We start from the raw sequence: 56,618 nt of genomic DNA, 5'->3' as shown, positions 1-56,618 counted from the left end.
ACACCGAAGAGACCGCCCGCGGCCATGAGCGCGCCGACGACGTCCCACGGGCCGTTGCGGTCGCCGCGGGACTCGGGCAGCAGGAGCCGCCCGATCGGCAGGCTGATCAGCATCAGCGGGATGTTGACGAGGAAGACCGAGCCCCACCAGAAGTGTTCCAGCAGGAATCCGCCGAGCAGCGGGCCCACCGCCGCGCCGACCGCCGCCACCGCGCTCCACACGCCGATCGCCACCGCCCGCTCGCGCCGGTCGGGGAAGACCTGGCGGAGGATCGAGAGCGTGGCCGGCATGATCATCGCGCCGCCGACGCCGAGCAGCGCCCGCGCGAGGATCAGGACCTGGGCGTCATGCGCGAGGGCGGCCAGACCGGAGGCGACGCCGAAGAGGCCGTAGCCGAGAAGGAGGATCCGTCTGCGGCCCACTCGGTCGCCGAGCGTGCCGAAGAGGATGAGGAGCGAGGCGCAGACCAGCGGATAGACGTCGACGATCCAGAGCAGCTCTATCGCGCCGGGCTTGAGGTCCTCGGTGACGGCGGGCACCGCGACATGGAGCACGGTGGCGTCGAGCGCGACGAGCAGCAGGCTGACACAGAGGACGACGAGGACGACCCAGCGGTTGGCACCGGCCCCGGCCGCCCGACGGCGCAGCGCTGCGGCGGCCGTGGTCGTCCCGGACATGAACTACCTCCCAGATGATCCCTCGCGTTCGGCGGGCTCACGGGGTGGGGACTCCCCGTGACTGCGGCCGGAGAGGAGCGGGGTCTCCGACCCGCGCAACGAAGGCGAGTGAGCCGTCAGCGTACGCGAGTTCACGCCAATGCCACGTGGCGGACCTCTCACACTCCCCGGAGAACACGTGTGGCGTACACCACTCACCCTTCTGTGGACCACGCCCCGCCGGGCCTGCCGGTTCCGCGCCCCCTCGATAATCGGGTCCGTGAACGATCTCGCAGCACCTCTGCGCCGGGCGGCCCCGGCCCTCCTCGGGTACGCCGCCGTCCGCGCCCTGGGCCTGGTGGTGCTCGCGGTGTGGAGCGCGGCGCGCGGCAAGAGCGCCCACACCTTGCTGACGGCCCGGTGGGACGCCCTCTGGTACACCCGGGTCGCCGACCTCGGTTACGGCTACGAGGTCCGCCTCCCGAACGGCGACGTCCACTCGAACCTCGCCTTCTTCCCGCTGCTGCCCTGGCTGGAAAGGCTCATGCACGCGGTGACCCCGCTGTCGTACGCCGACGGCGGCCTCACGGTGAGCCTGCTCGCCTCGCTCGCGGCGGCCTGGGGGATCTTCGCGGTCGTGGAGCACGTGTACGGCCGGAGGGCCGGGGTGTGTGCCGTGCTGCTGTGGGCCGTGCTCCCGGTCGGGATCGTGCAGTCGATGGCGTACAGCGAGTCGCTCTTCACGGCGCTGGCCGCGTGGTCCCTGTACGCCGTGCTGACGGGCCGCTGGCTGACGGCGGGCACGCTCGCGCTGTTCGCCGGGCTGACGCGGCCCGTGGGGCTCGCGGTCGTGGCCGCTGTGTGGGTCGCGGGCATCACCTCGTTCACCGGAGTCGCCTCGCGGTCCACCGGATTCGCCCCGCGCGCGGGGTCCTCTTTCGTGCGGGACCGCAGCACGGCGCCCGTGCCCGGCGCGCGGGTCTGGCCGCGCGCCCTCGGGATGGCGCTCGCGCCCCTCGGCGCCGCCGGCTACGTCCTGTGGGTCGGTCATCGCACCGGCAAGGGTCCGCTGGGCTATCTCGACGTGCAGGCGGGCTGGCGCAACGGTTTCGACGGGGGTGCCGCCTTCGCCCGTTTCGTCGGCGAGAAGTTCACGTCGTTCCCCTCGGCGCTGGCAGGAGTTGGGCTGATCGTCGGAGTCGGGCTGGTGCTCTGGCTGTACGTCGTGGGCGTCCGGCAGGGCCAGCCGCTGCCGCTTCTGGTGTACACCGGCGTCGTCACCGCGCTCGCGCTGTGCGCGTCGAGCTACTTCGGCTCGAAACCGCGCCTGCTGATGCCCGCCTTCCCCCTGTTGCTCCCCCTCGCGCTCGCCCTGGCGCGGCTGCGTACGTCCAGGTCAGCGTGGGTGGTGGGCGGTGTCGCGGTGGCGTCGGCCGCGTACGGGGCGTTCTGGCTGAACGGCTCCGGTCCACCATGATCCACTCGTCACGCTCCATGAGCGCCCGGCCAATTCCACCCCAGCATTTGGTGAACTAATTCATAAGGGCCATAAAACTCGACCCCGGCATGATCAAAGGAATTGAAGGACGGAGCGGTCCTGGATTGCGGAATCCTCGGAAATAAACCTGCTCCTGAGAGCTTTCCCACATCACATCGTCATCACAAAGCCGCTGATTCGACGGGGATCCACACTCACTCGCTGTAACGTCGATTGAGTGCGTACCGAACGAAACCTCACCCGTCTGGACCGGGTGTTCGCGAGGCTGGACCGTGAACCTGAACGGCCGGCCAACATCGATGTGCCGAAGATGAGCCGGCACAGGGTCGTGCTCTTCGCGGCGACCCTGGCCTTCTATCTGGCGATCGTGTGGCTCGTCGTGACCACGTCCTGGCTGGTCCGGTTCGACTGGCAGGTCATGTTCTTCCGGCCGTACCAGCAGTGGGCCGGCATCCACTGGTTCGTCGACTACTACGTGGTCCTCGGCCAGCGCGGCCCCACCGCGGTGATGGTCGCGGCCTGGCTGGGCTGGCGCTCCTGGCGGCAGCACACGCTGCGCCCGCTGCTGACCCTGGGCACCTTGCTGCTGCTGCTGAACATCACGGTCGGCGCGGCCAAGCTCGGCATGGGCCGTCTCGGCCCGCACTACGCCACCGTCATCGGCTCGAACGAGATGGGTCTCGGCGGCGATATATTTCCCAGCGGCCACACCGCCAACGCGGTCGTGACCTGGGGAATCCTGGCGTATCTGGCCTCCACGCCGGCCGCCCGCCGCTGGCTGTCCGCCGCGTCCGCGGTGACCTCGCTCGGCGTCGGTCTCGCCACGGTCTACCTCGGCACGCACTGGCTGAGCGACGTGCTGCTCGGCTGGGCCGCCGGTCTGCTGGTCCTGCTCGCCCTTCCCTGGTGCGAGCCGCTGATCGCCCTCGCCGAGACCCGCATCTTCGACTACCGCGACCGCTGGCGCGCCCGTCGCGGCGGCACGGCACCCGCGCCCGCACCCGCCTCGCCGGTCACCGCGCCGGTGCTGCTCAAGCCGCGCGCCTCCTCCTCGGGCGACGAGGTCCCGGCGGCCCGTGAGACGGTCACCGCGAGCCGTTCGGTCCGGCCACCCGCCCATCTCGCCCCCGGCCCGCACACGACCCGCTCCGAGCGCACCCCGGTCACCCCGATCGGCAGCCGCCGCCCGCCGCACCCGGACCGCGTGGCGCGCGGCACGACGCCGGCCACGGCCACGGCCCGTCCGGCGACGGGCGGCTGACCCCGCCCCAGACCGCGGGGCCGGTACGCACAACCATCCCCGCGCATCAAGAAGGCCCCCGTTCCTCCAGCGGAACCGGGGCCTTCGTCGTGTCCGCGCTCAGCCCTTCCAGGCGCGCGCCACCGTGCCGTCCTTGACCTCGAAGTTGAGCCGTCCCACGCGGAACTCCATGGTGATGATCGCCCCCGGCGGCAGCGATCGCACGGTCGGCCAGCCGCGTTCCCGCGCGAGCCGCTCGGCCTCTGTCGCGTCGAGGCCCACATAGCTGTTCGGACTGTCCTGGGGCTCTGCCGGTGGAGTCGGAATGGATGCCATGCCCGCCACGCTAGCCCCTCTTCCACTCTCCCCGTCCCTCTCCGGTCACACTTCTGTCACAGGATCAGGACGTGTGTTTTGTTCTCCATCCCTCACACGTATGAGCGGTTCCGTACGCCTTCCGCAGGCATTCGAACGTAATTCCCGCATGTCGGTCCGGCTCCCTGAATAGCCCGGCGGAAAGTGCCGCGAGAACGGGCCGGGCGCCCCTTTCCATTCGGATTCCGAGCGCTACGGCGGGAGCTGACGCCGCATAAGAGTTTCACCGTTCCGGCACAGAATCGCCATGGGCTCCCGGGCCGGGCCGGTCCAGCGTGCGGGTCAGCCGGTCCCGGGCCGTCCTGATCCTCTCGGTCAGTTCGACGGGCTCCAGGACCTCGAAGTCGAAGCCCATCATCATCACGTGGATCACCATCAGGTCGAGGTTCGGGGCCCCGGTCCGCAGCAGACAGGCGTCCGGCCCGTCGGCCTCCAGCGTCCCGCCGGACGGTGAGATCCGTTCGGCTGCCTCCTGGAGGGGCACGAGCAGCCGTACGACGGCGTGCGAGGCGTACGCGCGCGTGGAGACCCCTTTCGAGACGTGCGCGGCGAGGTCCTCGGCCGGTGGCTCGCGCGGGGTGAAGCGCGGCCCGTGCGGCGGCCTGGGCGTGACGCGGTCGACGCGGAAGGTGCGCCAGTCCTCGCGGTCCAGGTCCCAGGCGACCAGGTACCAGCGCCGCTCGGTGCACACCAGCCGGTGCGGTTCGACGCTGCGCCGAGTCGGGGTGCCGTCGTGGCTCTCGTAGTCGAAGCGCAGCCGCTCGGCGTCCCGGCACAGGGCGGCCAGTTCGGTCAGGACGGCGGGGTCGACGGCGGACGGCAGCGTGTTGTGCAGCATCGGCACGGTGAACGCGTTGAGGGCGCCCACCCGGCGGCGCAACCGGCTCGGCAGCACCTGTTCGAGCTTGGTGAGGGCGCGTACGGAGGTCTCGCCGATGCCCTCGATGCCCTGCCCCGCGGCGGTGCGCAGCCCGACCGCCACGGCGACCGCCTCGTCGTCGTCCAGGAGCAGCGGCGGCAACTCGGCGCCCGCGCCCAGCTGGTAGCCGCCGCCCGTGCCGGGACTGGCGTTGACCGGATACCCCAGCTCCCGCAGCCGGTCCACGTCCCGGCGCACCGTACGCGGGGTGACCCCGAGCCGGTCGGCCAGGTCGGCCCCGGACCACTCGCGGTGGGCCTGGAGCAGCGAGAGCAGGCGCAGGAGTCGTGCCGAGGTCTCCAACATGGTCGAAGTCTCCATCAAGGGCGGCCTGTATCAACGGCGGCCCGCATCAAGGGCGGTACGGCAGTTGTGGCACGTCGAAACAGGTGCTGTTCATGTCTCCTTGCGGGACCCACCCCTTGCCGTCCTGCCAGCGGGCCACGGACAGACAGGTTCTACGCGTCTTCGGCGGTTCGGCGAGCCGCTCGAAGGAGACGGGAACCAACAGCCCGTCGGCGGTGTAGTCCTCGCTCCGGTTCATCAAGCGGTCGACGCACGCACGCGTGACGCCCGTTTTCGTCCTCGCACACGACTTCGCCGCGTCCGTGAACCACATCGCGGCCGCCCACCCCTCCAACTGCCACTGGGAATGCGTCTTCAGCCCCTTAGTCGCGTCCCTGAAGTCCCGTACGGCCGCCTGGGAGGTGTCGTCGAAGTCCCGGCTGGACCCGGTCGCCCACAGGGCGTTGCGGCAGCTCGGGGAGTTTTTGTAGTCCTCCGGGACGGTGGACGTCCAGTTCTGGACGTTCGTCACCTTGGCGATGACCTTCGCGCCGACCTCGTCCATCGCCTCGCACAACTGGGCGTTCCCGTGTGTGTCGATGGCGTCGAAGACCAGGTCGGCGCCCTGCTCCTTCAAATCGGCCGCCACGGCACGGAAGTTGGGCAGCGCGAAGTCGACCTGCTCGGTGACGACCTTGTAGCCCTCGGCCTTCAGCCCCTGCTCGACGAGGCGGGCGTAGGCGGCGGACGCGGCCTGGTTGTACGACACGACGGCGGCGGTACGGGCGCCCTGCTCGCGCTTGAAGTACCGGTAGACCTCCGTGCCGCCGTACAGCCGCCCGTCCCAGCCCGGTGTCCCGGCGCGGGGCGCGAGGCTGCCGTAGATGCCGTAGAGGTGCGGCCAGGTGTCGTAGGCGGCTCCGATGGGCTGGCCGCCGATGTCGGGCACGCGCGCGTGGGAGACGCGGGAGGCGCCCGCGTAGTCGAGGGCGGTGGTGGCGACCAGGGCGACCACCTTGTCCTCGTCGATGAGTTGGTGCACGCACGCGTTGTTGCCGACACCACTGCCGCCGTCGTCGCACAGGCGCACCTCGACCGGGTGCCCGTCGATGCCCCCGCGCGCGTCGAGGCGGTCGAAGTACGCCTTGGCGCCGTCACGGGGGCCGGTGAAGGTGTCGCCGCCGACCGGGCTGGTCGCGCTGGTGATGATGCCGACCCGGATCGGAGTGCCGCTGGTGGGTGCGGGCGTACCGGTGTTGCCGTGCTCGAAGTCGCTCTCCGGGAGGCGGCTGCCGCAGGCCGCGCTCCCCAGGAGCAGCAGCACCGCGGCAGCGGCCTCAGCAGCCCGCCCCGGGCGACTGCGAGGCATCGCCGCTCAACGCCACCAGCGCGCACAGGGTGTTGACGGACACCTTCCAGGTGCCGCCCTGTTGGACGGCCGTCCCGGAGGCCTTCGGCAGGGCGGTGGCGCCGTTGAGGGTCAGGCTGTACGTCACCGTCGCCTTGGTCGCCGAGGTGAACTCGACCTTCTGGACGACCGCTTGGACCTGCCCGCCGCGCTTGTCGCCGCTGAAGGCCTTGAGCACCGGGGCCATCTGCTCGCCGTTCTCCAGGACGGCCTGTTTGTCGGCGCTGGAGCTGGCCGGGTCGAAGAACTTCTTCCAGTTGGCCTTGATCTGGGTCGTCGCGGCGGCCGGGTCCGCGGGCGCGGTCGCCGGGGCGCTCGTCGGCTGCTCGACGGACGGGGTGGGCGGCGGTGCGCTGCCGCCACCCCCGCTGTCGTCGCTGCAGGCCGCCAGGGCCGGCCCGAGCACCAGGACCAGGGCGGCCGCAACCGCCGTGCCCCGCACGCGCCTTGTGTTCCTTCGCCTGAGGTCGCTCCCGAGAACCATCTGGCTCACCGCCGGGTGTCGTTCCGGGCCGTGCTCGCCCGGTGTTTTCAGGTCAGGTGTCAGAAGGCATAGTGCAAGCCATTGGCCGGCATGGACAGACACCCGACGTGTGGGGGCCGTAAATGCGGACAGCCCGACTGCGGACCGTGCACCCCGCCCTGTGGGCCGGCTGGGCCGCGCTCGCCGCGGGCGCGGTCCTGTGCGTGCTCGGCTGGTACGGCGTCTCCGGCGAGCGCTACGCGGAACGCCAACTCCCCTACCTGGCGTCCTGCACGATCCCCGGCGCCGCGCTGATCGTCGCCGCCGCGGTCCTGCTCACCCACGGCCGCTCCGCCCTCGCCGCCGCGCGCGTGGAGGAGCTGTACGGCCTTCTCGTGGCCGCCGAACCCGCCGAGGCCGAGGAGTCCGCGCGGGCCGCCGCGGCGCCTGTGGCGGTCAGCGGGGACCTGCTGATGGTGCCGGGCGGCACGCTCTGGCACCGCGCGGACTGCCCGTTGGTCGCCGGGAAGCCGGAGGCGGTGCCGGTGGACTCGAAGCTCGTGGCGAACGGCGAGTTGAGCCCCTGCCCGATCTGCGAACCCGCCGAAGCCGACGACTGAAGCCCCGGATGTCCTCCTTCACCTACGACCTCACCCTCGCCGGTCTCTCCGTCGGCAGCGCCGCCGCGCTCACCGGGATCGGCCTGATCGTGACGTACCGGGCGACCGGCGTCCTCAACTTCGCGCACGGCGCGGTCGCGATGGTGTGCGCGTACGTGCTGCGGCAGTGCGTGGCCGGGTGGGGCTGGCCGCTGTGGCTGGGCGCGGTGGTGACCTTGCTCTTCCTGGCGCCGGGCATCGGGGTGGCTCTGGAACGGTTCGTCTTCCGCCCGTTGGCGGTCCTCGGCGGCGATCCGGCGCAGACGCTGGTCGCGTCCATCGGCGTGTTCGTGCTGCTGGTCGGCGGGGCCGCGCTGGTGTGGGGGCAGGGGGCGCGGGACGACGCTCCGGAGCTGGTGTCGGCCGATCCCTGGGGGCAGTTGGCGGTGGTGCTCGTGCTGGCCACCGGAGTCGGGGCCGTGATCCGGTGGACGCGTTTCGGGCGGGAGCTGCGGGCCGTCGTCGACGACCGCCAACTCGCGGTACTGGGTGGCGTGGACGCGGACCGGGTGGCCGCGGCGGGCTGGGCGTTCGGGTCCTTCACAGCGGGGCTGACGGGCGTGCTCCTCGCGCCGTACGTGCGCCTGGACCCGTACGGCCTGCCGCTGCTCGTCATGGAGGTGGTGGCGGTCGCGGTGGCCGCGCGGATGCGGAGCCTGCCGGTCGCCGTGGTGGTGGCGCTGGGGATCGGCGTCGGGCAGAGCCAGCTGACGCGGCTCCATCTGCCGGGCTGGGGTGGGCAGTTGCTGCAGGCGGCGGGTGCGAACCTGTTCGTGGTCGCCCTGCTGGTGGCGGCGCTGGTGCTGCCCGGTCTCGGCTCGCGGGACGCCCTCCCCCGTACGGCGACGGCCCGCGTCGCGACGCCTCCCGGTGCCTGGATCGTGGCCGGGGTCCTGTTCCTCCTCCCCCTCGGCTTCGCGGGCTCGGACCTGCACACCTCGGTCCAAGTCCCGGCGCTCGGCGTGGTGTTGCTGTCCCTGGTGGTGGTCACCGGGCGCGGCGGTCAGCTCTCCCTGGGGCAGGCGGCGTACGCGGGCCTGGGCGCCCTGTTCACGGCGCTGCTGGCGGCGGGCCGCTTCCCGCTCCTCCCCCGCCTCCCGGAACTGGCCGCGCTGGCGGTGGCGGTCCTCCTGGTCGCTCCCCTGGGCCTGTTGACCGGCTGGCCCGCGATCAGCCGCCACGGCCTGGCCCTCGCCCTCGCGACCTTCGCGGTCGGCGTCGGGGTCAGCCGCTTCGTCTTCGCCCAGCCGTACGCCACGTCGGGCCTGTCACTGGCCCGCCCGTCCGGCTTCGACGGCGACCGCGCCTACTACGTCCTCGAACTCGCCCTCCTGGCAACCGCGTTGCTGGCGACCCACGCCCTGCGCCGGGGCCGCACGGGCCGCGCCCTCGCCGCCCTGCGCGACCACGAACAGGGCGCGTCCGCGGCGGGCGTCCAGGTCCCGTCCCTGAAACTCCTGGCCTTCGTCGCGGGAGCCGCCCTGGCCGCCCTGGGCGGTGGCATGCTCGGCATGGGCCTGCGCGCCTTCGACCCCTCGGCCTACGACCCCGTCCGGGGACTGCTGTGGTTCGCCGCGGTGGTCGTCCTGGGCGCCGACAGCACACTGGGCGCACTGGCGGCCGCGGCCCTGCTGGTCGGGCTGGACGCGGGGGCGCGCGGCGGGGTGGCGGCGGCGCTGATCGGGGTGTTGGCGGTGTGCGTGGGTCGCTTTCCCGGAGGGCCGTACGAGGCGTTGCGCACGGCGGCGGAACGGCTGCGCCTTCGGCGGGGGGTGCGGCTCACGCCGTTGGGGGTGGGCGTACGGCGGAGGCTGCGGGTGGCGGGTGCGGCGGTACAGGTGCACTCAACGACAGCTGTGCACTCGGGTGTTGCGCGCCGCGCGAGGCTCGGTGCCGGGCGGGCCTCCGGAGCGCGGGACCCGCGAGGGCGCCTCGCCGGACCCGGACGGCGGGGCGAGGCGGCCACAACGGCGTTACCACGCACGGGCGTTGCACACCCGACGGGACTCGACGCCGAGCGCGAGCGGAACACCGGGCCCAGCCAACAGGACGACGCGCAGGCAACGGCGGCCACCCGCACAGGCGTTGCGCGCCCACCCGGACCCGCCCCGCGACCGACCACCCCACTCCGCGCCCGGACTCCCCCGGCCCCACCCGTCCTCACCGCCCACACCCTGCACGCCCGCTACGGCGGTTTCACCGCGCTCGACGGGGTCGATCTCGTCGTGCGGGCCAGGCAGGTCACCGCTGTGGTCGGGCCCAACGGGGCTGGAAAAAGCACCCTGTTCCACTGTCTGGCCGGGACCGTGCGGCCCGCGCGGGGGCAGGTCAGGCTCGGGGGACGGGACATCACCAGGCTGCCCGCGCATGCCCGCACCCGGCTCGGGATCGCCCGGACCTTTCAACAGCTCGCCGTGTTCCCCTCGTTGACCGTCGCCGAGAACGTGCGCGTCGGTGCCGAGCAGGGCCAGGTCGCCGAACCGGGCGCCGTGGAGCGGGCGTTGCGGCTGTTCGGGCTCGACGGGGACGTACGGTCGCTGCCCGCCGCCGGGCTGCCCACCGGGACGCTGCGCCGGGTGGAGCTGGCGCGGGCGTTCGCCGGAAGTCCGCGGGTGCTGCTGCTCGACGAACCCGCCGCCGGACTCGACACCGCCGAAGTGGCCTCGCTGACCCTGGTGTTGAGGGCCCTGGCCGCCGAGGGCACCGCCCTCCTCGTCGTCGAGCACGACCTCGATCTGGTCGCCGGCCTCGCCGACGTGGTCCATGTGATGACCGCGGGCCGGATCGTCGCCTCCGGGCCGCCCGGACACGTCCTCGACACACTCGGCGCCCGAGAGCCCACCCGGGAGACCCCCGCATGACCATCGCCCTGCGCCACGCGCGCGTGCGCTACGGCCCCCTCGAAGCCCTGCACGGCATCACCCTCGCCGCCCCCGCTCACGGCCTCACCGTCCTGCTGGGCCGCAACGGCTCCGGCCGGACAACCGCCCTGCGCGCCCTCGCCGGTACGGTCGCGCTGTCGGGCGGCGCGGTGGTGTGGGACGGCGCCGATGTGACCCGTGTGCCCGCGCACGAACGGGCCCGCCGGGGGCTGTGTCTGGTGCCGGAACGGCAGGCCGTGTTCGGGTCCCTCACCGTCCACGAGAACCTCGAACTCGCCGCACGGGACTACGCCGTTGCCCTCGACGCGTATCCGCAACTGGGCCCGCTGCTCCCCCGCCGGGCCGGCACCCTCTCCGGGGGCGAGCAGCGGATGCTGGCGCTCTCCCGGGCCCTGCTGGCACGCGCGCGTGTCGTGCTCGTGGACGAACCGGCCCAGGGCATGTCGCCCGCGGTCGCGGCGCACACGTACGAACTGCTGGGCGGGCTGGACGCGTGCGTGGTCGTGGCCGAGCAGCGGTTGCCGCCGGTGCTGCGCGGCCGGGCGGCGATCGTGTACGAACTGCGGCGCGGGAGTGTCGTGTTCGGCGGCGAGGCGGCCGAACTGGCGTAACGGGCGCGCCCCCGCCCGGTCGGAGGACCGGGCGGGGGCGGCTCGGGAGCGGCTCGGCTCAGAGGTCGTTCGGCTCAGAGGTCGTTCGGCTCAGAGGTCGAGCTGCTGGCCGGGGACGATCAGATCGGGGTCGGCGCCGATGACGGACTTGTTGGCGGCGTAGACCTTCCGCCAAGTCGTCCCGTGCTGGGCGGCGATGGCGCTCAGCGTGTCGCCCTCGCGGACGGTGTAGTCGCCGCGGGACGTGCCGCGCGAGGCGTTGTTCGTCCCGCGTGCCGGCGTCTTCGCGGGCTTCGACTGGGTCGCCTTCTTGGTCGACTTCTTCGTCGTCGACTCGGATGTCGACCCGGTGGTCGACTTCTTCGTCTTCGCCGTCGACTTCTCGCTCACCGTGCCGGAGGAGGCCGCGGGTGCGCTGCCGCTCGCTCCGGCCTTCGCCGAGCAGACCGGCCAGGCGCCCCAGCCCTGGGCCCGCTGGACCTTGCTGGCGACGGCGATCTGCGCGGACTTGGAGGCCTGGTCCGCGGTGGCCGCGTAGGCCGAACCGCCGTAGGCGCGCCAGGTTCCGGCGGAGAACTGGAGTCCTCCGTAGTAGCCGTTGCCGGTGTTGATGTGCCAGTTGCCGCCGCTCTCGCACTGGGCGATGCGGTCCCACACTCCGCTGTCGGCCGCCGCGGCGTTGCCGCTTGCGGCCAGCAGTCCGAGGGGGGCGAGCAGGGCCGCCCCGGCGAGGACCGCCGTCGTACGCGCTTGACCCTTGCGGTGGGTCTCAGGAGCGTTCTCGCGAGTGGTATCGGCACAGTCGGACATGTAGTTCCCTCTCCAACAACCCGGGGTCCCCCAAGGCGGTTCACGGCTCCCGCGTATCGACGCGGTCCTCGCGCTCCTCCCCGTCCGCCGGAGGTGGTGCTGCTTGCTGGCTCGTTCGGCCGGCGGACGTGTCCCGAGCGGTGCTCGTTGCACACGGCGGAGGAATGTACGGAGGTGGACGAGCCGATGTCGACCAACTGCCCGTCGCCGCAGGCCAGTTCACTGTTACCGCGGGTATCGGCATTTTTCGGCCACCCACTACATTCGCTGATTTCACGATTTTTCGACCAGTTGCCGACACATGCTGTGACTCGGTTCACGCGACCAACTCCCTTGACCTTTCGCAGAGTTGACAAAGAGTGTCCGATTCCGCACCAACCGTGACCGTCCGCTTCGGTTGGTTCGATTCGGTTCGCCCTGGAGCGTGACTCCCGCCACAGATCCTCCGTTGTCTTCTTCATGAGCCCGGGACCCACCGGGCACCGCATTCCGAGGGAGCCACCCGTGCCGCGCATGCTCGACGTCAGCGACGACGTACGCGCCGAGATCGGCGACGAAGAAGCCGACCGGCTGCTCGCCGGAGACAACGCCCCGGGCAGTTACGACTGCACGTCGTGCCGCACCCAGGGCGACTCCGATCAGGAGCGCACCAGCACCGTCCTGTTCATCGGCGACGAGACCGCCGTCCTCGCCTTCGCCCACGCCACCTGCCTGCCCTCGCAGATCGTCCAGGTCACCGAGGAGCAGCTGCAGGGCGCCGTCCGCTCCATCAGCGGCAACACGCACGCCCCGGCCGGCGCACCGGAGAAGGCCGTACCCGAGCAGGCCGTGCTCGGGGTGACCAGCGGACTCGTCCTGATCTCGGGGGAGTTGCACCCCGCCCTGGTCGTCGAGCCGACCGCGCCCATCGTGCGGCCCGGCTCGACCGATGTCGGGGACGACTTCCTGCCACTGCTGATCGAGCAGGGCTTCATGCCGCTCAGCGAGATCACCACCGTGCCGCCCGTGCTGCACGGCTGGTCGGTGCTGCTCGCCGCGGGCCAGCTGCACGCGGTGCTGCAGCCGAGCAGCAACGGCGGTTCCCCGGTGGCCTGGTGGCAGGCGCACCAGCCGCTGCAGGTCACCGACAGCTGGCGGGCCGCCGCCAACAAGCACCAGCAGGTGCTGATGTTCGCGGCACCGGTCGGCTCGATCGGCCGCCAGCCCCGCGAGGACCTGCTGCGCAGCGCGCTCGACAAGGCCGCGGCGAACGGCCAGCTGGTCGGCTCCGCACTGCCGCTCGCGGGCACCTGAGCCGCATCCCTTCAGGTCACGCGTCGTTTGGACATACGTGCACGCATACGACGTTCCCCGCAGCCGGCCCTACCAGTCGATCCCGTCCTCGCGATCGGCCCAGGACAGCCCCGGCGGTCCATCGGCCACGCCGATCTACGACCGGCTCTACTCGGAGTGGGTCAAGACCTTCCGCTCGCTGCCGGGTGACCGCAGCGGCGAGGAGGAGCTGGGCTTCACCGCCTTCGGGCACAGCCCGCACAGCACGGGCTCGTTCAGCGGCGGTTCGTTCGGCGGGGGTTCACTCGGCGGGGGCTCGTACAGCGCGTACAGCGCGGGGGCCTACAGCGCCCGGCAGCAGTCCCAGTGGCAGCGCGTCGGGCAGCTCGGTCACTCCGGGCAGCAGCAACAGCACGGCCACACCGGGATGCACCACATCCCGGCGGCCCTGCCGCCCGGCCCGCGCCGAGGCATCTGACGCGACACGCACGCACACGAAGAGGGCGGCCCCTGTCCAACAGGGGCCGCCCTCTTCGTCGTAGAACAGCCGTGTCGTGCAACGGCCGTACGGCTACGGCTACTTCTTCTTGCCGCGCTTCTCGCGGACCCGGACCGAGATGTGGATCGGGGTGCCCTCGAAGCTGAACTCCTCGCGCAGGCGGCGCTCGATGAAGCGGCGGTAGCCGGCCTCGATGAAGCCGGAGGCGAAGAGGACGAAGCGCGGGGGCTTGGTGCCCGCCTGGGTACCGAAGAGGATGCGGGGCTGCTTGCCGCCGCGGACCGGGTGCGGGTGGGCGGCGACCAACTCGCCCAGGAACGCGTTCAGTCGGCCCGTCGGGACACGCGTCTCCCAGCCGGCCAGCGCGGTCTCGATGCCCGGGACCAGCTTCTCCATGTGGCGGCCGGTGCGCGCCGAGACGTTCACCCGGGGCGCCCACGCGACCTGGGCGAGCTCGGTCTCGATCTCGCGCTCCAGGTAGTAGCGGCGCTCCTCGTCGAGGGTGTCCCACTTGTTGAAGGCGAGGACGATCGCGCGGCCCGCCTCGACGGCCATGGTGACGATCCGCTGGTCCTGCACCGAGATGGACTCGGAGGCGTCGATCAGGATGACCGCGACCTCCGCCTTCTCGACGGCGGCGGCGGTGCGCAGCGAGGCGTAGTAGTCGGCGCCCTGCTGGAGGTGGACGCGCTTGCGGATGCCCGCCGTGTCGACGAACTTCCAGGTGATACCGCCCAGTTCGATCAGTTCGTCGACCGGGTCACGGGTGGTGCCCGCGATCTCGTTGACGACGACGCGCTCCTCGCCCGCCACCCGGTTCAGCAGCGAGGACTTGCCGACGTTCGGCCGGCCGATCAGCGCGATACGGCGGGGTCCGCCGACCGCGGTGCCGAAGGTCTGCTCGGGCGCCTCCGGAAGGGCCTCCAGGACGGCGTCCAGCATGTCGCCGGTGCCGCGCCCGTGCAGCGCGGAGACGGGGTGCGGCTCGCCGAGCCCCAGGGACCACAGATAGGAGGCGTCGGACTCGCCGCTCAGACCGTCGACCTTGTTGGCCGCCAGCACAACGGGCTTCCCGGCCTTGCGCAGCAACCGTACGACCGCCTCGTCGGTGTCGGTGGCGCCGACCTTGGCGTCGACGACGAAGACGACCGCGTCGGCCGCCTCGATCGCGTACTCGGCCTGGGCGGCCACGGAGGCGTCGATCCCGAGGACGTCCTGCTCCCAGCCACCGGTGTCGACGACCTTGAACCGCCGCCCGGCCCATTCGGCCTCGTACGTCACACGGTCCCGCGTGACACCCGGCTTGTCCTCCACGACGGCTTCACGCCGCCCGATGATGCGGTTGACGAGAGTCGACTTGCCGACGTTCGGTCGGCCGACGACGGCGAGGACGGGCAGCGGCCCGTGTCCCGCCTCGCCGATGGCGCCCTCGACGTCCTCGATGTCGAAGCCCTCTACGGCGGCGAGCTCCATGAACTCCGCGTACTCGGCGTCGCCGAGCGCCCCGTGCTCGTGCTCCTCGCCGGAGCCGTCGGGCTGGATCTGGTCGTTCATGAAGATCGGTACCTCGTTCATCGTGGTGATCGGTGGAACCCCCGGATTTCGGGTGATCCACTACTCAAGTGTCTCTTAGCGCCCGGTGAGGCGCCTGGCGTCGTCCAGGTGGGCGGCCAGCTGCTTCTGGATGCGCTCGGTGGCCTCGTCCAGTGCCTTGCGCGTACGACGGCCGGAGCCGTCACCCGCGTCGAACGGGTCGCCGAAGACGACGTCGACGCGGGAGCGCAGCGGGGGCAGCGCCTTTATCAGTCGTCCGCGCTTCTCGGCGCTGCCCAACACGGCCACCGGCACGATCGGGGCGCCGCTGCGGACCGCGAAGTAGGCGAGCCCGGCGCGCAGCGCGGCGAAGTCGCCCTCACCGCGGCTGCCCTCGGGGAAGATCCCGAGAACTCCGCCGTCCTTCAGCACACCGAGCGCGCGGGTGACGGCGGTACGGTCGGCGGTCGAACGGTCCACTTCCACCTGCCCCACGGCACGCATGAAGGGCCCGAGCGGCCCCACGAACGCTTCCTTCTTAACGAGGAAGTGCGAAGCGCGGGGCGCCACACCGATGACCATAGGGCCGTCGATGTTGTGCGAGTGGTTGACGGCGAGGATCACCGGACCGGTGGCGGGAACCTTCCAGGAACCCAGCACACGCGGCTTCCACAGCCCGTACATCAGGCCGACGCCGATGCGCCGCCCGATCTCGGCCCCGCGCTCTGTAGGTGCGGTCACTTCGCGGCCCGCTTCTCCCCGACGAGGGTGACGACGCACTCGATGACCTGCTGGAGCGTGAGGTCGGAGGTGTCCACCTCGACCGCGTCGTCGGCCTTCGCGAGCGGCGAGGTCTTGCGCGAGGAGTCGGCCGCGTCCCGCTTCAGCAGCGCCTCGCGTGTGGCCTGCACATCGGCGCCCTTCAGCTCACCACTCCGCCGGGCGGCACGCGCCTCGGGGGACGCGGTGAGGAAGATCTTCAGATCGGCGTCGGGCAGCACGGTCGTACCGATGTCCCGCCCCTCGACCACGATCCCCCGCTCGGCCTCGGCGGCCAGCGACCGCTGCAGCTCGGTGATCCGGGCCCGCACCTCGGGCACCGCACTGACCGCGCTGACCTTGGAGGTGACCTCCTGGGTGCGGATCGGCCCGGCCACGTCCACGCCGTCGACGCTGATCGTCGGGTTCGCCGGGTCGGTGCCCGAGACGATCTCCGCCTTGCCGGCCGCGTCCGCTATGGCGGTGGGGTCGGTGAGATCGATCCCGTTGTTCACCATCCACCAGGTGATCGCCCGGTACTGCGCCCCGGTGTCCAGATAGCTCAGCCCGAGCTGTGCGGCCACGGCCTTCGACGTGCTCGACTTGCCCGTGCCGGAGGGGCCGTCGATGGCGACAATCACTGCCGGGGCGGTCCGGGCGGCGCCGTTTTCCACGGGAGGACACCTTCCTGGTGCGGGGTGGTGAGCGGGGCGGGGTCGCGAGTGCGCCCCGCACAAGGTTACTGGGTGCGCGTCACTCGTCCGGCCGCCCCTTGTCGACACCGGTCCGGCGAGATCGGCCAGGGGGGCGGACGGTCGCTGGCCGCCGTGGGACGGCGTCCTTCGGGCTGCCCGGCTGGACGGTCACTGCTGGACACGGGCCGACATTCTTCAGCCTGCCCGGCTGGACGGTCACTGCTGGACGCAGGCCGGCACTCTCCCAGCCCTTCCGGCGCCAGCTCACGCAGGCCAGCATTCATCAGCCTCTCCGTCCGGACAGTCACTGCTGGACGCGGGCGGGCACTCCCAGCCCGTGCGGCGCCAGCTCACACAGGCCGGCATTCATCAGCCTCTCCGTCCGGACAGTCACTGCTAGACGCAGGCCAGCACTCCCAGCCCCTGCGGCGCCAGCACACACAGGCCGGCATTCATCAGCCTCTCCGTCCGGACAGTCACTGCTAGACGTGGGCGGGCACGATCCAGCCCTTCCGGCGCTTGCTGACGCAGGCTGGCCATACATATCCAGCTCCACCAGGAGCCTTTCCGACGCAGGCTGCCTACATCCAGTCCGCCCGGCACCTTTTCAACGCAGGCCGCGCACACCCAGCTCGCCCGGCAACCTTTCACCGCAGGCCAGCCAAATTCAGCCCGTCCGGCGTTTGAGGACGAGGCCCCTTCAGGGCCGATGGGGGTCTGGGGGCGGAGCCCCCAGGAGACGCCCGCCCCCACGCACCCCGCGCCTACTGCCGGATCGCCCAGCCCCGTTCCCGCAACGCCGCGGTCAGCACCGGCGCAGCCTTCGGCTCCACCCACAACTGCACAAGCCCCGCCTGCTGCCCCGTCGCGTGCTCGATCCGCACGTCCTCGATATTGACCCCCGCCATCCCCGCATCCGCGAAGATCCGAGCCAACTGCCCCGGCTGGTCGTCGATCAGCACAGCCACAACCTCGTAGACCCGCGGAGCGGACCCGTGCTTGCCGGGCACCCGGACCTGCCCCGCGTTCCCCCGCCGCAGCACGTCCTCGATCCCGCCCGCCCCCTCCCGCCGCTTGCCGTCATCGGCGGACTGCAGCGCGCGCAAGGCCCGAACCGTCTCCTCCAGATCCCCGGCGACATCGGTGAGGAGATCGGCGACGGGCCCCGGATTCGCGGACAGGATGTCGATCCACATCCGGGGATCGGACGCGGCGATCCGGGTCACGTCCCGAATCCCCTGCCCACACAGCCGTACGGCGGCCTCCTCGGCGTTCTCCAACCGCGCGGCGACCATGCTGGACACCAGATGAGGCATATGGGAGACCAGCGCGACGGCCCGATCATGGGCATCGGCATCCATGACAACCGGCACCGCACGGCAGTGCGAGACCAGCTCCAGGGCGAGGTTCAGCACCTCGGTGTCGGTGTCACGCGTGGGCGTCAACACCCACGGGCGCCCCTCGAAGAGGTCACCGGTCGCCGCCAGCGGACCCGACTTCTCGCGCCCGGACATGGGATGCGAACCGATGTACCGGGACATCACCGACGGGTCGAGCCCCAGCGACTCCAACTCCCGCCGCGGACCACCCTTGACACTGGCCACGTCGAGGTAACCCCGGGCCGCACCCCGGCGCATCGCGTCGGCCAGCACCCCGGCCACCAGCGCGGGCGGCGCGGCGACGATCGCGAGGTCGACGGGCCCGTCCGGCGCCTCGTCGGTACCGGCGCCGAGCGCGGCCGCCGTACGGGCCTGCTCGGGGTCGTGGTCGGCGAGGTGCACGACGACTCCGCGCGAGGCGAGCGCGAGCGCGGCGGACGTGCCGATGAGCCCGGTGCCGATGACGAGCGCGGTCCTCACTGCGCGATGTCCTTGCGCAGTGCGGCCGCCGCGCCGAGGTACACGTGCGCGATGTCGGCACGGGGCCGGTCGGACTCGATGTGCGCGAGGACGCGGACCACGCGGGGCATCGCGCCCTCGATGTCGAGTTCCTGCGCGCAGATCAGCGGCACGTCGGCGAAACCGCTGCCGAGCTTGCGCGCGGCGGCCGCCGGGAAGTCGCTGTGCAGATCGGGCGTGGCCGTGAACCAGACGCTGATCAGATCCTCGGCGGTGAGGCCGTTCCGCTCCAGGACGGCGGTGAGCAGCGCTCCGACCTGCTCGTCCATGTGCCCGGCGTCGTCCTTGTCCAGTTGGACGGCGCCCCGGACCGCTCGTACCGCCACGGCTTAGCTCCTCGCTGATGTACGGCTCTTGGTACATCCAGCCTAGTCAGCCCGCCCGGCACGGGTGCGCGGCGCCCGCCCACCGAGACAGGTCACAGGGACTGTTGCCGGACCAGTTCCTCCAGCGAGGCGGCCTGCGGCACCTGCCCCTCCGGGGTGAGCTTGTCGACGGCCCGGGGCAGCGTCCGCGCGAGGTCGCTCGCGGCCTGCTCCGGGGTGACGCCTGCCTGCTCGGCGACCTTCTGCAGCGTCTCGTCGGGCAACGCCTGCTGAATCTGTTCGCCGGTGACGGACTGGTTCTGCCCGGTACCGACCCAGGAGTCCTTCTGCTCGGCGAGCCCGGACTTGGTGAGCATCTCCAGAAGCCCGCCCAGCGGGTTGCTTCCGTTGCCACCACTGCCCCCGCCCTGACCCCCACCGAGGGCCGAGAGCAGCGCGCCCAGGATGTTGCCGCTACCGGAGCCGCCCTGGCCCCCTCCACCCGCTCCCCCCAGAAGACCACCGAGAAGGCTGCCGAGATCGTTGCCCGCCATGGCTCGCACCTTTCGAGAGCGGCCGGCCGCTGGTCGGGGCCCGGCCTCGAACCCTGCCAATGTCACCCGAACCGTCCCGTTCCGCTACTTGGGGTGAGATCATCCCGGTATGCCTCTTTACGCACGGCCCCGAGTCCGCTCTCATGGGCGGGTAGCCCGCCTCGGGGGAGGCCCACATTGAAGCGTCCTGGACCACTGCTCACACTTCTGGCGGGCCTGGTGTTGGGCCTGTTCATGCTGACGCTCAACGCGACGTCGGGGACGAAGACCGCGTCGTCCTCGTACCGCGAGAAATCGCCGTCCGCGTCGCCGAAGGCACCCGCGAAGACGTCACCGACACCATCCGTCACGCCCAGCCAGACGCCGTCGCCGTCGAAGCCACCCGTCGCGAACGCCAACTACGCCGGCCGCACCGACGACGACGCCGCCTCGGTCGCGGTCTCCGTCCGTGACGGCAAGGCGGTCGCCTACTTCTGCGACGGCCGCTACAAGGAGGCCTGGCTCAGAGGCCGAGTGAACAACAACGGCAGCATGAAGCTCACCGCCCCGAACGGCGCGGTACTGGACGGCAGGATCGAGCAGGGCAAGAAGATCACCGGCACCGTCAAGGACGAGGGCCGGCCGTACACGTTCACCGCCGACAAGGCGGTCAAGCCGTCCGGGCTGTGGCGCGCGACGGCCAAGGTACGCGGCGCCAAGATCGACGGCGGCTGGATCGTGCTGCCGAACGGCCGTCAGACCGGCATCGTCACCCGCGACGGCAAGGCCGCCTCCGCGCCCCGCATCGACCCCGAGACCGGCGCGGTCACGGTCGACGGCCAGCAGCTCACGGCACAACCCGTCACCCCCTGACCCACCATCCGCCTCAGGGAGCCGATCATGACCGCCGACCCGAACGCCGCCACCCAGTCCTACCCCCCGCGCCCACCCGCACGCCCTCACGACAGCCCCGCCCGCTACCTGGTCCCGGCCCTCGTGGCCGCGGCCGTAGCGGTCGGACTCGGCGTCTACGGCAAGGTCCACGACCCGGCGGGCACCGCCTTCAACCTCGCCGGCTTCAGCAGCACGGGCGCGGTGAAGTCCTGGCTCGCGACCACCGCGTTCTTCTTCGCCCTCGTCCAGGTCGTCTCGGCCTTCATGGTCTACGGCCGCCTGCCGGGCCCGAGTTGGTCGGCGACGCTGCATCGCTGGTCGGGGCGGATCGCGTTCCTGGTGGCGGTGCCGGTCGCGGTGCACTGCCTCTACGCGTTCGGCTACCAGACGTACTCGACACGCGTGATGTGGCATTCCGTCCTGGGGTGCGCGTTCTTCGGCGCCTTCAGTGCCAAGATGCTGCTGCTCCGCTCGGAGCGGCTGCCCGGCTGGCTGCTGCCGCTCGTCGGCGGACTGGTCTTCACCGCCCTCACGCTGCTCTGGCTGACATCCGCCCTCTGGTTCTTCCGCACCTTCGGAGTGACTACATGACCGACAGCTCGACGCGCCGCACGGTTCTCGCGACGGGTGCGGCCGCCGCGCTCACCGCGGGCTGCAGCAAGTACGGCGACAGCAACGACTCCTCGGGCTCGTCGTCCGTGAAGGCCACCGGCGGCCAGGAGCTGGCGAAGACCTCCGACATCCCCGTCGGCGGCGGCAAGATCTTCAAGGACCAGAAGGTCGTGGTGACCCAGCCGAAGAAGGACGAGTTCAAGGCCTTCTCGGCGATCTGCACCCACCAGGGCTGCACGGTGGGCACCGTCGCGAACGGCACCATCGACTGCCCGTGCCACGGCAGCAAGTACCGCGTCGCGGACGGTTCCGTGGAGGCGGGACCGGCGCCGAAGCCGCTGCCCGCGGAGCAGATCAAGGTGGAGGGAAATTCGATCCGCCTGGCGTGAGATGCCACGTACGCTCCGGGAATGCCGTTCGAGAGCCTGGTCCGCGACCACACGATCTACGCCTGCGTGATGGGTTCACGCGCCTTCGGCCTGGCGACGGACGGCAGCGACACGGATCGCCGGGGCGTGTTCGTGGCCCCCACTCCCCTCTTCTGGCGCTTCGACAAGCCGCCGACGCACATCGAGGGCCCGGCGGAGGAGCAGTTCAGCTGGGAGCTGGAGCGCTTCTGCGAACTGGCCCTGCGCGCCAACCCCAACATCCTGGAGTGCCTCCACTCCCCGCTGGTCGAGCACGTCGACGACACCGGCCGTGAACTCCTCGCCCTGCGCGACGCGTTCCTCTCCCGCCAGGTCCACGAGACGTTCACGCGCTACGCGTTGGGCCAGCGCAAGAAGCTGGCGGTCGACATCCGCACGCACGGCGCCCCGCGTTGGAAACACGCGATGCACCTCCTCCGCCTCCTCACCAGCGCCCGCGACCTGCTCCGCACGGGCACCCTGAAGATCGACGTAGGAGACCAACGCGCCCCGCTCCTCGCGGTGAAACGCGGCGAAGTCCCCTGGCCCGAGGTCGAGTCCTGGATGACCCGCCTGGCCACGGAGACGGACGAGGCAGCCACCCACACCCCCCTCCCGCCGGAACCGGACCGCCGACGAGTGGAGGACTTCCTGATCCGGGTCCGCCGCGCGTCCACCGAATCCCTAGCGGGGTGATGCCACCGACAGCCCCGCGTCGGCGGCGGCCTCGCCCTGCCGCTTGTCGTACGTCACGAACCAGCTGACCCCGTGCCCGAGTTCGAGAGCCGCCATGGTGTGGATCGCGTCGAGGCTGCGCAGCGAGGTGTTCGGCGCCAACTCCCCCGCCTCCTGCATCAGTTCAGGCGTGAGACGGACCCGCGCGATGGCGTTCAGCAGAGCATCGGCGGCCGCCCGCTCGACCTCGTCCGCGCCGAGCCGACCCAGCAGCAGCCGCACCTCGGTCTGCGCCAGGTCGCAGGTCACGACACGACGCATTCCGCCGCGCTGTCCGATCCACTGCTCCAGCGCCGTCGTCTCCGCCTCGGCCCGCAGCAGCTTGGCGATCGCGGACGCGTCGACGTAGAGCAGCGTCACCGCGTCTCTTCCTCGCGCTGAGCGAGCAGCTCCGCGGTGGGGCCGCGTCCCTCCGCGTCCCGTCTGACCGCCCGGAGCCGCTCCAGCGCGTCCGCGGCCTCGACGCCGTGGTCCTCGTCCATGACCGAGGCGTCGAGCAACCCGATGGCGATCGCGGCACGGATGTCCCGTTCGGCCGGCTCCAGCGGAGACAGTATGGCGACCGGCACCCCGTCCCGAGTGACCTCGATCGACTCGCCCGCCTCCACGGCGTCCAACAGAGCCGCGGTGTGCCGGGACAGCTCCCGGACCGGCACGCGCCTGCGCTTCACCTTACCCATGCCTGCCACGATACGCCCACCGCATGACAGGGGCCATCGGTGTCAGACACGACCACGACACGTCAGGCATCCCAAAGCTCCCCGAGCCCCAACAACTCCTCCCGGTACTCGATCCGCCCCGCCCACTCCCCCGGCCACGCGTCCACCCCGAGATGCGCCCCCGCGAACGCCCCCGTAAGGCAGGCGATCGAGTCCGAGTCACCGGACGTACAGGCCGCACGGCGCAACGCGGTCACCGGCTCCTCCACGAAGAGCAGGAAGCACAACAGGCCGGTGGCCAGGGCCTCTTCGGCGATCCAGCCCGCGCCGGTGGCCAGACACGGGTCGGTCTCCGGAGAGTTGGCGCGAACCGCGTCCTGGAGCCGATCCAGGATCTCCAGGCACTCGTCCCAGCCCCGCGCGATGAAGTGCTCGGGCGTGGGGTCCTGGCTCCGTGTCCACAGGTCACCCAGCCAACGGTGGTGGTACCGGGTGCGGTTCTCGACGGCGTACGACCGCAGCAGCCCGACCAGCCCGGTCGGTTCGGCACCCTGTGCGAGCAGCCGTACGGCGTGCGCGGTGAGGTCGGACGCGGCGAGTGCGGTCGGGTGGCCGTGGGTCAGCGCGGACTGCAACTGGGCGGCGCCGGACCGCTGTTCGTCGTCCAGACCGGGGACCAGTCCGATCGGCGCGACGCGCATGTTGGCACCGCAGCCCTTCGAACCGATCTGGCTGGCGTCCTGCCAGGGCCGCCCCTCCGCCTTCAACAGGTTGCAGGCGACGAGGCAAGTCCGGCCGGGGGCACGGTTGTTGTCCGGCGACTGATACCACTCCACGAACTCCTCACGCACCGGCCGTTCCATCCGCTTGGGCCCAAGAAGCCCCCGTTCCATGGCAGTTCGCAGCCCGCGCCCCAACGCCAGCGTCATCTGCGTGTCGTCGGTGACGATCGCGGGCTTCGGCAACTCCATCTCCCGCCAAGGACCGCACTTGGCAAGAATGCTGGGCACGTCGTTGAACTCGGTCGGGAAACCGAGCGCGTCCCCGAGGGCGAGGCCGACCAAGGCTCCGGTGGCGGCACGCTTGCGTACGGTGGTCGTGGTCATGCGGGGTTTCCTTCCCGGGTCGGCCGGAGCAGCGGTGGATACAGGGCGGTGGCGGTCCCGGCGCGGTACAGCGCCGCCGGTTTGCCGCGACCGCCGGTCAACTTGGCCCCGCCCGGCACCGGTTCGACGAAGCCCGGCGTCGCGAGCACCTTGCGGCGGAAGTTGGGGCGGTCCAACTCGGCGCCCCACACGGTCTCGTAGACCTGTTGCAGCTCCCCGAGCGTGAACTCCGGCGAGCAGAAGGCGGTGGCGAGGGAGCTGTACTCCAGCTTGGCGCCCACCCGTTCGTGCGCGTCGGCCAGGATCCGGTCGTGGTCGAAGGCGAGCGGCCCGAGCGCGTCGTACGGCAGCCAGCGGGCCTGCGCCGCGTCGCTGCCCGCACGCGGTTCGGGCGGGTCGGGCAGCAGCGCGGCGAAGGCGACGGTGACGACCCGCATCCGGGGGTCGCGGTCGGGCTCGCTGTAGGTGCGCAGTTGCTCCAGGTGCAGCCCGGAGACGTCCGACAGGCCCGTCTCCTCGGCGAGTTCACGCCGGGCGGCCGTCTCCGCGGACTCGTCCGGCGCCACGAAGCCGCCCGGCAGCGCCCAGTGCCCGGCGTAGGGCTCCTGCCCGCGCTCGACGAGCAGCACGTGCAGGGCGCCGCCGCGGATCGTGAGGACGGCGAGGTCGGCGGTGACGGCGAAAGGTTCGAAGGCGTACTTGTCGTAGGCCGGTGTCGTGGTCATGAGCAACCACCCCCTTAATGGTCAGCTAGACCATAAAGAGTGGCCGCGCCCGGGCACAACCCCCCGCACCCGATGAACGCGAAACGACGCAAACGGAACGGCCGGCCCCGGAGAACCCGGAACCGGCCGTCACAAGCAAGCCGTAAGCAGGCAGGACCTACAGATCGACTTCCTGCATCAGCATGCCGACCTCGGTGTTCGACAGCCGTCGCAGCCAGCCCGACTTCTGGTCGCCCAGGGTGATCGGGCCGAAGGAGACCCGCACGAGCTTGTCGACCGGGAAGCCGGCCTCCGCGAGCATGCGCCGCACGATGTGCTTGCGGCCCTCGTGGAGGGTCACCTCGACCAGGTAGTTCTTGCCGGTCTGCTCGACGACACGGAAGTGGTCCGCACGCGCGTACCCGTCCTCCAGCTGGATGCCGTCCTTGAGCTGCTTGCCCAGATCGCGCGGGATCGGGCCCACGATGTGCGCGAGGTAGGTCTTCTTCACGCCGTACTTGGGGTGCGTCAGCCGGTGCGCCAGCTCACCGTGGTTGGTGAGCAGGATCACACCCTCGGTCTCGGTGTCGAGCCGCCCGACGTGGAAAAGGCGCGTCTCGCGGTTGGTGACGTAGTCGCCGAGGCACTGCCGGCCCTCGGGGTCCTCCATCGTCGCGACGACACCGGCGGGCTTGTTCAGCGAGAAGAACTGGTACGACTGCGTCGCCACCGTCAGCCCGTCGACCTTGATCTCGTCGTGCTCGGGGTCGACCCGCAGCCCCTGCTCGACCACGATCTCGCCGTTGACCTCGACCCGGGACTGCTCGATCAGCTCCTCGCAGGAGCGCCGGGAGCCGTAGCCCGCGCGCGCGAGGACCTTCTGCAGCCGCTCGCCCTCCTGCTCGGCGCCCGGGAAGGTCTTGGGCGGCTTGATGTCCTTCTTGCCCGCGTACCGCTCCCGGTTGCGCTCCTCGGCCCGCGCGTCGTACTCCCGCGAGGTCGCCGGCGCCCATCGCCCGCGTCCGGTGCTCTGGCCCTGCTTGGGACCGCCCTTGGCACCGCCGCGTGCCGCCGCACCGCGCCCTGACTTGGGACCTTCGTGAGATCCCGTGGGGCCTACGTCGTAGCGCCGCTCTTCGGGACGCGGCTTTCCGGCGCGCTTCGGCTTGTCGTCGCGGCCTCCCGCGCCCCTCGGCTGGGAGCCGCCCCCGCCGGCGCCCCGGGAGTTGCCCGCGCCGGAACCACGGCCGCCGCCGCCCCCACCGGAACCCCGGGGACTGCCGCCCCCGCCGGTCCCGCGGGGGTTGCCGCGCCCGCCGCTCCTACCGCCGCCGCCACTGCTGCCACTGCCACTGCTTCGCATCAAAGTTCCGTCGTCGTCGTTTCGTCTGCATCTGCATCCGGTGCATCCGGATCGAACGACGGGACCCCTTCCAGCGTCTCCGCCTCGATCGCCTCAGCCTCAGGGAGGAAGGGCGCGAGCTCCGGGAGCTCGTCCAGGCCTCGCAGGCCCATCCGCTCCAGAAAGTAGTTCGTCGTCACGTACAGGATCGCACCTGTTTCGGGTTCCGTGCCCGCCTCCTCGACCAGACCCCGCTGAAGGAGGGTGCGCATCACACCGTCGCAGTTGACTCCGCGGACCATCGAGACCCTGCTGCGGCTGACCGGCTGGCGGTACGCGACGACCGCCAGGGTCTCCAGCGCCGCCTGGGTGAGCCGGGCCTGCTGGCCGTCCAGGACGAAGCCCTCGACGGCCGGCGCGTACTCCGGCCGGGAGTAGAAACGCCAGCCTCCGGCGATCAGCCGCAGCTCGAAACCGCGCCCCTGGACGGTGTACTCGTCGGCCAGCTCGCGCAACGCGTCCGCGATCCGCCGTTTGGGCCGCTGGAGTATTTTCGCGAGGTGTTCCACGGTCGCGGGCTCGTCCACGACCATCAGGACGGCCTCCAGGGCGGGTTTGAGGTCGAGCTCCGCGACGCCGGACGGGCTCGCCGGTACGCCCGTGGTCTCCTCGCTCACGCCGACTCCTCCTTGGTCTCCTTGGGCGGCTCGGGCGGCCGGTCGAACTCGTCCGTCACCACCGGCTCGCCTTCCCCCTCCCCACCGGTCCAGCGCACGATCAGATCCCCGAGCGCGGTCTCCTGGTCCAGCGCGACGGCCTTCTCCCGGTACAGCTCCAGAAGGGCCAGGAACCTCGCTACGACGGTCAGGGTGTCGTCGGTGTCGTCCACGAGCACGCTGAAGCTGGCCTCGCCGAGCTCCCGCAGCCGCGCCACCATGATCCCGGCCTGCTCCTGCACGCTGACGAGCGGCGCGTGGATGTGGTCGACGTACACCTGCGGCTTGGGCTTGGCCTGCATCGCCTTCACGGCGAGCTTGGCGAAGCCCTCGGGCCCGATCCGGATGACGACCTCGGGCAGCAGCTCGGCGTGGTGCGGTTCGAGCCCGACGGTCCGGGGATAGCGCCGGGCCTCGTCGTCGAGCCGCCGGTTGAAGATGTCGGCGATCTGCTTGTACGCCCGGTACTGCAACAACCGCGCGAACAACAGGTCCCGCGCCTCCAGCAACGCGAGATCGGCCTCGTCCTCGACCTCGGCGGCGGGCAGCAACCGCGCCGCCTTCAGATCCAGCAGAGTCGCCGCGACGACGAGAAACTCGGTCGTCTGGTCCAGATCCCAGTCCGGCCCCATCGCCCTGATGTGCACCATGAACTCATCGGTGACCTTGGACAGCGCCACCTCGGTCACATCGAGCTTGTGCTTCGAGATCAGCTGGAGGAGGAGATCGAACGGCCCCTCGAAGTTGGCGAGCCGGACCTTGAAAACCCCGTCATCGGGTTCTTCGACAGGCTCAGCAGATTCTTCTACGACCACCTCGGACACCGGCACCGGCTCCGCCACGGCGACCTGCGCCTCGGGCTCGGGAGCCGTGCCCGGCCCCTTGCCCAGCGCACGCCGACGGCCGGCGGGTGCGCCGGATGCGGGAGCGTCGTTCGAGGTCATGGCCCCCGCAGGCTACCGCTACCGCCCGCGAAGCCGGCGTACGAGAATGCTCGCGTCCCCGCGGGACTCCAGATCGGCCAGGACAACGGCGACCGCCTCGCGAACGATCCGGCCGCGGTCGACCGCGAGGCCGTGCTCGCCCCGGAGCATCAGACGCGCGTGCTCCAGGTCGATGAGTTCCTCGGCGGAGACGTACACGGTGATCTTCTCGTCGTGCCGCTCCCGCCCGCTGGGCCGACGGTTGGCCTGCGCCCGCTGTCGCTGCTTCCGAGGCTGGGCAGAACCTTCCTGCGCCTCCTGACGTCGTCCTGAGCCGTCCGCGGACCGGCTGCGGGACTCGCCGCCGTCCGAGTCCGCCGCTACGTGCTCGGCGCCCTCTCCGTCACCGCCCTGGGCGGGCACGGACTGCGGGGCGTCCTCCCCCGCGGCGGCACCGTCGCTCTCCCCCGCCGGAGCCGGTACCCGCGCCTCGCCGTTGACCCGGCTCCTCGGGGTGGACGACTGAAGCGCCATCCCCCCTGTCGTACGGAACAGTTCGTCGGCCCCCGGCAGACTCACTCGGCGTGACACCGGGCGAGCACCTCCCTGGCGAGCTGGCGATAGGCGGCGGCACCGACGGAGTTGGAGGCGTACGTCGTGATCGGCTCACCGGCGACCGTGGTCTCCGGGAAGCGCACCGTGCGGCCGATGACCGTGTGGTAGACGTGATCGTCGAACGCCTCGACCACGCGCGCGAGGACCTCACGGCTGTGCACGGTGCGGGAGTCGTACATCGTGGCGAGGATCCCGTCGAGCTCCAACTCGGGGTTGAGGCGCTCCTGGACCTTCTCGATGGTCTCCGTCAGCAGCGCGACACCACGCAGCGCGAAGAACTCGCACTCCAGCGGCACGATCACCTTGTGAGCCGCCGTCAGGGCGTTCACGGTGAGCAGGCCGAGGGAGGGCTGACAGTCGATCACGATGTAGTCGTAGTCGGCCATCAGCGGCTTCAACGCCCGCTGCAGGGTGGACTCTCGGGCGACCTCGCTCACCAACTGCACTTCGGCGGCCGACAAGTCGATGTTGCTGGGCAGCAAGTCCATGTTCGGGACAGCTGTCTTGAGAAGCACCTCGTCGGCCGACATGCCCCGCTCCATGAGCAGGTTGTAGACGGTGAGGTCCAACTCCATGGGATTGACGCCCAGTCCGACCGACAGCGCGCCCTGCGGGTCGAAGTCGACGAGCAGTACACGCCGGCCGTACTCCGCGAGCGCGGCACCCAGGTTGATGGTCGATGTCGTCTTGCCGACGCCGCCCTTCTGGTTGCACATCGCGATGATCGTCGCGGGGCCGTGACTGGTCAGCGGACCCGGGATCGGGAAGTAGGGCAGCGGGCGTCCGGTCGGGCCCACGCGCTCGCGGCGCTGGCGGGCAGCGTCGGGCGCGAGTGTGGCCGCGTACTCGGGATCGGGCTCGTACTCGGCGTCGGGGTCGTAGAAGTGCCCGTCGGGCAGTTCGTCGTAGTCGGCGAAATGGTTGCGGGGCGCGCCCCTTCCGTCGCCGGCCATGGCGTTCACGTGATGGCCATCCATGCTCTGGTGTGCTGGCTGAGTCACCCCTGGCTTGTGGTGACCCTGGTGGGCTGCGAAGGTACGCACCGCGACGGAGCCGACAGCCTCGAACCCCGCGGGCTCCTGGCCCTTTGCAGGCATTCCTGGTTGACCACCCCCGGGAGAAAATGTCGACTCATTCACAAGTCGTCTTACCTCCTTGGTGACCAGGGAATTTCTCGATAGGTCAGCGTGGCACCATGCCGACGTTCGGCGACTCTATGGCGTGTCGGGTGTTCGCAGCAACACAATCCGCCGGACCCGGCCCGATGTGTCGGCAATGAAACATCCCTCTGTCAAGGGCGTACGGCAGTCGCACGGCAGGTTCCACCGGTGCACGAATCGGTTCAAGGGTTACGTTCGGGGCGAGTTGACCGAGTGCCGCAAAGTGACCATACACACACTTCCGGCCGGACCTGTCGAGCAAGGTCCGGCCGGGCGTGCGGTGTTGACGACCTGTGTTGACGTATCGCCTTTTGCCGAACGGTGACTTAGTCGACAGAGTCAGCCGAGCAGCGATTCCAGCTCGACGTGCTCCAGTCCGTGCGCCTCGGCGACCTCGCGGTAAATCACCTTGCCGTCATGGGTGTTGAGACCCTTGGCGAGAGCAGGATCACGTCGCAGCGCGTCGGCCCAGCCGCGGTTGGCGAGCTCCACGATGTACGGGAGCGTCGCGTTGGTGAGCGCGTAGGTCGACGTGTTGGGCACCGCGCCGGGCATGTTGGCGACGCAGTAGAAGACCGAGTTGTGGACCGGGAAGGTCGGCTCGGCGTGGGTCGTCGGGCGCGAGTCCTCGAAGCAGCCGCCCTGGTCGATCGCGATGTCGACAAGAACGCTTCCGGGCTTCATCCGCGACACGAGTTCGTTGGTGACCAGCTTCGGCGCCTTGGCGCCCGGGATGAGCACCGCGCCGATGACGAGGTCGGCGTCCAGGACGGCCTTCTCCAGCTCGAAGGCGTTGGACATGATCGCCCGGACCTTGGTGCCGAAGACCTTGTCGGCCTCGCGGAGCTTGTTGATGTCGCGGTCGAGCAGCGTGACATGGAAGCCCATGCCGACGGCGATCTGCGTGGCGTTCCAGCCGGAGACACCGCCGCCGATGACGACGGCCCGCGCGGGCTGGGTGCCGGGGACACCGCCGGGGAGGACACCGCGGCCGCCGACCGAGCGCATCAGGTGGTAGGCGCCGACCTGCGGGGCCAGCCGGCCCGCGACCTCGGACATCGGGGCGAGCAACGGAAGCGCGCGGCCCGGGAGTTCGACGGTCTCGTAGGCGATCGCCGTGGTGCCGGACTCGACGAGCGCGTCGGTGCACTCCTTGGAGGCGGCCAGGTGCAGGTACGTGAAGAGCGTCTGGTCCTTGCGGAGGCGGTGGTACTCCTCGGCGATGGGCTCCTTGACCTTGAGCAGCAGGTCGGTGGTGGCCCACACCTCGTCGGCGGTGGCCAGGATCTGGGCACCGGCCGAGACGTACTCGTCGTCCGTGATCGAGGAGCCGACGCCGGCGTTCTGCTCGATGAAGACCTGGTGGCCGTGGCGCACCAGCTCGTGCACGCCGGCGGGGGTGATGGCCACCCGGAACTCGTTGTTCTTGACCTCGCGGGGGATGCCGACCTTCACGTCGATCACGGTCCTTGGCTCAGAGGGTGTGGGGCAATACATCTCATACCCGGACATGCGTGAGCGCACCGGGAGACCGCAGGAGAAGGTGCGGCAGAGCCAGTCTAATGAAGGTGTTCTCCGTGTCTAGCCTTTCAATGCATCAATCTTCTGCGGATGTACTACGGATTTCGCAGGCGTTAGCGTCTTGTTCCAGGGGTTCGGAGGTGGATTCCACGGATTCGGGGGCGGAATCACCCTCCTGAAGCTCCTCGCCCAGCATCCGCTCGGCCGTCCCGCGGTGCAGCGCGGCGGACGCCGGATCGCCGAGCCGGTCGAGGGTGTCGGCCAGCCGCAGCTGCAGTGCCGCCTGCAGCCGTACGTCCTCGGCGCGGCGCGCCCACTCGACGGCCTCGTGGCAGGTCGCGAGCGATTCCTCGGGGCGGCCCGCGTACTCCTGGACCCGTGCCAGCTCGCTCAACGCCCTTGCCTGGGCGGCCACATCACCGTTCTTGCGGTGCCCGGCGACGGCCGCCCGCCAGTTCCTGAGCGCCTCGCCGTAGCGGCCCGCGTACGTGTGCGCGGCGCCGATCCGGCCGTAGAGCCGGGCGGCGTCCACGCGCTCGTCCCGGGCCTGCCGTTGGGCGAGCGCGCGGCCGAACCAGTCGGCGGCCCGGTCGTGGTCCCCGAGCTCCTGGTGCGCGCCGCCTACGGATTCCATCGCGCGGCCGGTCGCATACGGGTCATTCGCCTCGCGTCCGGCGTCCAGCGCGGCGCGGTAGCGGCCCAGTGCCTCGGTCGTCCGGCCGGTCTGCGCGTCCAGATCGGCGAGGTTCAGCAGCGCGGCGGCCTTCTCGCGGGGCAGGTCGCGCCGCTCGGCCACGTCGAGGACGAGGCGGTGGATGCCGTAGAGCTCGGGGGCGGCGGCCTGGGTGCCGAAGTGGGCGACCATCGCCCGCACCAGCTGGGACATCAACCGGCGGGCCAGCGTGTCGAGTTCGCCGTCGGCGACCGCGAGTCGGGCGGAGGCGAGCAGGGCGGGCTGGCGGACGCGGAGCCAGTCGGCGGCGGCGCGCGGGGTCGGGAAGCGCAGGGCGCGGGGCGTGCCGAGGAGTTTCTCGCGGGCCTGGGGGCTGTCCGTCTCGGTGATGGCGCGGCAGGACTGGAGCAGCCGTACCGTGCGCTCCAGCATGCGGGCGCGGGCCAGCTGGAGTTCGGCCGGGCGGTCCTGGGTCTCGGCGAGGGCGTACAGGAGGGGCTGGAGGCAGCCGGGGACCTCGTACTGCGGCAGCGGCGAGTCCTGGGCCCGCAGCAGGCCGGCGGCGGCGAAGTCGTCCAGGGTGGTGCGGGCACCGTTGACGGAGCAGCCGGCGAGCGCGGAGGCGGTCTGCGGGTCGACCAGGCCGGCCGGGGCGAGGGAGAGCAGTCGCAGTATCCGGGCGGCGGGGCTGGGCAGCGAGCCGTAGACGAGCCGGAAGACGCGGCTCAGGGGCGTGCCCTCGTCGCTCTCGGCGTGCAGGTGCTTGGCGAGGTCGGCGACGGCGGCCTGCGGGCGGGCGGCGAGCCAGCCGCCGGCCAGGGTCAGCGCGGCCGGCTGGGACTGGCACACCTCGACGAGGCCCTCGGCGGCGACCGGGTCGACGGTGATGCGGACCGCGCCGGTGTAGCGGGTGAGGAGTTCCAGCGCGGACTTGGTGTCGAGGCCGCCCAGGGTGCAGGGGCGGACGTCGGCGATGCCGGTGAGCGGGCCGCCGGAGACGGCGACGACCAGGCAGTCCGGGGAGTCCGGCAGCAGCGCGTCGACCTGCTCGGCGTCGGCCGCGTCGTCGAGCAGGAGCAGCGCCCGCCGGCCGGTGAGGGCCGCGCGCAGGATGTCCGAGAGATCGTCCTCGGAGGCGCCGGCCGGGGTCGGCAGCTCCAGGGCGGTGAGGAGTTCGCGGACGGTGCGCTCGGTGGGGACGGGGGTGCCGTCGGGCTCGCTCAGCCGTGCCCGGAACACACCGGCGTCGTAACGGTCAGCGACCTGTCGGACGAGTTCCTCGGCCAGGGCGCTGCGGCCGGAGCCGGGCCTGCCCGCGATGAGGAGGACCCGCGCGCGGGGGGCCTTGCGGCCCGCGATGGTGTCCAGGCCCGCGCGCTCGATGTCGGCCCGGAGCTCCTTCAACTCTCTTGCGCGGCCCAGGAATTGGCCCTCGGGAGAAGTGTCCTCGGACAGCCTCACGCCGCCGGTGTCCACCGCCTGATCCGCCACGGGCCACACTCCCGTCCCACTGCACGCGCATAGCCCGCCGGGACTCCGGATCGGGTGATTCCAGAGCCTAGTTCACGCTCTGCGACGAACCGTGCGGAGCGCGGCGGGCACATCCCCCGATCGGATCAGCCGATCGTCACACCGGAAGACGCCGAAAGAGGCGGAAAGGATGAGGCGTGGGTGAGGTGCGGGTGAGGGTGGGTTCAGGACTCGAAGGGACGCGCGGGCCACGGCGCCTCGGCGGGGCGCAGCGCGTCGAGGCCGTCGCCGTGCCGGGCGGCGACCAGGGAGAGGACGCCGACGGCGAGGCAGTTGTTGTGCAGCTCGCCGGCGAGGACCCCGCGGACCAGGTCGCCGACGGGCACACGCGCGTGCTCCATGTCGGCCTCCTCGTCCTCGACCTCGAAGCGCTGTCCGTCGGCCTCGGAGAGATCGCGGGCCAGGAAAATGCGGATGGCCTCGTCGCAGCCGCCGGGCGTGGTGTAGACGTCGGTCAGCACCCGCCAGTCCTCGGCCTTGACGTGCGCCTCCTCGTACAGCTCGCGCTGGGCGGCGTGCAGCGGGTTCTCACCGGGGATGTCGAGCAGTCCGGCCGGGATCTCCCACAGCTTCTGCCGTACGGGGTGGCGGTACTGCTTGATGACCAGCACCCGGTCCTCCTCGTCGAGGGCGAGGATCGCCACGGAGCCGGGGTGGACCTGGTAGTCGCGGTGCACGACCGTGCCGTCGGGCATGACCACGTCGTCGGTGCGCACGGAGGTCTTGTTGCCGACGAAGGGGGTCACGGTCGCCCGGATCTCCCACTCCTCCGGGGTGTCCTTGATCGTCATGCGCTGTCCCTCCACACGTACCCGAAACACACGTACAGGAATGTCACGAACCGGATGTCCACATACGGCCGGGGTGCACACCTCTTGAAGGCGCGCACCCCGGTCACCGTACAACCTTCGTACTACTTGCCCGTCTTGCGTGCCACGGCTGCCTTGACCAGGCCCGCGAAGAGCGGGTGCGGCCGGGTCGGGCGGGAGCGCAGCTCGGGGTGGGCCTGGGTCGCGACGAGGTAGGGGTGCGCCTCGCGCGGGTACTCCACGTACTCCACGAGCTTGCCGTCCGGGGACGTGCCGGAGAACTGCAGCCCGGCCTTCTTCTCCAGCTCGGCGCGGTAGGCGTTGTTCACCTCGTAGCGGTGGCGGTGGCGCTCCTCGACGTACTCCTTGCCGTCGTAGACCTCGCGCACGATGGAGCCCTCGGCGAGCTTGGCCGGGTACATGCCCAGGCGCATGGTGCCGCCCATGTCGCCCTCGCCGGCGACGATGTCGAGCTGCTCGGCCATGGTGGAGATGACCGGGTGGCCGGTGGCCGCGTCGAACTCGGTGGAGTTGGCGTCCGCGATGCCGGCGAGGTTGCGCGCGGCCTCGATCACGATGCACTGGAGGCCCAGGCACAGGCCGAGCAGCGGGATCTTGTGCTCGCGGGCGTACTGGATGGCGCCGACCTTGCCGGAGACACCGCGGTCGCCGAAGCCGCCGGGGATGCAGATCGCGTCCACGTCGGCGAGCTGTCCCGCGGCACCCGCCGGGGTCTTGCAGTCGTCGGAGGTGACCCACTTGATCTTCACGCGGGCCTTGTTGGCGAACCCGCCGGCGCGCAGCGCCTCGGTGACCGAGAGGTAGGCGTCGGGCAGGTCGATGTACTTGCCGACCAGCGCGAGGTTGATCTCGTGCAGCGGATTGTGCACGCGGTCGAGCAGGTCGTCCCAGGTCCGCCAGTCCACATCACGGAACGGGAGGTCCAGCTTGCGGACGACATAGGCGTCCAGGCCCTCGCTGTGCACGGTCTTCGGGATGTCGTAGATCGAGCGGGCGTCGGGGCAGGCCACCACGGCGGCCTCGTCGACGTCGCACATCAGCGAGATCTTGCGCTTGATCGCGGTGGGCACCTCGCGGTCGGAGCGCAGCACGATCGCGTCGGGCTGGATACCGATGTTGCGCAGGGCCGCGACCGAGTGCTGGGTCGGCTTGGTCTTCAGCTCGCCCGAGGGGCCGATGTAGGGCAGGAGGGAGATGTGCACCACGAACACGTTGTCGCGGCCGACCTCGTGGCGGACCTGGCGGACCGTCTCCAGGAACGGCAGCGACTCGATGTCGCCGACCGTGCCGCCGACCTCGGTGATGACGACGTCGACCTCGTCGGTCGCCATGCGCCGGATGCGGTGCTTGATCTCGTTGGTGATGTGCGGGATGACCTGCACCGTGTCGCCCAGGTACTCGCCGCGCCGCTCCTTGGCGATGACCGTCGAGTAGACCTGGCCGGTGGTGACGTTGGCGCTGCCGTCCAGGTCGCGGTCGAGGAAACGCTCGTAGTGGCCGATGTCGAGGTCGGTCTCGGCGCCGTCGTTGGTGACGAACACCTCACCGTGCTGGAAGGGGTTCATCGTGCCGGGGTCGACGTTCAGGTACGGGTCGAGCTTCTGCATCACGACGCGCAGGCCCCGCGCCTTGAGGAGCATGCCGAGGCTGGAGGCGGTGAGGCCCTTGCCGAGTGAGGAGGCGACACCCCCGGTGACGAAGATGTGCTTGGTCGTCGTGGTGTTGCTGTTTCGGAAAGCAGCGGGCGGCATGGCCAAGAGGGGGCTCCCGTGGTCGCGGTCTGGGGTGCGGTACGGCTGCCCGCCCGGAGAATCCGGGTTTTTCTGGAGGAGCCGTCGCTGCGGTTCGGGGGTTTCCTGCCCACCGGTCCACGGGCTACCAGGGTATCAGCGCCCGGAGGGGATGGCTTCCGGCCACGCTCCGCACCCGCCCCGACACGGACGCGGCCTGCGTCGGCATGAACACGCCTCCCGTCGACACAGACGCGCCCTGGTTACCTGCTTCTCACCGGGTGCTCACCCGTTCGGCCCAGGTCCGTTGGCGAGAGCGGCACACAGATCATCTACGTGCGTCGTATCCTGCTCGGACACTCGCTGCCGAGCCGGTCCGGAACACGGCACCACCCCCGCCCGTATTACCCGGAACAACGAGAGCTCGTCAGTTCGTTGAGCAACGACCGTCATTTGCTTCATGCCTCAACGACGCACTACAAACGATCCCTTGACCGCACACAGCGACCGCCCCTTTTCCATGGGGCGACGTGGCCGTTCGACTGGAGTTGCACGTGGCCGGGCGCATCGAAGATTACGCACTCATCGGAGACATGCAGACCGCTGCCCTGGTCTGCCGGGACGGCACGGTGGACTGGCTGTGCCTGCCCCGATTCGACTCCCATGCCATCTTCGCCGGTCTGCTGGGCACCGAGGAACACGGCTTCTGGCGGCTGGGCCCGGCCCACGCCTCCGACGCGCCTCCGCCCACCGCGGTCCGGCGCGGCTACCGCGGCGACTCGCTGATCCTGGAGTCCGAGTGGGACACCCCGCGAGGCACGGTCCGCGTGACCGATTTCATGCCCCCTCGCGACGGCGCCCCCCAGCTGATCCGCATCGTGGAGGGCATCTCCGGCCGCGTCCCGATGCGCTCGGCCCTCCGGATGCGTTTCTCCTACGGCCGGGTCGTCCCCTGGGTGCACAAGCACGAGGGCCGCACGGTCGCCGTCGCGGGTCCCGACTCCGTGTGGTTCGACACCGACTGCGAGACCTACGGGAAGTCCCTGACCACCTACTCGGACTTCACGGTCGCACCGGGTGACCGCATCGCGTTCACCATCTCCTGGGAGCCCTCGCACAAGCAGCCGCCGCCGCTCCCCGAGCCCGAGCAGTCGCTGGAGGCCACGGAGGACTTCTGGCGCGACTGGGTCGACCAGTGCACGTACCACGGCCCGTACCGCGAGGCAGTGGTCCGCTCCCTGATCACGCTGAAGGCGCTGACGTACGCCCCGACCGGCGGCATCGTCGCCGCGCCGACCACCTCCCTCCCGGAGGAGATCGGCGGCGTCCGCAACTGGGACTACCGCTACACCTGGCTCCGCGACGCGGCCATCACCCTCTCCTCGCTCCTGCGCACCGGCTACCGCGAGGAGGCCCGCGCCTGGCGCGAATGGCTCCTGCGGGCCGTCGCAGGCGACCCGGAGAACCTGCAGATCATGTACGGCATCGCCGGCGAGCGCGAGCTCGGCGAGGCGGAGCTGGACTGGCTGCCGGGCTACGAGAACTCGGGCCCGGTCCGGGTGGGCAACGGCGCCGCGCACCAGCTCCAGCTGGACGTCTACGGCGAGGTCACCGAGGCCCTGCACCTGGCCCACATGACGGGCCTGGCCCGCAACGACTACGCCTCCCTCCTCCAGCTCAAGCTGATCCGCTACCTGGAGAAGCACTGGGACGAGCCCGACGAGGGCATCTGGGAGGTGCGCGGCCCGCGCCGCCACTTCGTGCACTCCAAGGTGATGGCCTGGGTCGCCGTCGACCGCACGATCAAGCTGATCGAGTCGGGCGACGCGGACGGCCCGCTGGAGAAATGGCGCGAGCTGCGCGACGACATCCACCGGGACGTGTGCGAGCGCGGCTACGACAAGGAGCGCAACACCTTCACGCAGTCGTACGGCTCGAAGGAGCTGGACGCCTCGCTGCTGCTCATCCCGCAGATGGGCTTCCTGCCCCCGGACGACAAGCGCGTGATCGGCACGATCGAGGCGATCCAGCGCGAGCTGTCCACCCCGGACGGCTTCATCCTGCGCTACCCGACCTCGGGCACGGACGAGGGCGTGGACGGCCTTCCCGGCGACGAGGGCGCGTTCCTGGCCTGCTCGTTCTGGATGGCGGACGACCTCGCGATGATCGGCCGCGTGGACGAGGCCCGCAAGCTCTTCGAGAAGCTCCTGTCGCTCCGCAACGACCTGGGCCTCCTCGCCGAGGAGTGGGACCCGCGCCTGCAACGCCAGGTCGGCAACTTCCCGCAGGCCTTCAGCCACGTCCCCCTGATCGACACGGCCCTGCGCCTGACGGCTTCGGGGGCCTACGGCGGCTGACACCCGCCGAGCACGCGCCCCGGGCCCGAGATGTGCCCGGGGGCAGCGGCACCGCCGTATCCGCACCGCGGCGGGAAAATCCAGGTGCCCCGGCCACCACTCGTCCCTACCCTTCCCGCCATGGACAGCACCGGGGCCGGGCGGCTCCTGAACATCGTGGATGTCGAAGCCACCTGCTGGGACCGCGGCCGGCCGCCGGGTGCGGTCAGCGAGATCATCGAGATCGGGCTGACCGTCGTCGACCTGGCCGGCGCGGAGCGCCTCGCCCGGCATCGGATCCTGGTGCGTCCCGTCCGGTCCACGGTCAGCGAGTTCTGCACGGAGCTGACCGGCCTCACGCAGCACGAGGTGGACGGAGGAGTCGGCTTCGCCGAGGCGTGCCGGCTGCTGGCGGCCGACCACCACGCCGGGTCCCGCCCCTGGGCCAGTTGGGGCGACTACGACCGCAACCAGTTCACCCTGCAGTGCCGGAACACCCGGACGCCCTATCCCTTCGGCCGGCATCACACCAACGCCAAAGCGGCCTTCACCGAGGCGTACGGCCTGCGCAAACGCCCTGGCATGGCGCAGGCCCTGGAGATCGCCGGGCTGCGGCTCGAAGGCCGTCACCACCGCGGCGAGGACGACGCCTGGAACATCGCCGCCCTCGTTCTCCAGCTGTCGGAGCGGGGCGCCTGGCCGGGCACAACGCCCGCGGCGGCGAACAGGTTGGTGGGCGGGGCCGACGGAACCGGGTAACGTCCTTGTCGTGTTCTTCCGATGAATCCGTAGATCACTCCACATCACTACCGGGAGAACCCGTGACCGTGAGCAAGAACATCAACAACCCCGTGGGCATGGGCGGCGGCCAGCGCAAGAAGCAGTCCCGCGCCGAACGGCAGAACCACGGTCCGCACCGCAACCTCGACCGCCAGGGCGCGGCCGACCAGAAGGCGGAGCTGGTGCGCAAGATGCGCGAGAAGGCCGCCGCGGCTGAGGCCGCCGGGCAGGCGGGCGACGACACCGCAAAGAGCTGACGCACCGCAGCAGGGCACGGCCGGCTGATCCTTACGGCTTGGTGACGTGCGGCGGACCGGCGCGACCGCCGCACGTCACCCGCCTAGGCTGGAAGCGGACAAAAGCCCCTTTTCTGAAAGGGGGGCGGCCATGGCTTCCCTCTCGACGGCGGGCGCGGCTCTCACCGCGTTGCGCGAGGATCTGGTCGGCGACGTGTTCGCCCTGGGGGATCAGGGTTACGACGACGCCCGTGTCGTCTTCAACGCGATGATCGACCGGCGGCCGGCCGTAATCGCCCAGTGCGTGTCCGAGGCCGACGTCGTACGGGCCGTACGTTTCGGGCGCGAACTGGATCTGCCGATCGCGGTGCGCGGCGGCGGGCACAGCGTCGCGGGCATGGCACTGGGCGACGGGGCGCTCGTCGTGGACCTGCGCCATATGCGCGAGGCCACGGTCCATCCCGCGGCCCAAGCGGTACGGATCGCCGGCGGGGCCACCATGAGCGAACTGGACGGCGCGACCCAGGAACACGGTCTCGCCACCACCGGCGGCCGGGCCTCCACGACCGGCGTCGGCGGCTTCGTCCTCGGCGGCGGCACCGGCTGGCTGGACCGCGCCTTCGGTCTCGCCGTCGACAACCTGCTCGGCGTCGACCTGGTGACCGCCGACTCGAACGTGGTCCACGCGAGCGCCGAGGAGAACCCGGAACTCTTCTGGGCACTCCACGGCGGCGGCGGGAACTTCGGTATCGCCACCGCGCTCACCCTGAGACTGCACGAACTGCCCGAATTCTCCATCGCCATGGTGATGTACGAGCCCGAGCACGGCCCCGACGTCGTCCGCACCTACCGCGAGATCATCGAGACCGGCCCGCAGGAGGCGAGCGGCGGAGTCATCTATCTGACCGCCCCGCCCGAGGAGTTCGTCCCCGAGCACCTGGTCGGCAAGCGGCTGTGCGGCGCGCTGATCACCTACGTCGGCGCCGAGGAGGACATGCGCAAGCTGGCCCAGCCGCTGCTGGCCCTGCCGCACGACATCGAGATCGTCACCGCGCTGCCCTACGCCATATTCCAGACGATGTTCGACGATCCGCCGGATATGCGGAACTACTGGTCCGCGGAGTACCTGACGGGCGCGCCCGACGAGTTCACGGACGTCTTCTGCGCCCTCGGCGAGAGCATGCCGGTCCCCACAGGCACCCAGCACGTGCTGTTCCCGCAGGGCGGCGCGATCGCGTCCGGCCCCGCCGAGTACCCGCTGCCGTTCCGGAACGCGCCCTGGGCCGTGCACCCCTTCGGCATGTGGGAGGACGCGGCCGACGACGAACGCTGCATCGCGTGGGTCAGGGACGTCCGCGCCCGGGTCCAGCCCTGGAGCACCGGCGCGGCCTACCTCAACTTCATCGGCGACGAGGGCACGGACCGCGTGACGGCGGGCCTGGGCGCCGAGAACACCCGGCGGCTGGCGGCGGTGAAGCGGGAGTACGACCCCGACAACGTGTTCCGCTACAACCACAACATCGCGCCTGCTTAGCCCCGAGATGTGCACAGGGCATCCGCGCAGGTACCGTCCGCTGCATGGACAGCCGTACGGACAGCACATTCGACAGCCAGGGCGCCGGCATCACCGTTCAGCGGGCGCTGGAGCTGCCCGGGCTGCGCAGCGGACTGCCGGAGATCCTGGCGGGCGCCGACCGGCTGCAGCGGACCGTGCGCTGGGTGCACGCGGGCGAGGTCCCGAACATCGCCTCCCTCCTCAAGGGCGGCGAACTCCTCCTGACCACGGGCTACGGCCTCGGCACGCGCCCGGCGGAGCAGCGCGCGTTCGTCCGCACCCTCGCCGAGCGCGGCATCGCGGCCCTGGTCGTCGAACTCGGCCCGCGCTTCGACCGTCTCCCCGCCACCCTGGTCGAGACGGCCCGCGCGACCGGCCTCCCCCTCGTCCAGCTGCACCGCGAGGTGCCGTTCGTCGCGGTCACCGAGGAGATCCACACCGAGATCGTCAACGGCCACTACGCGCTGCTCCAACAGGCCGAGGAGGTCCACCGCCGTTGCACGGAGGCCCTGCTCGGCGGCGGCGGGATCCCCCAAGTCCTGGGCATCCTGGCCGACTTCAGCGGCAACCCGGTCTTCCTGGAGACCCCGGACGGCCAACTCCTCTACGCGGCGGGGTCGGGACCCGAGGGCGCCGACCCGCTCCAGGTGTGGGAGGGGTTGCGCGGCCAGCACAAGGACGCCTCGCCGCCCGCCGGTTCGGTGGTGGTGGACGTGCCGGGCGGCGGTCCCGGTACGGGTTCGGTGCGGGCGCGGATCGTCCTGCTTCCGGTACGGGCGCCGCTCGCTCCCGTGCACCGCATCGCCGCCGAACGGGCCGCCGACATCCTCGCCGTGGTCCTGATGCAGGCCCGCCAGGAGGAGGAGCTGGCGGCACGCGGACGCGGCGACTTCCTCACCGACCTCGCCGAGGGCCGCATCGCCGCCGAGGACGCCCCGGCACAGGCACGGGTACTGGGCTTCAAGCCCGGCACCAGCCCGCTGCTGCCCGTGGTGATGCGGCTGGGCGACGCGCTGGCCGCCCCCGGCGGCGGCTGGGCGGTCCTGGCCCGCGCGGTCGCCGAGGAACTGGCCTCGGTGGGCGTCCCGGTCCTGCTCGGCGTACGACCGGTCGAGGGCCGCGTCCCCCTGCTCCTCGGCCTGCGCTCGGAGTCGGAGCGGTCGGCGGTCGCGGACCGAGTGGCGGCGGCCCTGCGCGCGGGAGTTGAGCGCGCCGGCATGCAACGCCCGGGCGCACAGCCGCCGATCGTGGTCGTCGGCGTGGCCGGCGGCTGGGCGGCCGCGTCGGCGGGTCTACGGCACGCGGCCGAAACGGCGACGGCGGCACAGGGTCTGACCGACCAACCCTGGTACGACGCCCGCCGCCTGGACATCGAGCTGCTGCTCTGGCGCCTCCGCGACCACCCGGACCTCGCGGCCTTCGTGGACCGCGCGATCGGCCCGCTCCGCGACCACGACAACCGCTCCAAGCCACCCCTACTGCCCACCCTGGAAACGTACTTGGCGCACGCGGGCCGCAAGGCGGAGACGGCCCGCGAGCTGCACCTCAACCGGCAGACCCTCTACAACCGGCTCGCCCGGATCGGGGAGTTGCTCGGCACGGACCTCGAAGACCCGCAGACGGTACTGGCGTTGAGCCTGGCGCTGCGAGCCCGCAGGCTCGTGCCATAAGTCCCCAAGTACGTAAGTCCGTCTCAGGTCAGCGGCAGGGGCTGGGTCAACTCGTCGTAGACGCTCAGCACTTGGGCGACCGTCTCGTCCTCCGTGGGCCAACTGGCCGACTGCCGGGCGCCCTTCTCCCGGAGCAGTTCCCGGCGTTCGGGGTCGCGCAGCAGTCCGGTGACCGCGTCGGCGAGGGCCTTCGCGTCGCCGTAGGGCACGAGTTCGGCGGCGTCGCCGACGAGTTCGGGGATGCCTCCGACGGCGGTCGCGACGAGCGGTACGCGGGCGTGCAGGGCCTCCTGGGCGATCACCGAGCGGGACTCCCAACTGCTGGGCAGGAGCGCGAGATCGGCGGCGGCGAGCAGTTCACCGACATCGTCCCGCCGCCCGATGAGCCGCACCGGCAGCTCCTCGCTCTCGATCCGGCGCTGCAACTCGCCCCGCAGCGGCCCCTCCCCCGCGATCACGAGCAACGGCGTCGGATCGAGGCGGCACCAGCCGCGCGAGGCGTCCAGGAGCGTGTCGTAGCCCCGCTGCCGGTCGAGGGAGCCGACGGCGATGAGCAACGGGCGGTCGGTGGCGCCGAGTTCGGCCCGCAGCTTGGGGCTCAGCCGATCGGGATCATCATCGTCTACGGCGGACCGGCGCGGCCCGGGCAGCGCGACGGCGGCGAGGCGGGCGTCCCGGGCGCCGGTCCGCCGGGCCCGGTCGACCAGATCGGACGTGGTCCCGAGGACGATCACGGCGGCCTTCACGACCCGCCGCTCCAGCAGCCGCAGCAGGTGCGCCCGCGCTCCTTCGGCATGGGCGCGGTTGTGCCACGTCACGACGAGCGGGGTGCGGCGGCCACTGAGAGCGAGGACGGCGCGGAACGAGGCGTGCAGGCCGTGCGCGTGGACGAGGTCGGCGTCCGCGCAGGCCGCCCGCAGCGCCGCGACGGACGACGGGTCGCTGCTGCGCGGCACGTGCACGTGTTCGGCACCGACGCCCGTGAAGTCGTAGGTGTGATCGGCCTCGACGGGGGCGCACACAGTGACCCGCACGCCCCGCGCGACGAGCCCGGAGGCCAGGGAGCGCACATGCGCGCTACTGGCGGCATTGCCTCCGCCGAGCACCTGCACGGTGCGCAGCGGCGACTGGCCGTGCGGTGAGTGGCTGCTCACGGGGGTCACGTGGCCGGGGCTCCTGGTTCGGCGACGGGCGGTCACGAAGAAAGTACAGAAGGATCGGGCGGAGGGGGTGTACCGCACGCTTCCTACGCGTTCCGTCTCAAGGATGCCAGCACGTACGGGTGTTCCGACAACGCGGGAAGGTGTGGGGGCTGTGCGGAAGGGCAACAGAGGCGCGGGGATCACCCGTACGAGTGAGGCGGCGGGGGGTTCTGTGGCGGGCGGGGCGGGGTCGGTGAGGTCGGGGCTGAGGCTTGGGCGGGCCGGGGCTCGCTCAGAAACCGCGCCAGCCCGCCGCCCGCTCCCCCACCCCTCAACTCACCGCCCCACTCACAGCGCCCGCGCCAGCACACTCACCCGGTCTCCGTAGACCGCCGCGGCCGCCACCACGGCGGCATGCGCCGCCCGCCCCGCCCGTTGCCGGCGACGACGGCCGCGCCTTGCGCCTTGTAGAGAGCCCGCTCCTTGAGCAGCGCCCCGGCAACGAGCCCGGCAGCGGAGATCCCGAACGACTTGACGGCCCCGCTGGTGACTTCACCGTCCCAACTACATCGTCGTACCCACCAAACTCACCCGCCGCCAGAACCGCGAACCCGACCGCCGGGCGGACACGCGCGGCGGCGACAGTGGCAAGGCCGTCTCCAAGTCCTCCTGGGCAGCCAACATCCGGGACAACTCCCGTACGCAGCCCTCGCCTTCGAGAACCCTCATACCGGAGCAAGTGACGGCACCCCTACGGAACAGCCCCTCAGCCGTCCGCCCGTGCCGTCGCCAGCAACTCCTCCGCATGCGCCCGCGCCGTCTCCGAGTCCTCCTGGCCGGCCAGCATCCGGGACAACTCCCGTACGCGGTCCTCGCCTTCGAGGACCTTCACGCCGGAGCGGGTGACGGAACCGTCGTTGGTCTTCTCGACGAGCAGTTGCCGGTCGGCGAAGGCGGCGACCTGGGGCAGGTGGGTCACGACGACGACCTGCGCGGTCTTCGCGAGTTTGGCGAGGCGCCGCCCGATCTCGACCGCCGCCTTGCCGCCGACGCCGGCGTCGACCTCGTCGAAGAGGTACGTCGGTACAGGATCCGTCCCCGCGAACACGACCTCCACGGCGAGCATCACGCGGGACAGCTCACCACCGGACGCGCCCTTGGCGATGGGCCGCGGCGGAGCGCCCGGATGCGGGGCAAGGAGCAACTCGACCTCGTCGACGCCCGAGGGGCCGTAGGCGACCGCACGGCCGCCGACCTCGACGCCCTCCGGGTCCTCGGTCTGCCGGATCTCGAACGACACACGCGCGTGCGGCATCGCGAGGGAGGCCAACTCCGCAGTCACCGCCGCGGCGAACCGCTCGGCGGCCTCCGTACGCGCGTCGGTCAACGCCTGCGCCAGGCCGCCCAGTTCACCCCGTAGCGCGTCCCGCTCGGCGGTCAGTTCGTCGATGCGCTCGTCGTCGCCGTCGAGTTCGGTCAGCCGCGAGGCCCCCTGCTCGGCGTACGCGAGGACGGCGGTGATGTCCTCGCCGTACTTCCGGGTGAGCGCGTTGAGGGCGGCCCGCCGCTCCTCGACGGCGGCCAGCCGCAGCGGATCGGCGTCCAGGTCGTCGGCGTAACCCGCCAACTCCCCCGCCACATCGCCCAGAAGGATGCCGATCTCACCGATCCGGTCGGTGAGCGAGGCCAGTTCGGAGTCGTGCGACCGTACGGCCTCCAGGGCGCGTTGCGCACCCGCGACGAGGGTCGCCGCGTCGATGCCCTCGGGGTCCTCGGGGTTGCCGGCGAGCGCGGCATGAGCCGCCGTAGCGGCGGACGCCAACGCCTCGGCGTGCCCGAGCCGTTCGGCCTCGGCGGCGAGTTCGACGTCCTCCCCGGGGCGCGGCTCGACGCCCGCGATCTCGTCGAGCCCGTACCGCAGCATGTCGGCTTCCTGGGCCCGCTCACGCGCGCGCGTGGTGATCTCGTCCAGCTCGACGGCGACGGCACGCAGCCGCCGATACGCCTCCGCGTACTTGGTGAGCGGCCCGGTGACGGCGTCCCCGGCGTACCGGTCGAGCGCCTGCCGCTGCCGGGACTGCTTCAACAACCCTTGCTGATCGGTCTGCCCATGCACGGCGACAAGGTCGTCGGCCAACTCCGCCAACAACCCCACCGGCACGGAACGCCCGCCCAGATGCGCCCGGGACCGCCCTTCGGCGGAAACGGTACGGCTGATGAGCAGCATCCCGTCGTCCAGCTCGGCACCGGCCTCCTCGGCCCGCAGGACGGCAGAGGCTCCCGGGGGCACGGAGATCCGCCCCTCCACGACCGCGTTCTTCGCCCCGATCCGCACCAGCGCCGGGTCCGCCCGCCCTCCGAGCAACAGCCCGAGACTGGTGACGACCATGGTCTTGCCCGCACCGGTCTCACCCGTGACAGCGGTGAACCCCGGCGACAGTTCGACGACAGCATCGTCGATGACTCCGAGCGACCGTATCCGCATCTCTTCCAGCACGGTGAAGACCTTACGAGGTAGGGAGGGAGAAGCGCGAGGCACCCTGTCACCCACGCGAGGGAAGCGCCCCGAAGGGGCGCGAGGAACTGCGCGCTCAACCCCCACCGGCCCGCAGCTACTGAGGAGCCCCCCGCCACCCCGAAACAGGCAACGCGAACTTCGCAACAAGCCGATCCGTAAACGACGCATGGTGCAGCCGAGCCAGCCGCACAGGAACAGCCCCCCGCCTGACCTCAACCCGAGCCCCGGCAGGCAGTTCAACAGTCCGCCGCCCGTCACACCACAAGACCCCCGGAGGGATGTGCGGCAACACCTCAACGGCAAGCACAGAATCCGGCGAGGTAACCAACGGCTTCGCGAACAACGCATGCGCACTGATCGGCACCATCAGCAACGCCTCGACCTCGGGCCACACCACAGGCCCACCGGCCGAGAACGCATACGCCGTAGACCCCGTGGGCGTCGCACAAACGATCCCGTCACACCCGAACCCAGTCACCGGCCGCCCGTCGATCTCCAGGACGACTTCCAGCAGCTTCTCGGCGCCGGCCTTCTGCACCGCCGCCTCGTTCAACGCCCAGTCCGTATGCACGATGTTGCCGTTCTTGTGCACGACGACATCGACGGTCATCCGCTCCTCGACCTCGTACGCCCGCGTGACCACCCGGTCCACGACCTTGTCGAGATCGTCCCGCTCCGCCTCCGCGAGGAACCCCACGCTGCCGAGGTTGACGCCGAGCATCGGCACCCCGGACGCCCGCGCGAACTCCGCGCCGCGCAGCAGCGTGCCGTCTCCGCCGAGGACGATGAGCAGCTCGCAGCCCTCAAGGCACTGCGGGGTGGCCTCGGTGACCGTCTCCACCTCGTCAGGAAGCGGCAGGTCGCGTGCCTCGTACTCCAGGACGCGCACTCCGATTCCGGACTGGAGCAGCCCCTTGACGACCAGCTCCGCGCTCCGGATGGCCGCAGGCCGGCCCGTGTGCGCGAGCAGGAAAACAGTACGAGCTCGGTTCTGTGTCAACGCGGCCCCTCCGCCACTGCACGGTCAACATCGGCCGGGTCCAGTTCGGGTGCGCCGGCCCGCAGCCACAGAAAGTACTCGACATTCCCGGAGGGCCCGGGCAGCGGGCTTGCGGTGACGCCCTTCACCCCGAGTCCCAGTTCCGCGGCCCGCCGGGCGACACCGCGTACGGCTTCGGCCCGGAGTTCGGGGCTGCGTACGACACCGCCGCTCCCCAGCCGTTCCTTCCCCACCTCGAACTGCGGCTTGACCATCATCACCAGGTCCGCGTCCGGCTTCGTGCACCGCGCCAGGGCGGGCAGCACCAGCCCGAGCGGGATGAAGGACAGATCCCCCACGACTAGATCCACAGGCTCCCCATCGATCGCTTCAAGCGTCAACTCGCGTACGTTCGTACGGTCCTTGACGGTGACGCGTTCATCGCTCTGAAGAGACCACGCGAGTTGCCCGTACCCGACGTCGACCGCCACGACCTGCGTGGCACCCGCCCGCAGCAGCACATCGGTGAAGCCCCCGGTGGACGCGCCGGCGTCCAGCGCCCGCCGTCCCTCGACGACAAGCCCCTGCGGCACGAAGACCTCCAGCGCGCCCGCGAGCTTGTGGCCACCGCGCGACACGTAGTCGGGGTCGTCGTCATCCGCTACGACGACGATGGCGGCCGCCGTCTCCACCTGGGTGGCCGGCTTCGTCGCGACGGTCCTGCCCACCGTGACCCGGCCGGCGGCGATCAGCTGACTCGCGTGCTCCCGCGACCGCGCGAGCTTCCGTCGGACCAGCTCGGCGTCGAGACGTCGGCGTGCCACTCCTGCCACGTTCGGTTCAGCTCCTGCGGTCGTACGTCGATGGGGGCGCCGGAGGTCCCGGGCGGGCGTCGAGCGCGGTGAGCGCGTCGCGCAGCCCCCGGTGTACATCCTCGTACACCTCGACATGTCCGTCCGTGGCGAGGTGGTCGGTGTCGGCAAGCCGCCCGAGCTGGGCGTCGACGTCGGCGTTTCCACTCGGGGTGCGGTCCACGTTCAGGGGCGCAGGGGCGGCCGGGTCGTACGCGGGCTCCGCCTCCACGACGGCCTCCGGAACACCCGCCGGAACACCCTCTGCTACGGCCCCGACCTCGGCCTCGGGCAATGAGTCGCTCATGCCCAGACGCTACCCCGAAGGCCTGGGGTACCGTCGATCACGATGGCAACGATCGAAGAGTGCCGCGTCGCACTCGAGAAGCTCTCGGACAACATGCAGAAGGCCGATGGGAATGTCCGCGCCGCCGCGGCCATGGACCGTTCGGTCAGCTGCCGGATCACCGACCTCGACGTCACGTTCGTCGGCCGGCTCACCGGCGGCCGCATCGTGGTGGACGAGACCGTGCAGGGCCTTCCGGCGGAGAAGGCCCAGATCAGGCTGACCATGGCGGGCGACGACCTGGTCGCCATGGTCAATGGCGGTCTGAACTTCGCGAAGGCCTGGGGCTCGGGCCGGGTGAAGCTGGAGGCCAACGTGTTCGACCTGTTCCGCCTCAGGAAGCTTCTGTAGCCACCGCTGCGGCCCCTGCCCCCGCAGGGGCTCCCGCACGCGCGCGTGCCTTGCGCGCCGCCGGCACCACCAACGGCGTCCCCGTCTCCGGGTCGTCGATGACCTGGCAGCGCAGCCCGAAGACCTCCTCGACCAGCTCGGCCGTGACGATGTCGCCCGGCGCTCCCTCCGCGATGACCGCGCCCTTCCGCAGCGCGATGAGGTGGGTGGCGTACCGGGCGGCGTGGTTGAGGTCGTGCAGCACCGCGACCAGCGTGCGGCCCTGCTCCTCGTGCAGCTCGGCGCAGAGGTCGAGGACGTCTATCTGGTGCTGGATGTCCAAGTAGGTGGTCGGCTCGTCGAGCAGCAGCAGGGGCGTCTGCTGGGCCAGCGCCATCGCGATCCACACGCGCTGCCGCTGCCCGCCGGACAGTTCGTCGACGTACCGATCGGCGAGCTCGGCGACACCGGTCTGCGCCATCGACTCCTGTACGACCCGCTCGTCCTCGTGGGACCACTGGCGCAGGATGCCCTGGTGCGGGTACCGGCCGCGGCCCACGAGGTCGCCGACGGTGATCCCGTCGGGCGCGATGGACGACTGCGGGAGCAGGCCCAGGGTGCGCGCGACCTTCTTCGCCGGCATCGACTGGATGACCTGCCCGTCGAGCAGTACCCGGCCCTCGTTCGGCTTCAGCATCCGCGACAGGGCACGCAACAGCGTGGACTTGCCGCACGCGTTCGGGCCGACGATCACCGTGAAGGAGTTGTCGGGAATCTCCACGGACAGCTCGCGTGCGATGACGCGCTGGTCGTAGGCGAGGGTGACGTTCTCGGCGGACAGGCGGTTCACGGTGCTCCTTCGATTGTTCAGCCCGCTGCTGAGGCCGTTCTGGTTGCTCATATCCGCCCCGCCTTGCGCTCGGTGACCAGCAGCCACAGCAGGTAGACCCCGCCGAGGACTCCGGTGACCACGCCCACGGGCAACTGGTCGGCGCCGAACGCCCGTTGGGAGACCCAGTCGGCGGTGACCAGCAAGGTGGCGCCCATGCACAGCGACGGCACCAGGTTCGGACCCGGAGAGCGGGTCAGGCGCCGGGCGAGCTGCGGCGCCGTAAGGGCCACGAAACCGACGGGTCCGGCGGCGGCGGTCGCGGCCGCGGTGAGCAGCACGGCGGCCACCATCAGCAGCAGCCGTACGCGCTCGACGCGCACCCCGAGGGCGTACGACACGTCGTCGCCCATCTCCATCATCCGCAGCCCGCGCGCGTTGGCGAGGACGAGCGGCAGCAGTACGGCGCACAACGCGAGGAGCGGCCAGACCTGGGTCCAGTCACGGCCGTTGAGGGAACCGGTCATCCACACGACCGCGCGGGCCGCGTCGACGAGGTCGGCCTTGGTGAGCAGATAGCCGTTGACGGCGGTGACCACGGCGGAGACGCCGATGCCGACGAGGACGAGCCGGTACCCGTGCACCCCCTGCTTCCAGGCGAGCAGATAGATCGCGACCCCGGTCACCAGACCGCCGACGAGCGCCCCGAGGGTGACGGCGGTCGCGCTGCCGGAGAACAGCACGATGACGACGAGCGCCCCGGCCGTCGACCCCTGCGAGAGGCCGAGCACGTCCGGACTGCCCAGTGGATTACGGGAGATGGACTGGAACAGCGCACCGCCGAGCCCGAGCGAGGCGCCGACCAGCAGCCCGACGAGGACACGCGGCAGCCGCAGCTCGTTGACGATGAACTCCTGGCCCGCGTCCCCTCCCCCGAACAGCGTCTTGAGGACGTCATCGGCCGGGATCGGGAAGTCCCCGGTACCGATCAGCACGACACTCGCGGCGAGCGCGCAGACCAGGAGAAGGACGAAGACCGTGAAGGCTCGGAGGTCGAGGCGGAAGGAGAGAGCGCCGGTCCGTACGGCCCGCGCACGGAGAGCCCGAGTCGGGGCGGCCTTCTCAACTGGGCCGTCCTGCGCCGTCGTTGAAGAGAGATTCACAGCTGAGTCGTCCTTCGGCGCCGCACGAGATAGATGAAGACCGGCCCGCCGATGACCGCGGTGACGATGCCGACCTGAAGCTCCGCGGGCCGCGCGATCAACCGGCCCAGGACGTCGGCCCCGAGCAGCAGCACGGGCGACAGGATCGTGGCGTACGGCAGGATCCAGCGCAGGTCGGGCCCGGTGAAGGAGCGCACCACGTGCGGCACCATCAGGCCGACGAACACGATCGGGCCGCAGGCGGCGGTGGCCGCTCCGCACAATACGGTCGCGGAGAGCATGGCGAGCGCGCGGGTCCGGTTGAGGTCGGCGCCGAGGGCGCGGGCGGTGTCGTCGCCCATCGCGACCGCGTTGAGCGGCCGGGCGAGCAGCAGGGAGATCACCGTGCCGACCGCGAAGAACGGCGCGACCTGCGTGATCGTCGAGCCGGTGGCCGAGGCCAGTGAACCGACCGTCCAGAAGCGCATCTTGGACAGCGCCGCGTCGTCCATGATCATGACGGCCTGGAGATAGCCGTAGAGCGCGGCACTGATCGCGGTGCCGGCGAGCGCGAGGCGGACCGGGGTGGCGCCGCGGCTGCCGCCCAGGAACCAGACCAGCGCGCCGACCACTGCCGCGCCCGCGAAGGCGAACCAGACGTAGCCGCTCAGCGAGGTGACACCGAAGTAGGTGATCGCGGTGACGACCGCGGCCGAGGCGCCGGCGTTGATGCCGAGCAGACCGGGGTCGGCGAGAGGGTTGCGGGTGAGCGCCTGGAGGACGGCGCCGGACAGGCCGAGCGCGGCACCGGCGAGCAGCCCGAGGACCGTACGGGAGATCCGGTCGCCGACCACGACGTCCGCGTACGTCCCCGAGTCATGGAACAGGCCGTGCCACACATCCCCCAAGGGCAGCGATTTCGCGCCGATCGCGATGCTCGCCAGGGCCACGAGGACCAGGAGCGCCGCGGAGGCGAAGAGCCCAAGGACACGTATCGCCCGGCGGGTTGGGGGCGCGGGGGCGGTCTCCGCGCACTGTTCTGGGGGACTGTCGACCAACACGTGGTTAGGTTAGCCTACCCTCGCACGCGATCTGGAGGCCGAGTCCCGCCTCACCGCCGTTCAGAGCCCTGGATGCCGAGCCCGCCTCCCCCGTGTCACAGCCCCAGTCGCGCCAGCGCCTTCTCCCCGTCCAGCGCGCAGGAACCGTCCCCCGCCGCCGTCCAGGCCGCAGCGCAGAGCGCCCGGAGCCCGTCCAAGGGCTCACCCTCACCGTCGAGTTCCAGCCGGTCACGGCCCGCCGTCGCCGTCCAGCCACCGCACCGGAAGCCGTCTCCCGCCCCGGTGACCTCGGGCTGCCCGGTGAGCATGCCCCGCAGATCGGCGTCGACGTACGTCGGCCGGTGCTGCGGCGGCGCGGCGAGGAGCTGAGCGCCGTCGGTAACACCGGTCAGGACGAGCAGGGAATCCACCTCCCCGTTGAACGCCCCCTCGATGTCCGTGTCCAGCCGGTCGCCCACGACCAACGGCCGCTCGGCGCCCGTCCGCAGGATCGTCTCCTTGTGCATGGGCGGCAACGGCTTGCCCGCCACCTGCGGCTCGGCCCCGGTCGCTATCCGTACGACCTCCACCGCCGCGCCGTTGCCCGGCGCGATGCCGCGCGCGCTCGGGATCGTCAGGTCGGTGTTGGACGCGAACCACGGCACCCCGCGCGCGATGGCGTAACAGGCCTCCGCGAACCGCCCCCAGGCCAGGTCGGGGCCGCCGTAGCCCTGCACGACGGCCACCGGCTCGTCGTCCGCCGACTCGACGGGCTCAAGCCCGCGCTCGCGCAGCGCGACCCGCAGTCCCTCGCCGCCGATCACCAGCACCCGAGACCCCGCAGGCACCTGCTCGCTGATCAGCCGGGCGACGGCCTGCGCGGAGGTGATGACGTCGTCGGGACCGGTCGGTATGCCCAGCTCGGTGAGGTGCTCGGCCACGGCATCCGGCGTCCGCAGAGCGTTGTTGGTGACGTAGGCCAGACGCATACCGCCCGCGCGGGCGGTGGCGAGCGAGTCGACCGCGTGGGCGATCGCGTTGCCCCCCGCGTACACCACCCCGTCCAGATCGAGCAGCGCCGTGTCGTACGCCTCGCTCAGGGCCCGGCCACTGCCGTCGGGGCTCGTCCTGACGCTCTGGCTCATTCCACATCGCTCCTCGTTCGATCGCTTTCACCCGATCATCCCGCATGCCACTGACACACGTACGATGCCGGGATGAACACCGCAGGTCACTCGGAAGCAACGGAGCGCCGAGGCCTGGAACTCACTCCGTTCCGAGGCCTTCGCTACGACCCCGACCTGGTCGGCAGCCTGGCCGCCGTGACGTCCCCACCGTACGACGTCGTCGTACGCCCCGACGGCCTGCACCATCTCCAGGACGCCGACCCGCACAACATCGTCCGGCTGATCCTCCCGCAGGCCGTCACCCCGAGTGCCCGCAACGAACAGGCCGCCGACACCCTGCACCGCTGGCTCTCCGAGGGAGTCCTCACCACGGACCCCGAGCCCGGCCTGTACGTGTACGAACAGCACGACGGCAACGGCATGTTGCAGCGCGGCATCATCGGCGCCCTGCGCCTGTCGGACCCCTCGGAGGGCGTGGTCCTGCCGCACGAGGACGTCATGCCGCATGTGGTCGCCGACCGCGCGGCCCTCATGCGCGCCACCTCGGCGAACCTCGAACCCCTGCTCCTGACCTATCGGGGCAACGGCACACCGGCCGACACCACGACGATCGTCGAGCGCATCGCCCAGGACCCCGCACTCCTGTCGACGACCACGGAGGACGGGTACAGCCACCGCCTCTGGTCGGTCACCGACCCCGCCGACCTGGCCCGCATCCAGCAGGACCTCGCCCACCACCAGGCCCTGATCGCCGACGGCCACCACCGCTGGGCGACGTATCGACGTCTACGCGCGGAGCATCCCTCCCCCAGCCCCTGGGACTACGGCCTCGTCCTCCTCGTGGACACGGCCCGCTACCCGCTCCGCGTCCGTGCGATCCACCGGCTCCTGCACGGCGTCCCGGTCTCCGCCGCCCTCGCCGCCCTGGAGGGCCTGTTCCGCGTACGGCACCTGGAGGTGCCCCTCGCGGAAGCCCTGGACGCCCTCGCCGACGCGGCCTGCGAGGGCAACGCCTTCCTCCTAGCGGGCGACGGCGCCTTCCACCTGGTCGACCACCCGGACCCGGACCTCCTGGCCCGCACGATCCCGGGCGACCGCCCGACCGCGTGGCGCACCCTGGACGCCACGGTCCTGCACGCCACCCTCCTGGACCACGTCTGGCACATCCCTGAGGACGACCCGGCCCACATCGCCTACATCCACGACACCGCCGCCACGGTCCGCAAGGCCGAACGCGACGGCGGTACGGCCGTGTTGATGCACCCCGTCCGCGAGGAGGTCGTACGCGACCTGGCCCGCCAGGGCGTCACGATGCCCCGCAAGTCGACGTCGTTCGGCCCTAAGCCGGCGTCGGGGCTGGTACTGCGCGCGCTGGACGTCTGAGACGCGGCCATCAACACCCGAGACGCGAAAGGGCGGGACCCCAGGTGCTGGGTCCCGCCCTTGTCACTTCACTGACGTAGGTCAGTTCTTGTCGTCGTCTTCGTCTTCTTCTTTAAGAAGGACATCTTCCTTGCCGACGTCTTCCTTGGTCTCGGCCGCGGCTTCGACCTCGTCCTCGTCCTCGTCCTCGATGTCGTCGTCCTCGTCGTCCAACTCGTCGACTACGGAGACGTCGTCCTGAGACTCGACCTCGACCTCGTCATCGACCTCGGTCTCAGCGTCGATCACGGTGTCGCTGTCGTCCTCGTCCTCGACGAACGCGTCGACGAACTCGACACCGTCCATCTCGGCGAGCCGGTCCGACGCGTCCGTGCTGCCGTCCTTGTCGGACTCCACGGCCTTGGCGAACCACTCCCGCGCCTCGCCCTCACGCCCGGCGGCGAGCAGGGCGTCCGCGTAGGCGTACCGCAGTCGCGCGGTCCACGGCTGCACGGTGTTCGAGGCCAGCTCCGGGCTCTGCAAGGTGACGATGGCCGCGTCGAGCTGGTCCATGTCACGCCGGGCGCCGGCCGCGACGAGCCGCATCTCGACCTGCCCGGCCTTGTCGAGCTTGTGCACCTCGGCGGCCCCGGCCATCTCCAGCGCCTTCTCGGGCCGCCCGAGCCCACGCTCACAGTCGGCCATCACGGGCCACAGGTCCACGCTGCCGGTCATCCGCCGCGCGGCCCGGAACTCGGCCAGCGCCTCGCTGTACTTCTGGTTCGCGTACGCGGCGAACCCGGCCGCCTCTCGTACGGCGGCGACGCGCGACGCCAGCCGCAGGGCGATCTTGGAGTAGGCGTAGGCGCCCTCGGGGTCCTCGTCGATGAGCCGGGCGACCATCACCAGGTTCTTGGAGACGTCCTCCGCGAGCCCCTTCGGCAGACTCATCAGCTCCTGGCGTACGTCCTTGTCGATCTCCTCGCCGGTGACGTCCTCGGGGATCGGCAGCCGCTTGATCGGCTCACGGTCACGCTCCCGCTCGTCACGGAACCGGCTGCCGCCACCACGCCGGTCGTCGCCCCGACGGTCGTCACGCCGGTCATCGCGGCGGTCGTCACGCCGGAACGCCGGCCGCTCACCGCGGCTGTCATCCCGACGGAACCCTCCGCGCTCGCCACCGCGGTCATCGCGACGGGGACCGGACGGACGGTCGTCACGACGCGGACCAGCGGGCCGGTCATCACGACGCGGGCCGGCGGAACGGTCGTCGCGGCGGGGGTAGCTGCCACGGTCACCGCGGTCGTCGTCACGCCGGAAGGCAGGACGCTCGCCCCGGTTGTCACGGTCGTCACGGCGGAACGGCGGACGCTCTCCACGGTTGTCGTCCCGACGGAAGGCCGGACGATCCCCACCACGGTCATCACGACGCGGACCGGACGGACGGTCGTCGCGGCGGGGGTAGCTGCCACGGTCACCACGGTCGTCGTCGCGCCGGAAGGTGGGACGGTCACCGTCACGGCGGTCGTCCCTACGGTCATCACGGCGGAAGGGCGGACGCTCGCCACCCCGGTTGTCGCTTCGATTGTCGCTGCGGTCGTCACGACGGAACGGAGGCCGCTCACCACGGTTGTCGTCCCGACGGAAGGCCGGACGATCCCCACCACGGTCATCACGACGCGGACCGGACGGACGGTCGTCACGACGAGGAGCCGCAGAACGGTCGTCACGCCCACGGTAACCACCGCGATCGCCACTGCCACGGTCGTCGCTACGGCGGTCATCGCGCCGGTCGTCACGGCGGGGGTAGCTGCCACGGTCACCACGCTCGTCGTCACGCCGGAAGGCAGGACGCTCGCCCCGGTTGTCACGGTCGTCACGGCGGAACGGCGGACGCTCACCGCGATTGTCGTCACGCCGGAAACCGCCACCGCCACCGCGGTTGTCGTCCCGGCGGAACGGCGGACGCTCGCCCCGGCTGTCCTCGCGCCGGAACCCACCTCGATCGCCTCGGTTGTCGTCGCGACGCTCGCCACCACGGTTGTCGCTGCGGTCGTCACGCCGGAACGCGGGCCGCTCACCACGGTTGTCGTCCCCACGGAAGCCACCGGGACGGCCTCCGCGCTCGCCACCGCGGTCATCGCGACGGGGACCGGACGGACGGTCGTCACGGCGCGGGCCAGCGGGCCGGTCATCACGACGAGGGCCGGCGGAACGGTCGTCGCGGCCACGGTAACCACCGCGATCGCCACCGCCACCGCTGCCGGCACCGCCACGGTCATCGCGGCGAGGGGCGCCGCCGCGGTTGTCGTCGCGACGGCCGTAGCCACCGCGATCGCTGCTGCCGCCGCGGTCGTTTCCTCGATCGTTGCTACGGCTCGGGCCTCCGCGGTACCCGCCACGGTCGCCGCGGTCACCACTGTCCCGTCGCCGCTCCTCGCGCTCGGGTCGGTCCTCGGGAGAGTTGGTGGACATCGGTGACTCCTGTCTTCGGTACCGCAAGTCATTCTCGCGCAACCAGCTACTCGGCGCGCTCCGGACTGTGTTTCTGAAAGTTTCTGGAAAAACAAAAGAACCCCTGGTTCCAGCGTGAACGCTGGGACCAGGGGTCCTCCAAATATTGTTCGGCGGCGTCCTACTCTCCCACAGGGTCCCCCCTGCAGTACCATCGGCGCTGTAAGGCTTAGCTTCCGGGTTCGAAATGTAACCGGGCGTTTCCCTCACGCTATGACCACCGAAACCCTAATGGTTTCGAGCGAACAAGCACACTTTTCTTTTGTGTGGTTCAAGCTCTAGCCGACAACTGTTCGTTGTCTCAGAACTAACACAGTGGACGCGAGCAACTGAGGACAAGCCCTCGGCCTATTAGTACCGGTCACCTCCAGCGGTTACCCGCCTTCCAGATCCGGCCTATCAAC

54 protein-coding genes and 1 rRNA gene (1 of these 55 running past the window's edge) are annotated in these 56,618 nt (G+C 71.0%); 18 read left to right on the top strand and 37 right to left on the bottom strand.

The genetic code is table 11. From position 1 onward, the window contains the following. Positions 1–677: the 5' portion of an MFS transporter gene (locus ACGFY9_RS32635; RefSeq protein WP_393760116.1), read on the bottom strand. Its footprint begins 925 nt before the window's first position; only the first 677 of its 1,602 coding nucleotides appear in the window; it begins with the start codon at positions 675–677; its stop codon lies off the left edge, out of view. A gap of 259 nt (positions 678–936) precedes the next feature. Here ACGFY9_RS32635 and ACGFY9_RS32630 point away from each other — a divergent pair, with 259 nt between their 5' ends. After that, complete coding sequence (locus tag ACGFY9_RS32630; RefSeq protein ID WP_393760114.1) at positions 937–2,133, top strand: hypothetical protein; 1,197 nt, start codon at positions 937–939, stop codon at positions 2,131–2,133. Between the two features lie 238 nt (positions 2,134–2,371). Next, positions 2,372–3,415, top strand: coding sequence for a phosphatase PAP2 family protein (locus ACGFY9_RS32625; RefSeq protein WP_393760112.1), 1,044 nt, complete (start codon positions 2,372–2,374; stop codon positions 3,413–3,415). A 99-nt stretch (positions 3,416–3,514) separates the two neighbouring features. On the opposite strand, the gene ACGFY9_RS32620 is transcribed toward ACGFY9_RS32625, so the two are convergent. The 4 genes from ACGFY9_RS32620 to ACGFY9_RS32605 form a co-directional block, all read right to left on the bottom strand. After that, on the bottom strand, positions 3,515–3,730 hold the full coding sequence (locus tag ACGFY9_RS32620; RefSeq protein ID WP_266767229.1) for an I78 family peptidase inhibitor: 216 nt from the start codon (positions 3,728–3,730) through the stop codon (positions 3,515–3,517). Positions 3,731–3,992: 262 nt separating this feature from the next. After that, positions 3,993–4,994 carry a helix-turn-helix transcriptional regulator gene (locus ACGFY9_RS32615; protein ID WP_393760110.1) on the bottom strand — a complete coding sequence of 334 codons (1,002 nt, stop codon included), beginning with the start codon at positions 4,992–4,994 and terminating at the stop codon, positions 3,993–3,995. A gap of 46 nt (positions 4,995–5,040) precedes the next feature. After that, entirely contained in the window at positions 5,041–6,342 is a 1,302-nt protein-coding gene (locus ACGFY9_RS32610; RefSeq protein ID WP_393760108.1) for an ABC transporter substrate-binding protein, read from the bottom strand. Next, on the bottom strand, positions 6,311–6,865 hold the full coding sequence (locus ACGFY9_RS32605; protein WP_393760106.1) for a hypothetical protein: 555 nt from the start codon (positions 6,863–6,865) through the stop codon (positions 6,311–6,313). Before ACGFY9_RS32605 ends, ACGFY9_RS32610 begins: the two co-directional genes overlap by 32 nt. A 122-nt stretch (positions 6,866–6,987) precedes the next feature. Here ACGFY9_RS32605 and ACGFY9_RS32600 point away from each other — a divergent pair, with 122 nt between their 5' ends. From ACGFY9_RS32600 to ACGFY9_RS32590, 3 genes are read left to right on the top strand one after another with little or no spacing between them, the layout of a single operon-like run. Then, complete coding sequence (locus ACGFY9_RS32600; RefSeq protein WP_393760104.1) at positions 6,988–7,464, top strand: hypothetical protein; 477 nt, start codon at positions 6,988–6,990, stop codon at positions 7,462–7,464. An 8-nt stretch (positions 7,465–7,472) separates the two neighbouring features. Continuing rightward, a complete protein-coding gene (locus ACGFY9_RS32595) occupies positions 7,473–10,364 on the top strand; it encodes an ATP-binding cassette domain-containing protein (RefSeq protein WP_393760102.1) in 2,892 nt (963 codons plus the stop codon). Next, on the top strand, positions 10,361–10,996 hold the full coding sequence (locus ACGFY9_RS32590; protein ID WP_393760101.1) for an ATP-binding cassette domain-containing protein: 636 nt from the start codon (positions 10,361–10,363) through the stop codon (positions 10,994–10,996). Before ACGFY9_RS32595 ends, ACGFY9_RS32590 begins: the two co-directional genes overlap by 4 nt. 90 nt (positions 10,997–11,086) lie before the next feature. Here the strand turns inward: ACGFY9_RS32590 and ACGFY9_RS32585 are convergent, their stop codons facing one another. Then, positions 11,087–11,806, bottom strand: coding sequence for a transglycosylase family protein (locus ACGFY9_RS32585; RefSeq protein WP_393760099.1), 720 nt, complete (start codon positions 11,804–11,806; stop codon positions 11,087–11,089). A gap of 504 nt (positions 11,807–12,310) precedes the next feature. On the opposite strand from ACGFY9_RS32585, the gene ACGFY9_RS32580 reads away from it, so the two are divergent. Continuing rightward, complete coding sequence (locus tag ACGFY9_RS32580) at positions 12,311–13,099, top strand: hypothetical protein (RefSeq protein WP_033286255.1); 789 nt, start codon at positions 12,311–12,313, stop codon at positions 13,097–13,099. 37 nt (positions 13,100–13,136) lie between these two features. Continuing rightward, on the top strand, positions 13,137–13,556 hold the full coding sequence (locus ACGFY9_RS32575; RefSeq protein ID WP_366497832.1) for a hypothetical protein: 420 nt from the start codon (positions 13,137–13,139) through the stop codon (positions 13,554–13,556). 99 nt (positions 13,557–13,655) lie between these two features. On the opposite strand, the gene der is transcribed toward ACGFY9_RS32575, so the two are convergent. The 6 genes from der to ACGFY9_RS32545 form a co-directional block, all read right to left on the bottom strand. Continuing rightward, positions 13,656–15,131 carry a ribosome biogenesis GTPase Der gene (gene der, locus ACGFY9_RS32570; RefSeq protein ID WP_393760491.1) on the bottom strand — a complete coding sequence of 492 codons (1,476 nt, stop codon included), beginning with the start codon at positions 15,129–15,131 and terminating at the stop codon, positions 13,656–13,658. A 75-nt stretch (positions 15,132–15,206) separates the two neighbouring features. Further along, a complete protein-coding gene (locus tag ACGFY9_RS32565; RefSeq protein ID WP_393760489.1) occupies positions 15,207–15,794 on the bottom strand; it encodes a lysophospholipid acyltransferase family protein in 588 nt (195 codons plus the stop codon). Positions 15,795–15,847: 53 nt separating this feature from the next. After that, positions 15,848–16,543: a (d)CMP kinase gene (gene cmk / locus ACGFY9_RS32560; protein WP_393760096.1), complete on the bottom strand. Its 696-nt coding sequence runs from the start codon at positions 16,541–16,543 to the stop codon at positions 15,848–15,850. A gap of 785 nt (positions 16,544–17,328) precedes the next feature. Beyond that, positions 17,329–18,423: a prephenate dehydrogenase gene (locus ACGFY9_RS32555; RefSeq protein ID WP_393760094.1), complete on the bottom strand. Its 1,095-nt coding sequence runs from the start codon at positions 18,421–18,423 to the stop codon at positions 17,329–17,331. After that, positions 18,420–18,788: a chorismate mutase gene (gene aroH / locus ACGFY9_RS32550; RefSeq protein ID WP_393760092.1), complete on the bottom strand. Its 369-nt coding sequence runs from the start codon at positions 18,786–18,788 to the stop codon at positions 18,420–18,422. Before aroH ends, ACGFY9_RS32555 begins: the two co-directional genes overlap by 4 nt. A gap of 92 nt (positions 18,789–18,880) precedes the next feature. Further along, entirely contained in the window at positions 18,881–19,321 is a 441-nt protein-coding gene (locus tag ACGFY9_RS32545) for a YidB family protein (RefSeq protein ID WP_393760090.1), read from the bottom strand. 177 nt (positions 19,322–19,498) lie between these two features. On the opposite strand from ACGFY9_RS32545, the gene ACGFY9_RS32540 reads away from it, so the two are divergent. From ACGFY9_RS32540 to ACGFY9_RS32525, 4 genes are read left to right on the top strand one after another with little or no spacing between them, the layout of a single operon-like run. Next, entirely contained in the window at positions 19,499–20,173 is a 675-nt protein-coding gene (locus tag ACGFY9_RS32540) for a hypothetical protein (protein WP_393760088.1), read from the top strand. A 27-nt stretch (positions 20,174–20,200) separates the two neighbouring features. Continuing rightward, positions 20,201–20,785 (top strand): DUF6529 family protein, encoded by a 585-nt coding sequence (locus tag ACGFY9_RS32535; RefSeq protein WP_393760086.1) that lies wholly within the window; start codon positions 20,201–20,203, stop codon positions 20,783–20,785. Next, positions 20,782–21,195 (top strand): Rieske (2Fe-2S) protein, encoded by a 414-nt coding sequence (locus ACGFY9_RS32530; RefSeq protein ID WP_393760084.1) that lies wholly within the window; start codon positions 20,782–20,784, stop codon positions 21,193–21,195. Before ACGFY9_RS32535 ends, ACGFY9_RS32530 begins: the two co-directional genes overlap by 4 nt. 21 nt (positions 21,196–21,216) lie before the next feature. Next, positions 21,217–21,909: a DNA polymerase beta superfamily protein gene (locus ACGFY9_RS32525; protein WP_393760082.1), complete on the top strand. Its 693-nt coding sequence runs from the start codon at positions 21,217–21,219 to the stop codon at positions 21,907–21,909. Here the strand turns inward: ACGFY9_RS32525 and ACGFY9_RS32520 are convergent. From ACGFY9_RS32520 to ACGFY9_RS32460, 13 genes are all read right to left on the bottom strand, one after another. Continuing rightward, positions 21,898–22,308, bottom strand: coding sequence for a type II toxin-antitoxin system VapC family toxin (locus ACGFY9_RS32520; protein WP_393760080.1), 411 nt, complete (start codon positions 22,306–22,308; stop codon positions 21,898–21,900). The genes ACGFY9_RS32525 and ACGFY9_RS32520 overlap by 12 nt on opposite strands. Further along, a complete protein-coding gene (locus tag ACGFY9_RS32515) occupies positions 22,305–22,628 on the bottom strand; it encodes a type II toxin-antitoxin system Phd/YefM family antitoxin (RefSeq protein WP_393760078.1) in 324 nt (107 codons plus the stop codon). The genes ACGFY9_RS32520 and ACGFY9_RS32515 overlap by 4 nt, the downstream gene beginning before the upstream one ends. 62 nt (positions 22,629–22,690) lie before the next feature. Then, complete coding sequence (locus ACGFY9_RS32510; protein ID WP_393760076.1) at positions 22,691–23,713, bottom strand: ADP-ribosylglycohydrolase family protein; 1,023 nt, start codon at positions 23,711–23,713, stop codon at positions 22,691–22,693. Continuing rightward, a complete protein-coding gene (locus tag ACGFY9_RS32505; RefSeq protein ID WP_393760074.1) occupies positions 23,710–24,438 on the bottom strand; it encodes an NUDIX domain-containing protein in 729 nt (242 codons plus the stop codon). Before ACGFY9_RS32505 ends, ACGFY9_RS32510 begins: the two co-directional genes overlap by 4 nt. Positions 24,439–24,595: 157 nt before the next feature. Then, positions 24,596–25,780, bottom strand: coding sequence for a pseudouridine synthase (locus tag ACGFY9_RS32500; RefSeq protein ID WP_393760072.1), 1,185 nt, complete (start codon positions 25,778–25,780; stop codon positions 24,596–24,598). Beyond that, a complete protein-coding gene (gene scpB, locus ACGFY9_RS32495; RefSeq protein ID WP_033286240.1) occupies positions 25,780–26,436 on the bottom strand; it encodes an SMC-Scp complex subunit ScpB in 657 nt (218 codons plus the stop codon). Before scpB ends, ACGFY9_RS32500 begins: the two co-directional genes overlap by 1 nt. Then, a complete protein-coding gene (locus ACGFY9_RS32490; RefSeq protein ID WP_393760070.1) occupies positions 26,433–27,419 on the bottom strand; it encodes a segregation and condensation protein A in 987 nt (328 codons plus the stop codon). Before ACGFY9_RS32490 ends, scpB begins: the two co-directional genes overlap by 4 nt. Before the next feature lie 18 nt (positions 27,420–27,437). Then, positions 27,438–27,989 carry a hypothetical protein gene (locus ACGFY9_RS32485; RefSeq protein ID WP_393760068.1) on the bottom strand — a complete coding sequence of 184 codons (552 nt, stop codon included), beginning with the start codon at positions 27,987–27,989 and terminating at the stop codon, positions 27,438–27,440. Beyond that, positions 27,974–29,110, bottom strand: coding sequence for an AAA family ATPase (locus ACGFY9_RS32480; protein WP_390925060.1), 1,137 nt, complete (start codon positions 29,108–29,110; stop codon positions 27,974–27,976). The genes ACGFY9_RS32485 and ACGFY9_RS32480 overlap by 16 nt, the downstream gene beginning before the upstream one ends. Before the next feature lie 402 nt (positions 29,111–29,512). Then, positions 29,513–30,628: an alanine dehydrogenase gene (gene ald / locus ACGFY9_RS32475; protein WP_033286319.1), complete on the bottom strand. Its 1,116-nt coding sequence runs from the start codon at positions 30,626–30,628 to the stop codon at positions 29,513–29,515. 142 nt (positions 30,629–30,770) lie between these two features. After that, the gene (locus ACGFY9_RS32470; protein WP_393760066.1) at positions 30,771–32,858 is read right to left on the bottom strand and encodes a tetratricopeptide repeat protein; all 2,088 of its coding nucleotides are present in this window, start codon (positions 32,856–32,858) and stop codon (positions 30,771–30,773) included. A 203-nt stretch (positions 32,859–33,061) separates the two neighbouring features. Continuing rightward, entirely contained in the window at positions 33,062–33,688 is a 627-nt protein-coding gene (locus tag ACGFY9_RS32465; protein ID WP_393760064.1) for an NUDIX domain-containing protein, read from the bottom strand. Between the two features lie 122 nt (positions 33,689–33,810). Then, positions 33,811–35,478, bottom strand: a complete 1,668-nt coding sequence (locus ACGFY9_RS32460) for a CTP synthase (protein WP_393760062.1) — start codon at positions 35,476–35,478, stop codon at positions 33,811–33,813. A gap of 533 nt (positions 35,479–36,011) precedes the next feature. Here ACGFY9_RS32460 and ACGFY9_RS32455 point away from each other — a divergent pair. From ACGFY9_RS32455 to ACGFY9_RS32435, 5 genes are all read left to right on the top strand, one after another. Continuing rightward, positions 36,012–37,814, top strand: coding sequence for a glycoside hydrolase family 15 protein (locus ACGFY9_RS32455; protein WP_393760060.1), 1,803 nt, complete (start codon positions 36,012–36,014; stop codon positions 37,812–37,814). 120 nt (positions 37,815–37,934) lie between these two features. After that, positions 37,935–38,552, top strand: a complete 618-nt coding sequence (locus tag ACGFY9_RS32450) for an exonuclease domain-containing protein (protein ID WP_393760058.1) — start codon at positions 37,935–37,937, stop codon at positions 38,550–38,552. 62 nt (positions 38,553–38,614) lie between these two features. After that, positions 38,615–38,830: a DUF6243 family protein gene (locus tag ACGFY9_RS32445; RefSeq protein WP_393760056.1), complete on the top strand. Its 216-nt coding sequence runs from the start codon at positions 38,615–38,617 to the stop codon at positions 38,828–38,830. A 130-nt stretch (positions 38,831–38,960) separates the two neighbouring features. Beyond that, positions 38,961–40,343: an FAD-binding oxidoreductase gene (locus ACGFY9_RS32440; RefSeq protein WP_393760054.1), complete on the top strand. Its 1,383-nt coding sequence runs from the start codon at positions 38,961–38,963 to the stop codon at positions 40,341–40,343. 44 nt (positions 40,344–40,387) lie between these two features. Next, the gene (locus ACGFY9_RS32435; protein WP_365308514.1) at positions 40,388–42,034 is read left to right on the top strand and encodes a PucR family transcriptional regulator; all 1,647 of its coding nucleotides are present in this window, start codon (positions 40,388–40,390) and stop codon (positions 42,032–42,034) included. Positions 42,035–42,057: 23 nt separating this feature from the next. On the opposite strand, the gene ACGFY9_RS32430 is transcribed toward ACGFY9_RS32435, so the two are convergent. From ACGFY9_RS32430 to ACGFY9_RS32410, 5 genes are all read right to left on the bottom strand, one after another. Continuing rightward, positions 42,058–43,197, bottom strand: a complete 1,140-nt coding sequence (locus ACGFY9_RS32430; protein ID WP_393760052.1) for a glycosyltransferase family 4 protein — start codon at positions 43,195–43,197, stop codon at positions 42,058–42,060. Positions 43,198–43,942: 745 nt separating this feature from the next. After that, complete coding sequence (gene recN, locus ACGFY9_RS32425) at positions 43,943–45,661, bottom strand: DNA repair protein RecN (RefSeq protein ID WP_393760487.1); 1,719 nt, start codon at positions 45,659–45,661, stop codon at positions 43,943–43,945. A 127-nt stretch (positions 45,662–45,788) separates the two neighbouring features. Beyond that, complete coding sequence (locus ACGFY9_RS32420; protein ID WP_019059337.1) at positions 45,789–46,694, bottom strand: NAD kinase; 906 nt, start codon at positions 46,692–46,694, stop codon at positions 45,789–45,791. Then, complete coding sequence (locus tag ACGFY9_RS32415; protein ID WP_393760050.1) at positions 46,691–47,506, bottom strand: TlyA family RNA methyltransferase; 816 nt, start codon at positions 47,504–47,506, stop codon at positions 46,691–46,693. Before ACGFY9_RS32415 ends, ACGFY9_RS32420 begins: the two co-directional genes overlap by 4 nt. 7 nt (positions 47,507–47,513) lie before the next feature. Further along, on the bottom strand, positions 47,514–47,831 hold the full coding sequence (locus ACGFY9_RS32410) for a hypothetical protein (RefSeq protein ID WP_393760048.1): 318 nt from the start codon (positions 47,829–47,831) through the stop codon (positions 47,514–47,516). A 42-nt stretch (positions 47,832–47,873) separates the two neighbouring features. Between ACGFY9_RS32410 and ACGFY9_RS32405 the strand changes: the two genes are divergently transcribed. Further along, positions 47,874–48,221, top strand: a complete 348-nt coding sequence (locus tag ACGFY9_RS32405) for an SCP2 sterol-binding domain-containing protein (protein WP_365308509.1) — start codon at positions 47,874–47,876, stop codon at positions 48,219–48,221. Here ACGFY9_RS32405 and ACGFY9_RS32400 read toward each other — a convergent pair. The 4 genes from ACGFY9_RS32400 to ACGFY9_RS32385 all read right to left on the bottom strand — a co-directional run bounded on the left by ACGFY9_RS32400 (position 48,205) and on the right by ACGFY9_RS32385 (position 52,356). Then, positions 48,205–49,101 (bottom strand): ABC transporter ATP-binding protein, encoded by an 897-nt coding sequence (locus tag ACGFY9_RS32400; RefSeq protein WP_393760046.1) that lies wholly within the window; start codon positions 49,099–49,101, stop codon positions 48,205–48,207. The two genes, ACGFY9_RS32405 and ACGFY9_RS32400, sit on opposite strands and share 17 nt — an antisense overlap. Then, positions 49,098–50,192: a FecCD family ABC transporter permease gene (locus ACGFY9_RS32395; RefSeq protein ID WP_393760044.1), complete on the bottom strand. Its 1,095-nt coding sequence runs from the start codon at positions 50,190–50,192 to the stop codon at positions 49,098–49,100. Before ACGFY9_RS32395 ends, ACGFY9_RS32400 begins: the two co-directional genes overlap by 4 nt. Next, positions 50,189–51,232 (bottom strand): FecCD family ABC transporter permease, encoded by a 1,044-nt coding sequence (locus ACGFY9_RS32390; protein ID WP_393760042.1) that lies wholly within the window; start codon positions 51,230–51,232, stop codon positions 50,189–50,191. The genes ACGFY9_RS32395 and ACGFY9_RS32390 overlap by 4 nt, the downstream gene beginning before the upstream one ends. A 95-nt stretch (positions 51,233–51,327) precedes the next feature. Then, positions 51,328–52,356, bottom strand: coding sequence for an HAD hydrolase-like protein (locus ACGFY9_RS32385; protein ID WP_393760040.1), 1,029 nt, complete (start codon positions 52,354–52,356; stop codon positions 51,328–51,330). A 72-nt stretch (positions 52,357–52,428) separates the two neighbouring features. On the opposite strand from ACGFY9_RS32385, the gene ACGFY9_RS32380 reads away from it, so the two are divergent. After that, positions 52,429–53,721: a DUF1015 domain-containing protein gene (locus ACGFY9_RS32380; protein ID WP_393760038.1), complete on the top strand. Its 1,293-nt coding sequence runs from the start codon at positions 52,429–52,431 to the stop codon at positions 53,719–53,721. 81 nt (positions 53,722–53,802) lie between these two features. On the opposite strand, the gene ACGFY9_RS32375 is transcribed toward ACGFY9_RS32380, so the two are convergent. The 3 genes from ACGFY9_RS32375 to rrf all read right to left on the bottom strand — a co-directional run bounded on the left by ACGFY9_RS32375 (position 53,803) and on the right by rrf (position 56,439). Next, on the bottom strand, positions 53,803–54,651 hold the full coding sequence (locus ACGFY9_RS32375; RefSeq protein ID WP_393760036.1) for a hypothetical protein: 849 nt from the start codon (positions 54,649–54,651) through the stop codon (positions 53,803–53,805). After that, positions 54,651–56,117, bottom strand: coding sequence for a hypothetical protein (locus tag ACGFY9_RS32370; protein WP_393760034.1), 1,467 nt, complete (start codon positions 56,115–56,117; stop codon positions 54,651–54,653). The genes ACGFY9_RS32375 and ACGFY9_RS32370 overlap by 1 nt, the downstream gene beginning before the upstream one ends. A gap of 205 nt (positions 56,118–56,322) precedes the next feature. After that, positions 56,323–56,439 (bottom strand): 5S ribosomal RNA (gene rrf / locus ACGFY9_RS32365). Positions 56,440–56,618 lie beyond the last annotated feature (179 nt).

The organism is Streptomyces sp. NPDC048504 (genome assembly GCF_043200035.1).
Classification (GTDB): domain Bacteria; phylum Actinomycetota; class Actinomycetes; order Streptomycetales; family Streptomycetaceae; genus Streptomyces.
This window is presented reverse-complemented; position numbering and strand designations above follow the sequence as displayed.

Bases quoted from the DNA above. Each gene is read 5' to 3' on its own strand.
- ACGFY9_RS32530 (WP_393760084.1), top strand. From the start codon at position 20,782: ATGACCGACAGCTCGACGCGCCGCACGGTTCTCGCGACGGGTGCGGCC.
- ACGFY9_RS32595 (WP_393760102.1), top strand. From the start codon at position 7,473: ATGTCCTCCTTCACCTACGACCTCACCCTCGCCGGTCTCTCCGTCGGC.
- ACGFY9_RS32465 (WP_393760064.1), bottom strand. From the start codon at position 33,688: ATGACGATCAAGGACACCCCGGAGGAGTGGGAGATCCGGGCGACCGTG.
- ACGFY9_RS32460 (WP_393760062.1), bottom strand. From the start codon at position 35,478: ATGCCGCCCGCTGCTTTCCGAAACAGCAACACCACGACGACCAAGCAC.
- ACGFY9_RS32510 (WP_393760076.1), bottom strand. From the start codon at position 23,713: ATGACCACGACCACCGTACGCAAGCGTGCCGCCACCGGAGCCTTGGTC.
- ACGFY9_RS32400 (WP_393760046.1), bottom strand. From the start codon at position 49,101: ATGAGCAACCAGAACGGCCTCAGCAGCGGGCTGAACAATCGAAGGAGC.
- ACGFY9_RS32505 (WP_393760074.1), bottom strand. From the start codon at position 24,438: ATGACCACGACACCGGCCTACGACAAGTACGCCTTCGAACCTTTCGCC.
- ACGFY9_RS32525 (WP_393760082.1), top strand. From the start codon at position 21,217: ATGCCGTTCGAGAGCCTGGTCCGCGACCACACGATCTACGCCTGCGTG.
- ACGFY9_RS32440 (WP_393760054.1), top strand. From the start codon at position 38,961: ATGGCTTCCCTCTCGACGGCGGGCGCGGCTCTCACCGCGTTGCGCGAG.
- ACGFY9_RS32535 (WP_393760086.1), top strand. From the start codon at position 20,201: ATGACCGCCGACCCGAACGCCGCCACCCAGTCCTACCCCCCGCGCCCA.
- ACGFY9_RS32375 (WP_393760036.1), bottom strand. From the start codon at position 54,651: ATGAGTCTGCCGAAGGGGCTCGCGGAGGACGTCTCCAAGAACCTGGTG.
- ACGFY9_RS32435 (WP_365308514.1), top strand. From the start codon at position 40,388: ATGGACAGCCGTACGGACAGCACATTCGACAGCCAGGGCGCCGGCATC.
- ACGFY9_RS32480 (WP_390925060.1), bottom strand. From the start codon at position 29,110: ATGCCTGCAAAGGGCCAGGAGCCCGCGGGGTTCGAGGCTGTCGGCTCC.
- ACGFY9_RS32565 (WP_393760489.1), bottom strand. From the start codon at position 15,794: ATGTACGGGCTGTGGAAGCCGCGTGTGCTGGGTTCCTGGAAGGTTCCC.
- ACGFY9_RS32500 (WP_393760072.1), bottom strand. From the start codon at position 25,780: ATGCGAAGCAGTGGCAGTGGCAGCAGTGGCGGCGGCGGTAGGAGCGGC.
- ACGFY9_RS32600 (WP_393760104.1), top strand. From the start codon at position 6,988: ATGCGGACAGCCCGACTGCGGACCGTGCACCCCGCCCTGTGGGCCGGC.
- recN (WP_393760487.1), bottom strand. From the start codon at position 45,661: ATGCGGATACGGTCGCTCGGAGTCATCGACGATGCTGTCGTCGAACTG.
- ACGFY9_RS32590 (WP_393760101.1), top strand. From the start codon at position 10,361: ATGACCATCGCCCTGCGCCACGCGCGCGTGCGCTACGGCCCCCTCGAA.
- ACGFY9_RS32410 (WP_393760048.1), bottom strand. From the start codon at position 47,831: ATGAGCGACTCATTGCCCGAGGCCGAGGTCGGGGCCGTAGCAGAGGGT.
- ACGFY9_RS32585 (WP_393760099.1), bottom strand. From the start codon at position 11,806: ATGTCCGACTGTGCCGATACCACTCGCGAGAACGCTCCTGAGACCCAC.
- ACGFY9_RS32545 (WP_393760090.1), bottom strand. From the start codon at position 19,321: ATGGCGGGCAACGATCTCGGCAGCCTTCTCGGTGGTCTTCTGGGGGGA.
- ACGFY9_RS32385 (WP_393760040.1), bottom strand. From the start codon at position 52,356: ATGAGCCAGAGCGTCAGGACGAGCCCCGACGGCAGTGGCCGGGCCCTG.
- ACGFY9_RS32405 (WP_365308509.1), top strand. From the start codon at position 47,874: ATGGCAACGATCGAAGAGTGCCGCGTCGCACTCGAGAAGCTCTCGGAC.
- ACGFY9_RS32605 (WP_393760106.1), bottom strand. From the start codon at position 6,865: ATGGTTCTCGGGAGCGACCTCAGGCGAAGGAACACAAGGCGCGTGCGG.
- ACGFY9_RS32450 (WP_393760058.1), top strand. From the start codon at position 37,935: ATGGACAGCACCGGGGCCGGGCGGCTCCTGAACATCGTGGATGTCGAA.
- ACGFY9_RS32615 (WP_393760110.1), bottom strand. From the start codon at position 4,994: ATGTTGGAGACCTCGGCACGACTCCTGCGCCTGCTCTCGCTGCTCCAG.
- ACGFY9_RS32610 (WP_393760108.1), bottom strand. From the start codon at position 6,342: ATGCCTCGCAGTCGCCCGGGGCGGGCTGCTGAGGCCGCTGCCGCGGTG.
- ACGFY9_RS32380 (WP_393760038.1), top strand. From the start codon at position 52,429: ATGAACACCGCAGGTCACTCGGAAGCAACGGAGCGCCGAGGCCTGGAA.
- ACGFY9_RS32620 (WP_266767229.1), bottom strand. From the start codon at position 3,730: ATGGCATCCATTCCGACTCCACCGGCAGAGCCCCAGGACAGTCCGAAC.
- ACGFY9_RS32490 (WP_393760070.1), bottom strand. From the start codon at position 27,419: ATGACCTCGAACGACGCTCCCGCATCCGGCGCACCCGCCGGCCGTCGG.
- ACGFY9_RS32515 (WP_393760078.1), bottom strand. From the start codon at position 22,628: ATGGGTAAGGTGAAGCGCAGGCGCGTGCCGGTCCGGGAGCTGTCCCGG.
- der (WP_393760491.1), bottom strand. From the start codon at position 15,131: ATGAACGACCAGATCCAGCCCGACGGCTCCGGCGAGGAGCACGAGCAC.